General features: G+C 66.6%; 50 protein-coding genes, 3 tRNA genes and 3 rRNA genes. 25 read left to right on the forward strand and 31 right to left on the reverse strand.

Annotated elements, in window-relative coordinates; all coding sequences use genetic code 11:
• Positions 1-89 precede the first annotated feature (89 nt).
• From rrf to FOZ76_RS23660, 14 genes are all read right to left on the reverse strand, one after another.
• Positions 90-202, reverse strand: a 5S ribosomal RNA gene (gene rrf / locus FOZ76_RS23595).
• Positions 203-350: 148 nt separating this feature from the next.
• Positions 351-3,231, reverse strand: a 23S ribosomal RNA gene (locus tag FOZ76_RS23600).
• Positions 3,232-3,542: 311 nt separating this feature from the next.
• A tRNA-Ala gene (locus FOZ76_RS23605) sits at positions 3,543-3,618 on the reverse strand.
• Between the two features lie 40 nt (positions 3,619-3,658).
• Positions 3,659-3,735 (reverse strand) — tRNA-Ile (locus tag FOZ76_RS23610).
• Positions 3,736-3,870: 135 nt separating this feature from the next.
• Positions 3,871-5,401 (reverse strand): 16S ribosomal RNA (locus FOZ76_RS23615).
• Together the 16S, 23S and 5S rRNA genes with 2 tRNA genes alongside form the textbook arrangement of a ribosomal RNA operon.
• 999 nt (positions 5,402-6,400) lie before the next feature.
• The gene (locus FOZ76_RS23620; protein ID WP_143950757.1) at positions 6,401-7,003 is read right to left on the reverse strand and encodes a hypothetical protein; all 603 of its coding nucleotides are present in this window, start codon (positions 7,001-7,003) and stop codon (positions 6,401-6,403) included.
• Between the two features lie 105 nt (positions 7,004-7,108).
• Positions 7,109-7,888, reverse strand: coding sequence for a DUF3304 domain-containing protein (locus tag FOZ76_RS23625; protein ID WP_143950758.1), 780 nt, complete (start codon positions 7,886-7,888; stop codon positions 7,109-7,111).
• Between the two features lie 14 nt (positions 7,889-7,902).
• Positions 7,903-8,739 (reverse strand): SDR family NAD(P)-dependent oxidoreductase, encoded by an 837-nt coding sequence (locus FOZ76_RS23630; RefSeq protein WP_211366457.1) that lies wholly within the window; start codon positions 8,737-8,739, stop codon positions 7,903-7,905.
• Between the two features lie 64 nt (positions 8,740-8,803).
• Complete coding sequence (locus tag FOZ76_RS23635; protein WP_143950759.1) at positions 8,804-9,841, reverse strand: acetamidase/formamidase family protein; 1,038 nt, start codon at positions 9,839-9,841, stop codon at positions 8,804-8,806.
• Positions 9,842-9,870: 29 nt separating this feature from the next.
• A complete protein-coding gene (locus FOZ76_RS23640) occupies positions 9,871-11,001 on the reverse strand; it encodes an amino acid ABC transporter substrate-binding protein (protein ID WP_143950760.1) in 1,131 nt (376 codons plus the stop codon).
• Between the two features lie 220 nt (positions 11,002-11,221).
• Positions 11,222-11,725, reverse strand: a complete 504-nt coding sequence (locus FOZ76_RS23645; RefSeq protein ID WP_143950761.1) for an O-acetyl-ADP-ribose deacetylase — start codon at positions 11,723-11,725, stop codon at positions 11,222-11,224.
• Between the two features lie 70 nt (positions 11,726-11,795).
• Positions 11,796-14,015 carry a xanthine dehydrogenase family protein molybdopterin-binding subunit gene (locus FOZ76_RS23650; RefSeq protein WP_342781890.1) on the reverse strand — a complete coding sequence of 740 codons (2,220 nt, stop codon included), beginning with the start codon at positions 14,013-14,015 and terminating at the stop codon, positions 11,796-11,798.
• Positions 14,012-15,016 (reverse strand): FAD binding domain-containing protein, encoded by a 1,005-nt coding sequence (locus tag FOZ76_RS23655; RefSeq protein WP_143950762.1) that lies wholly within the window; start codon positions 15,014-15,016, stop codon positions 14,012-14,014. Before FOZ76_RS23655 ends, FOZ76_RS23650 begins: the two co-directional genes overlap by 4 nt.
• A gap of 2 nt (positions 15,017-15,018) precedes the next feature.
• Complete coding sequence (locus FOZ76_RS23660; RefSeq protein ID WP_143950763.1) at positions 15,019-15,537, reverse strand: (2Fe-2S)-binding protein; 519 nt, start codon at positions 15,535-15,537, stop codon at positions 15,019-15,021.
• A 305-nt stretch (positions 15,538-15,842) separates the two neighbouring features.
• Here FOZ76_RS23660 and FOZ76_RS23665 point away from each other — a divergent pair, with 305 nt between their 5' ends.
• The gene (locus FOZ76_RS23665) at positions 15,843-16,100 is read left to right on the forward strand and encodes a hypothetical protein (RefSeq protein ID WP_143950764.1); all 258 of its coding nucleotides are present in this window, start codon (positions 15,843-15,845) and stop codon (positions 16,098-16,100) included.
• Positions 16,101-16,272: 172 nt separating this feature from the next.
• Positions 16,273-17,052, forward strand: coding sequence for an alpha/beta fold hydrolase (locus FOZ76_RS23670; protein ID WP_143950765.1), 780 nt, complete (start codon positions 16,273-16,275; stop codon positions 17,050-17,052).
• Between the two features lie 105 nt (positions 17,053-17,157).
• On the opposite strand, the gene FOZ76_RS23675 is transcribed toward FOZ76_RS23670, so the two are convergent.
• A complete protein-coding gene (locus FOZ76_RS23675; RefSeq protein ID WP_143950766.1) occupies positions 17,158-17,865 on the reverse strand; it encodes a TetR/AcrR family transcriptional regulator in 708 nt (235 codons plus the stop codon).
• Positions 17,866-18,226: 361 nt separating this feature from the next.
• Here FOZ76_RS23675 and FOZ76_RS23680 point away from each other — a divergent pair, with 361 nt between their 5' ends.
• The 4 genes from FOZ76_RS23680 (at position 18,227) to FOZ76_RS23695 (ending at position 21,806) form a co-directional block, all read left to right on the forward strand.
• Complete coding sequence (locus FOZ76_RS23680; RefSeq protein WP_143950767.1) at positions 18,227-18,607, forward strand: VOC family protein; 381 nt, start codon at positions 18,227-18,229, stop codon at positions 18,605-18,607.
• A 106-nt stretch (positions 18,608-18,713) separates the two neighbouring features.
• Positions 18,714-19,904, forward strand: a complete 1,191-nt coding sequence (locus FOZ76_RS23685; RefSeq protein ID WP_170235607.1) for an FAD binding domain-containing protein — start codon at positions 18,714-18,716, stop codon at positions 19,902-19,904.
• Between the two features lie 60 nt (positions 19,905-19,964).
• Positions 19,965-20,939, forward strand: a complete 975-nt coding sequence (locus FOZ76_RS23690) for a tripartite tricarboxylate transporter substrate binding protein (RefSeq protein WP_143950769.1) — start codon at positions 19,965-19,967, stop codon at positions 20,937-20,939.
• 96 nt (positions 20,940-21,035) lie between these two features.
• Positions 21,036-21,806 carry an HpcH/HpaI aldolase family protein gene (locus tag FOZ76_RS23695; RefSeq protein WP_143950770.1) on the forward strand — a complete coding sequence of 257 codons (771 nt, stop codon included), beginning with the start codon at positions 21,036-21,038 and terminating at the stop codon, positions 21,804-21,806.
• 107 nt (positions 21,807-21,913) lie between these two features.
• Here the strand turns inward: FOZ76_RS23695 and FOZ76_RS23700 are convergent.
• From FOZ76_RS23700 to FOZ76_RS23715, 4 genes are all read right to left on the reverse strand, one after another.
• Positions 21,914-21,989 (reverse strand) — tRNA-Thr (locus FOZ76_RS23700).
• Between the two features lie 22 nt (positions 21,990-22,011).
• Positions 22,012-22,659 (reverse strand): maleylacetoacetate isomerase, encoded by a 648-nt coding sequence (gene maiA, locus FOZ76_RS23705; RefSeq protein WP_143950771.1) that lies wholly within the window; start codon positions 22,657-22,659, stop codon positions 22,012-22,014.
• The gene (gene ispH, locus FOZ76_RS23710) at positions 22,656-23,657 is read right to left on the reverse strand and encodes a 4-hydroxy-3-methylbut-2-enyl diphosphate reductase (RefSeq protein ID WP_143950772.1); all 1,002 of its coding nucleotides are present in this window, start codon (positions 23,655-23,657) and stop codon (positions 22,656-22,658) included. Before ispH ends, maiA begins: the two co-directional genes overlap by 4 nt.
• Positions 23,654-24,097 carry an FKBP-type peptidyl-prolyl cis-trans isomerase gene (locus tag FOZ76_RS23715; protein ID WP_143950870.1) on the reverse strand — a complete coding sequence of 148 codons (444 nt, stop codon included), beginning with the start codon at positions 24,095-24,097 and terminating at the stop codon, positions 23,654-23,656. The genes ispH and FOZ76_RS23715 overlap by 4 nt, the downstream gene beginning before the upstream one ends.
• Before the next feature lie 106 nt (positions 24,098-24,203).
• Here FOZ76_RS23715 and radC point away from each other — a divergent pair, with 106 nt between their 5' ends.
• The 7 genes from radC (at position 24,204) to FOZ76_RS23750 (ending at position 30,682) form a co-directional block, all read left to right on the forward strand.
• Positions 24,204-24,929, forward strand: a complete 726-nt coding sequence (radC, locus tag FOZ76_RS23720) for a RadC family protein (protein WP_143950773.1) — start codon at positions 24,204-24,206, stop codon at positions 24,927-24,929.
• A 328-nt stretch (positions 24,930-25,257) separates the two neighbouring features.
• Positions 25,258-25,494: a 50S ribosomal protein L28 gene (gene rpmB, locus FOZ76_RS23725; protein WP_143950774.1), complete on the forward strand. Its 237-nt coding sequence runs from the start codon at positions 25,258-25,260 to the stop codon at positions 25,492-25,494.
• A 37-nt stretch (positions 25,495-25,531) separates the two neighbouring features.
• Positions 25,532-25,699: a 50S ribosomal protein L33 gene (rpmG, locus tag FOZ76_RS23730; protein WP_014750397.1), complete on the forward strand. Its 168-nt coding sequence runs from the start codon at positions 25,532-25,534 to the stop codon at positions 25,697-25,699.
• Positions 25,700-26,012: 313 nt separating this feature from the next.
• Positions 26,013-27,239 carry an ABC transporter substrate-binding protein gene (locus tag FOZ76_RS23735; protein ID WP_143950775.1) on the forward strand — a complete coding sequence of 409 codons (1,227 nt, stop codon included), beginning with the start codon at positions 26,013-26,015 and terminating at the stop codon, positions 27,237-27,239.
• A 73-nt stretch (positions 27,240-27,312) separates the two neighbouring features.
• Positions 27,313-29,178, forward strand: coding sequence for an ABC transporter permease (locus tag FOZ76_RS23740; protein ID WP_143950776.1), 1,866 nt, complete (start codon positions 27,313-27,315; stop codon positions 29,176-29,178).
• Entirely contained in the window at positions 29,175-29,984 is an 810-nt protein-coding gene (locus FOZ76_RS23745) for an ABC transporter ATP-binding protein (RefSeq protein ID WP_143950777.1), read from the forward strand. The genes FOZ76_RS23740 and FOZ76_RS23745 overlap by 4 nt, the downstream gene beginning before the upstream one ends.
• Positions 29,981-30,682 carry an ABC transporter ATP-binding protein gene (locus FOZ76_RS23750; RefSeq protein ID WP_143950778.1) on the forward strand — a complete coding sequence of 234 codons (702 nt, stop codon included), beginning with the start codon at positions 29,981-29,983 and terminating at the stop codon, positions 30,680-30,682. The genes FOZ76_RS23745 and FOZ76_RS23750 overlap by 4 nt, the downstream gene beginning before the upstream one ends.
• A 23-nt stretch (positions 30,683-30,705) precedes the next feature.
• Here the strand turns inward: FOZ76_RS23750 and FOZ76_RS23755 are convergent, their stop codons facing one another.
• Positions 30,706-31,026, reverse strand: coding sequence for a hypothetical protein (locus FOZ76_RS23755; protein WP_143950779.1), 321 nt, complete (start codon positions 31,024-31,026; stop codon positions 30,706-30,708).
• 93 nt (positions 31,027-31,119) lie between these two features.
• Between FOZ76_RS23755 and minC the strand changes: the two genes are divergently transcribed.
• The 4 genes from minC to FOZ76_RS23775 all read left to right on the forward strand — a co-directional run bounded on the left by minC (position 31,120) and on the right by FOZ76_RS23775 (position 35,094).
• Entirely contained in the window at positions 31,120-31,941 is an 822-nt protein-coding gene (minC, locus tag FOZ76_RS23760; protein WP_143950780.1) for a septum site-determining protein MinC, read from the forward strand.
• Between the two features lie 59 nt (positions 31,942-32,000).
• Positions 32,001-32,816 (forward strand): septum site-determining protein MinD, encoded by an 816-nt coding sequence (minD, locus tag FOZ76_RS23765; RefSeq protein WP_143950781.1) that lies wholly within the window; start codon positions 32,001-32,003, stop codon positions 32,814-32,816.
• A 3-nt stretch (positions 32,817-32,819) separates the two neighbouring features.
• Positions 32,820-33,104 (forward strand): cell division topological specificity factor MinE, encoded by a 285-nt coding sequence (minE, locus tag FOZ76_RS23770; protein WP_143950782.1) that lies wholly within the window; start codon positions 32,820-32,822, stop codon positions 33,102-33,104.
• Positions 33,105-33,267: 163 nt separating this feature from the next.
• On the forward strand, positions 33,268-35,094 hold the full coding sequence (locus FOZ76_RS23775; protein ID WP_143950783.1) for an ABC transporter ATP-binding protein: 1,827 nt from the start codon (positions 33,268-33,270) through the stop codon (positions 35,092-35,094).
• A gap of 16 nt (positions 35,095-35,110) precedes the next feature.
• Here FOZ76_RS23775 and FOZ76_RS23780 read toward each other — a convergent pair whose 3' ends face one another.
• Together FOZ76_RS23780 and lptF are read right to left on the reverse strand one after the other, a co-directional pair.
• The gene (locus FOZ76_RS23780) at positions 35,111-36,061 is read right to left on the reverse strand and encodes a CysB family HTH-type transcriptional regulator (RefSeq protein ID WP_143950784.1); all 951 of its coding nucleotides are present in this window, start codon (positions 36,059-36,061) and stop codon (positions 35,111-35,113) included.
• Between the two features lie 121 nt (positions 36,062-36,182).
• Positions 36,183-37,295 carry an LPS export ABC transporter permease LptF gene (lptF, locus tag FOZ76_RS23785; protein ID WP_143950785.1) on the reverse strand — a complete coding sequence of 371 codons (1,113 nt, stop codon included), beginning with the start codon at positions 37,293-37,295 and terminating at the stop codon, positions 36,183-36,185.
• An 89-nt stretch (positions 37,296-37,384) separates the two neighbouring features.
• Between lptF and FOZ76_RS23790 the strand changes: the two genes are divergently transcribed.
• Entirely contained in the window at positions 37,385-38,917 is a 1,533-nt protein-coding gene (locus FOZ76_RS23790; RefSeq protein WP_143950786.1) for a leucyl aminopeptidase, read from the forward strand.
• 111 nt (positions 38,918-39,028) lie between these two features.
• Here FOZ76_RS23790 and metE read toward each other — a convergent pair whose 3' ends face one another.
• Positions 39,029-41,260 carry a 5-methyltetrahydropteroyltriglutamate--homocysteine S-methyltransferase gene (gene metE / locus FOZ76_RS23795; RefSeq protein WP_143950787.1) on the reverse strand — a complete coding sequence of 744 codons (2,232 nt, stop codon included), beginning with the start codon at positions 41,258-41,260 and terminating at the stop codon, positions 39,029-39,031.
• A 110-nt stretch (positions 41,261-41,370) separates the two neighbouring features.
• Here metE and FOZ76_RS23800 point away from each other — a divergent pair, with 110 nt between their 5' ends.
• On the forward strand, positions 41,371-42,303 hold the full coding sequence (locus FOZ76_RS23800; RefSeq protein ID WP_143950788.1) for a LysR family transcriptional regulator: 933 nt from the start codon (positions 41,371-41,373) through the stop codon (positions 42,301-42,303).
• A gap of 45 nt (positions 42,304-42,348) precedes the next feature.
• On the opposite strand, the gene FOZ76_RS23805 is transcribed toward FOZ76_RS23800, so the two are convergent.
• From FOZ76_RS23805 to FOZ76_RS23815, 3 genes are read right to left on the reverse strand one after another with little or no spacing between them, the layout of a single operon-like run.
• Positions 42,349-42,816 (reverse strand): ExbD/TolR family protein, encoded by a 468-nt coding sequence (locus FOZ76_RS23805; RefSeq protein ID WP_143950789.1) that lies wholly within the window; start codon positions 42,814-42,816, stop codon positions 42,349-42,351.
• Positions 42,817-42,855: 39 nt separating this feature from the next.
• Entirely contained in the window at positions 42,856-43,788 is a 933-nt protein-coding gene (locus tag FOZ76_RS23810; protein ID WP_143950790.1) for a MotA/TolQ/ExbB proton channel family protein, read from the reverse strand.
• A 4-nt stretch (positions 43,789-43,792) separates the two neighbouring features.
• On the reverse strand, positions 43,793-44,632 hold the full coding sequence (locus tag FOZ76_RS23815; protein WP_143950791.1) for an energy transducer TonB: 840 nt from the start codon (positions 44,630-44,632) through the stop codon (positions 43,793-43,795).
• 306 nt (positions 44,633-44,938) lie between these two features.
• On the opposite strand from FOZ76_RS23815, the gene FOZ76_RS23820 reads away from it, so the two are divergent.
• From FOZ76_RS23820 to FOZ76_RS23835, 4 genes are read left to right on the forward strand one after another with little or no spacing between them, the layout of a single operon-like run.
• A complete protein-coding gene (locus tag FOZ76_RS23820; RefSeq protein ID WP_143950792.1) occupies positions 44,939-45,526 on the forward strand; it encodes an NUDIX hydrolase in 588 nt (195 codons plus the stop codon).
• Between the two features lie 4 nt (positions 45,527-45,530).
• Positions 45,531-46,277 carry a leucyl/phenylalanyl-tRNA--protein transferase gene (aat, locus tag FOZ76_RS23825; RefSeq protein ID WP_143950793.1) on the forward strand — a complete coding sequence of 249 codons (747 nt, stop codon included), beginning with the start codon at positions 45,531-45,533 and terminating at the stop codon, positions 46,275-46,277.
• A complete protein-coding gene (locus FOZ76_RS23830; RefSeq protein WP_143950794.1) occupies positions 46,274-47,008 on the forward strand; it encodes an arginyltransferase in 735 nt (244 codons plus the stop codon). The genes aat and FOZ76_RS23830 overlap by 4 nt, the downstream gene beginning before the upstream one ends.
• Before the next feature lie 22 nt (positions 47,009-47,030).
• Positions 47,031-48,062 carry a quinone-dependent dihydroorotate dehydrogenase gene (locus tag FOZ76_RS23835; RefSeq protein WP_143950795.1) on the forward strand — a complete coding sequence of 344 codons (1,032 nt, stop codon included), beginning with the start codon at positions 47,031-47,033 and terminating at the stop codon, positions 48,060-48,062.
• A 138-nt stretch (positions 48,063-48,200) separates the two neighbouring features.
• On the opposite strand, the gene phaP is transcribed toward FOZ76_RS23835, so the two are convergent.
• A complete protein-coding gene (gene phaP / locus FOZ76_RS23840) occupies positions 48,201-48,770 on the reverse strand; it encodes a TIGR01841 family phasin (protein WP_143950796.1) in 570 nt (189 codons plus the stop codon).
• Positions 48,771-49,244: 474 nt separating this feature from the next.
• Between phaP and FOZ76_RS23845 the strand changes: the two genes are divergently transcribed.
• Positions 49,245-50,219 carry a tripartite tricarboxylate transporter substrate binding protein BugD gene (locus FOZ76_RS23845; RefSeq protein ID WP_143950797.1) on the forward strand — a complete coding sequence of 325 codons (975 nt, stop codon included), beginning with the start codon at positions 49,245-49,247 and terminating at the stop codon, positions 50,217-50,219.
• Between the two features lie 96 nt (positions 50,220-50,315).
• Here the strand turns inward: FOZ76_RS23845 and FOZ76_RS23850 are convergent, their stop codons facing one another.
• From FOZ76_RS23850 to FOZ76_RS23860, 3 genes are all read right to left on the reverse strand, one after another.
• Positions 50,316-51,122 carry an IclR family transcriptional regulator gene (locus tag FOZ76_RS23850; RefSeq protein ID WP_246129739.1) on the reverse strand — a complete coding sequence of 269 codons (807 nt, stop codon included), beginning with the start codon at positions 51,120-51,122 and terminating at the stop codon, positions 50,316-50,318.
• Between the two features lie 91 nt (positions 51,123-51,213).
• Positions 51,214-52,011, reverse strand: coding sequence for a competence/damage-inducible protein A (locus tag FOZ76_RS23855; protein ID WP_143950799.1), 798 nt, complete (start codon positions 52,009-52,011; stop codon positions 51,214-51,216).
• 4 nt (positions 52,012-52,015) lie between these two features.
• Positions 52,016-52,861, reverse strand: coding sequence for an EI24 domain-containing protein (locus FOZ76_RS23860; RefSeq protein ID WP_143950800.1), 846 nt, complete (start codon positions 52,859-52,861; stop codon positions 52,016-52,018).
• Between the two features lie 138 nt (positions 52,862-52,999).
• On the opposite strand from FOZ76_RS23860, the gene FOZ76_RS23865 reads away from it, so the two are divergent.
• Complete coding sequence (locus FOZ76_RS23865; RefSeq protein WP_143950871.1) at positions 53,000-53,368, forward strand: thioredoxin family protein; 369 nt, start codon at positions 53,000-53,002, stop codon at positions 53,366-53,368.
• A gap of 416 nt (positions 53,369-53,784) precedes the next feature.
• On the opposite strand, the gene pnp is transcribed toward FOZ76_RS23865, so the two are convergent.
• The gene (pnp, locus tag FOZ76_RS23870; RefSeq protein WP_143950801.1) at positions 53,785-55,929 is read right to left on the reverse strand and encodes a polyribonucleotide nucleotidyltransferase; all 2,145 of its coding nucleotides are present in this window, start codon (positions 55,927-55,929) and stop codon (positions 53,785-53,787) included.
• Positions 55,930-55,971: the final 42 nt, after the last annotated feature.

The following is a 55,971-nucleotide window of genomic DNA, read 5'->3' on the forward strand; positions in this document are numbered from 1 at the left end:
GCCTGCTCGGCGCTGAGCGCTGGAGTTTTAGGGGGCGGTAAAAGACAAAGCCCCGTATCCTTTTGGATACGGGGCTTTGTGGTGTAAGAGCCTGACGATGACCTACTTTCACAGACGTACGTCCACTATCATCGGCGCAAAGGCGTTTCACGGTCCTGTTCGGGATGGGAAGGAGTGGGGCCACCTTGCTATGGTCGTCAAGCGTAACGGGTTGCGCTGCGGTCGGTTGGACAGCAGCGCCAATTCGGAAGAAGCGTTGGCCGTCGCGTTGGCGACGACACCAGTATTCGTGTGTTCTGCGTTGCGGGTGTTGTGGATTGCACGGCACGCGCTACAACCATCAGGGTTATAGGATCAAGCCGCACGGGCAATTAGTACTGGTTAGCTCAACGCATTACTGCGCTTACACACCCAGCCTATCAACGTCCTGGTCTCGAACGACCCTTCAGGGGGCTCAAGGCCCCGGGATACCTTATCTTTAGACGAGTTTCCCGCTTAGATGCCTTCAGCGGTTATCTCTTCCGTACATAGCTACCCGGCAATGCCATTGGCATGACAACCGGTACACCAGAGGTACGTCCACTCCGGTCCTCTCGTACTAGGAGCAGGCTCCATCAAGTATCCAACGCCCACGGCAGATAGGGACCAAACTGTCTCACGACGTTTTAAACCCAGCTCACGTACCACTTTAAATGGCGAACAGCCATACCCTTGGGACCGGCTACAGCCCCAGGATGTGATGAGCCGACATCGAGGTGCCAAACACCGCCGTCGATATGAACTCTTGGGCGGTATCAGCCTGTTATCCCCAGAGTACCTTTTATCCGTTGAGCGATGGCCCTTCCATTCAGAACCACCGGATCACTATGTCCTGCTTTCGCACCTGTTCGACTTGTCAGTCTCACAGTTAAGCACGCTTATGCCATTGCACTATCAGCACGATTTCCGACCGTACCTAGCGTACCTTCGAACTCCTCCGTTACACTTTGGGAGGAGACCGCCCCAGTCAAACTGCCCACCATACACTGTCCCCGATCCGGATAACGGACCTAGGTTAGAACCGCAAACAAGCCAGGGTGGTATTTCAAGGTTGGCTCCACGCGATCTGGCGACCACGCTTCAACGCCTCCCACCTATCCTACACAAGCCGATTCACAATCCAATGTAAAGCTACAGTAAAGGTTCATGGGGTCTTTCCGTCTAGCCGCGGGTAGATTGCATCATCACAAACATTTCAACTTCGCTGAGTCTCGGGAGGAGACAGTGTGGCCATCGTTACGCCATTCGTGCAGGTCGGAACTTACCCGACAAGGAATTTCGCTACCTTAGGACCGTTATAGTTACGGCCGCCGTTTACCGGGGCTTCGATCAAGAGCTTGCACCCCATCACTTAACCTTCCGGCACCGGGCAGGCGTCACACCCTATACGTCCACTTTCGTGTTTGCAGAGTGCTGTGTTTTTATTAAACAGTCGCAGCCACCGATTCTCTGAGACCCCTTCACGCTAAGCACGCAGGTGCTTCACGCTACAAGGGCATACCTTATCCCGAAGTTACGGTATCAATTTGCCGAGTTCCTTCTCCCGAGTTCTCTCAAGCGCCTTAGAATACTCATCCCGTCCACCTGTGTCGGTTTGCGGTACGGTCTCGTACAGCTGAAGCTTAGAGGCTTTTCTTGGAACCACTTCCAGTCACTTCGCGAGACATGCTCGCTCGATCCATACCCTTGAATTACGCGCCCGGATTTGCCTGAAGCGCCATCTTCGATACAGAAACAGGGACATCCAACACCCTGATGACATTCCGCGATCCGTCCCCCCATCGCACTGTACGACGGTGCTGGAATATTAACCAGCTTCCCATCAGCTACGCATCTCTGCCTCGCCTTAGGGGCCGACTCACCCTGCGCCGATGAACGTTGCGCAGGAAACCTTGGACTTACGGCGAGAGGGCTTTTCACCCTCTTTATCGCTACTCATGTCAGCATTCGCACTTCTGATACCTCCAGCAGCCTTTACAAGCCACCTTCGCAGGCTTACAGAACGCTCCCCTACCGCGTGCACAAAGTGCACACCCGCAGCTTCGGTATATTGCTTAGCCCCGTTACATCTTCCGCGCAGGACGACTCGATCAGTGAGCTATTACGCTTTCTTTAAAAGATGGCTGCTTCTAAGCCAACTTCCTGACTGTCTGTGCCTTCCCACTTCGTTTCCCACTTAGCAATATTTGGGGACCTTAGCTGGCGGTCTGGGTTGTTTCCCTCTTGAGTCCGGACGTTAGCACCCGGTGCTCTGTCTCCCAAGCTGGACTTGCAGGTATTCGGAGTTTGCCATGGTTTGGTAAGTCGCCATGACCCCCTAGCCATAACAGTGCTCTACCCCCTGCAGTCATACTTGAGGCACTACCTAAATAGTTTTCGGGGAGAACCAGCTATTTCCAGGCTTGTTTAGCCTTTCACCCCTATCCACAGCTCATCCCCTAACTTTTCAACGTTAGTGGGTTCGGTCCTCCAGCACGTGTTACCGTGCCTTCAACCTGGCCATGGATAGATCGCCTGGTTTCGGGTCTACACCCAGCGACTGAACGCCCTATTCGGACTCGCTTTCGCTACGCCTTCCCTATCCGGTTAAGCTTGCCACTGAATGTAAGTCGCTGACCCATTATACAAAAGGTACGCAGTCACCCCACAAGGAGGCTCCTACTGTTTGTATGCATACGGTTTCAGGATCTATTTCACTCCCCTTCCGGGGTTCTTTTCGCCTTTCCCTCACGGTACTGGTTCACTATCGGTCGATCACGAGTATTTAGCCTTGGAGGATGGTCCCCCCATCTTCAGACAGGATTTCACGTGTCCCGCCCTACTTGTCGCATGCCTAGTTCCACCTCGATGATTTCGTCTACAGGGCTATCACCTGCTATGGCCGGAGTTTCCAATCCGTTCGACTATCAAAGAAGCTAAATCATGCAGGCTGTTCCGATTTCGCTCGCCACTACTTTCGGAATCTCGGTTGATTTCTTTTCCTCGGGGTACTTAGATGTTTCAGTTCTCCCGGTTCGCCTCCGCTGGCCTATGTATTCAGCCAGGGATACACCCGAAGGTGTGGGTTTCCCCATTCGGACATCTGCGGATCAAAGCTTGTTTGCCAGCTCCCCGCAGCTTTTCGCAGGCTACAACGTCCTTCATCGCCTGTGATCGCCAAGGCATCCACCGTATGCACTTAGTCGCTTGATCCTATAACCATGATGGCTATAGTGACCTGAGTATTCGCGCTTGTGCCGTTCGTCGGTCTGAGTAAACATGCCTTTCGACATGCCTTGAGACTTCTCGAACTATGTATGCAATCACAACCCGTCATATTCAACGCTGCGCAAGATCGAACTTGCCGCGTGAACACACGTTACTTGTTGTTGCTTCTTCCAAATTGTTAAAGAACAGCCGTCGGGCACTAACCCAACCGTCAATGCACCAGGTCTTACCCCATGCACTCACGCTTGGACTCTGCCGTCGCGTTGTCATATTCAGGTTGCAGAATCACCAGTCAATGGTGGAGGTGAACGGGATCGAACCGATGACCCCCTGCTTGCAAAGCAGGTGCTCTCCCAGCTGAGCTACACCCCCAGATCACGCCATCATCGCCATGAACCGCTTGGGTACTTCGTGGTGGGTCTGGTTGGATTCGAACCAACGACCCCCGCCTTATCAAGACGGTGCTCTAACCGACTGAGCTACAGACCCGTCGTACCGCCAGGATCTGCGCCATCCAGGCCACCGGAGTAAGGATAAACTCCATGCACCCGATGCCTCGATCCTACAACCTGATAACTAACAACCGATAAGAGTGGACGCTTGCGCGATTTGGCGCTTGCTCTGAAAGGAGGTGATCCAGCCGCACCTTCCGATACGGCTACCTTGTTACGACTTCACCCCAGTCATGAATCTCACCGTGGTAAGCGCCCTCCTTGCGGTTAGGCTACCTACTTCTGGTGAAACCCACTCCCATGGTGTGACGGGCGGTGTGTACAAGACCCGGGAACGTATTCACCGCGACATGCTGATCCGCGATTACTAGCGATTCCGACTTCATGCAGTCGAGTTGCAGACTGCAATCCGGACTACGATCGGGTTTCTGGGATTGGCTCCCCCTCGCGGGTTGGCGACCCTCTGTCCCGACCATTGTATGACGTGTGAAGCCCTACGCATAAGGGCCATGAGGACTTGACGTCATCCCCACCTTCCTCCGGTTTGTCACCGGCAGTCTCATTAGAGTGCCCTTTCGTAGCAACTAATGACAAGGGTTGCGCTCGTTGCGGGACTTAACCCAACATCTCACGACACGAGCTGACGACAGCCATGCAGCACCTGTGTTCCGGTTCTCTTTCGAGCACTCCCAGATCTCTCTAGGATTCCAGACATGTCAAGCGTAGGTAAGGTTTTTCGCGTTGCATCGAATTAATCCACATCATCCACCGCTTGTGCGGGTCCCCGTCAATTCCTTTGAGTTTTAATCTTGCGACCGTACTCCCCAGGCGGTCAACTTCACGCGTTAGCTGCGCTACTAAGTCCCGAAGAACCCAACAGCTAGTTGACATCGTTTAGGGCGTGGACTACCAGGGTATCTAATCCTGTTTGCTCCCCACGCTTTCGTGCCTGAGCGTCAGTGTTATCCCAGGAGGCTGCCTTCGCCATCGGTGTTCCTCCGCATATCTACGCATTTCACTGCTACACGCGGAATTCCACCTCCCTCTGACACACTCTAGCCCGGTAGTTAAAAATGCAGTTCCAAAGTTGAGCTCTGGGATTTCACATCTTTCTTTCCGAACCGCCTGCGCACGCTTTACGCCCAGTAATTCCGATTAACGCTTGCACCCTACGTATTACCGCGGCTGCTGGCACGTAGTTAGCCGGTGCTTATTCTGCAGGTACCGTCATCCGGTCAGGGTATTAATCCGACCGATTTCTTTCCTGCCAAAAGTGCTTTACAACCCGAAGGCCTTCATCGCACACGCGGAATGGCTGGATCAGGGTTTCCCCCATTGTCCAAAATTCCCCACTGCTGCCTCCCGTAGGAGTCTGGGCCGTGTCTCAGTCCCAGTGTGGCTGGTCGTCCTCTCAAACCAGCTACGGATCGTCGCCTTGGTAGGCCTTTACCCTACCAACTAGCTAATCCGACATCGGCCGCTCCAATAGTGAGAGGTCTTGCGATCCCCCCCTTTCCCCCGTAGGGCGTATGCGGTATTAGCTACGCTTTCGCGTAGTTATCCCCCGCTACTGGGCACGTTCCGATGCATTACTCACCCGTTCGCCACTCGCCACCAGACCGAAGTCCGTGCTGCCGTTCGACTTGCATGTGTAAGGCATTCCGCTAGCGTTCAATCTGAGCCAGGATCAAACTCTTCAGTTCAATCTCTGATAAATTTCCGTACTGTTTAGGTACGTCGCTCGCTCAAAGGAAGACAAGTTGGATTCGAAAATCCGTCCTGACTTCTTTCGGTATGAGCACTTGATTCGTTCGCATCACTTCCCGTCCGAAGACCAGAAGTGAATCGCGCCGCTTCACCAAGCGCCCACACTTATCGGCTGTTATATTGTTAAAGAGCGGTACCGCCAAAATTCTGTACTGCGCACTGCTTTGCTGCTATTCTCTACCCTGATTCGCTGCATCGCTGCGGCGTCGTCATCAGCAGAGAAACGAGATTATGAAGAAGTTTTTTTCGTTTGTCAAGCCAGCGTTTCGTCAGACTCAATCGCTCACTCGACAACTTCTTCACGCCTCGGTTTGCTGAACACTCTCTCGCGAGAACCCTCACCAAACCGCTCGCCGCGCCCTTCCGGGCACTTGCCTCACCCGCCGTTTCGCGTCGCATTCAGCGATCAACGTGTCAGCAGCGAAGCCCTGAACTATAACACAGCTTTTAACGCTGTGTGCAAGAAGTTTTTTACCGGAAGATTCTCATCCCACCGCGCTCGCCCCAACCCGCAGAACCAGCAAACTTCCCGCCCCGCCCCTCACTCCGGCTGTCTACCAGCGCCGCGCCGCTCTTTCGAACAACGCCTGAGAAGCGAAGCCTTGAACTATAACACAACGGTCATCGTCGTGTGCAAGCTGTTTTTCAACACCCCGCCTCAGGACACCCAGCCCGGAAAAACCCCGCCCAGCGCCTAAGCACCCGACCAAGACCCTTCCCAAACCGCCTCGCCGCCTTGAACCCGGCTGTCTACCGGGCCGCCCACCGCATCTACCGGCAAACCCGATCGATGTAACGTTGCGTGAGCAGCGAAGACAGAAACTATAGCACGGAAAAAATCTTCCGTGCAAGCGACGCTCCGCATTTGGCTGCGACGTGCCACTTCTCGTCTCGTTGAGGCGCCGCCCCCCAATAAGGGAGCGCATCGGGATGCTTCATTTGCCCAGCAACATCGCCAACCCGAACAATGCCCCCAAGCCTCCGACCAAGGCCAGCGAGAGTGACGGCTCGCGCAGATTCAGCGCCATGATGGCGGCCCCGACGCCCAAGGCGGTGATCACCGCACCGATGGCGCGAGCACTCATGGAACCGTAGAAGTAGGTCCGGCGCGCGGTTTGCGTACCGGCGGGCTGCCGCTTCTGCCAGGCCTGGAACGCGGCCTGGAATTCGCGCAGCAAGCGCTCGCGGTTCGACAGGTCCACGGGGCTCACGAGCAGCGTGGGACGGCCCGGGCGGACCAGTTTGAGGAAATCGTCGGTGCCCCAGCTCGTCAGGTCGGCAAAGGCGACCGGCGCACGGCGCGAGAACGCCAGGCCGTCAGGCGTCACCTTGACCCGGTCGCGGGTGGGAAAGCCCTTGAAGGCCACGACGGGCGGCACCAGCAGCCCGATCAAGGCCACCACGACGGCCAGGCCCAGCGGACCGCGGTTGAACACCACGAGCATGAAGCTCCCGGCAGCCAGCGCGAAGGCCAACGGCACCGCGAGCTGATGCCAGCGGGTATAGACCGACGCCGGGATGCCTTCATTGCTGTTCATGCCTGGACCTTCGTCAACGATGTTGCGCTCGAACGGGCTGCGTCGTTCCGCGCCACCCTCTTCCATACGGATGCGGGCATACGGTCATGCCCGGGCGCCTGGACATCAGACATTCTTGTCTCCCGGCGGCGCACCCGTCTTCCTGATCTGGTCGAGCTTCGCCTGCGGCAAGCCGGCAACTTCCCGGGCAAAGTCGCCCGGCGCGCGCCCCGACCGCTCCAACATCGCCTTTACCTGCGCATCCGAATCGAAGTCGGACGCCACCGTGAAATACAACAGCATGTACTGGCGCAGGTCCTGCCCGTCTTCGATGCGGTACTTCGTCCAGGCGGACTTCAGCACCTTGGCCGTGACGCGCAACAGTTCGGCGTTGCTGCGGTAGTCGCCCAACGACGCGCGATGATCTCGCCACAGCCAATCCACGGTATCCACGATGGGGATCCGCGTCTGGCCCAGCAGCTTGCGACTCAGCGCCATTTCCATGTGCTCATCGGGATAGATGTGCAGCTCCAGGTACAACGGGCCGTCTCCCGGCGGGATCTGCGTCGCCGGGAAACTGACGGCGCCATGCCGGTCGAAGAACAGGGAATCGGCTTTGCCGTCATGCAGATGCTTGCGCAGCAACTCTCCATCGACGCCGCGCCATTCGACGGCGAACTCCGTGCCCTTGAGCGTAAAGCAGCACGTGACCGAACCTTCGCCGCCGCCCGGGCTGACCTGCATGGTCGAAGCGGCAGCGCCTTGCTCGTCCTTGACGTTGATGGACTGGATATTCCACGGCGTGTAGTTGTACGCAATGAAGCCGACGCCCCGGTAGGCGGGTTCGCTGTTGCAGCCCGCCAGCATGCCCAACCACATCAGTGCGGCGATCAGCCCGTTACGCATGCTTGATTCTCGAGTCATCCCGATTCATACAGCCTCTCCCGGCGGCGGCATAGTGGATTTCGTACAGTGGTGCGAGCCATCGCGTTAACAACACCTAGATGTGCATGCCGCCATCGGCGAGAAGCACGTTGCCGGTGGTGAAGCTGCTGGCGTCGCTGGCCAGAAAGACCACGGCGCTGGCGACCTCTTGCGGGGTGCCATGCCGTCCGAGGGGGGATCTTACTGTCCAATAGTGCTGTGGCGTCCTCGCCGACGATTCCGCTGAGCCGGCGTTCGATGTCCGCCTGGAACGCGTTGGCGATCGGGCCCGGGGCCAGGACGTTCACGCGGATGCCCCTGGGCCCGCCTTCCTTGGCGGCCACCCGCATCAGGCCGATGATGGCGTGTTTGGATGTCGCGTAGGCGCAGATGCCCGGGTCGGCCGTGACGCCGACGACGCTCGCGTTGAGGATGATGCTGCCGCCTGTGCTCATCGCGGCCATGGCGTGCTTGCAGGCCAGGTAGCAGCCCCGCACGTTGACGGCCATCACCTGGTCGAACACCGCGTCCGGGTATTCGGTGATCGGGGCGATCTGTCCGTTGATGCCCGCGTTGGCGAACATCACGTCCAGCCGGCCCCAGCGCGCCAGGGTGTCGGCCACGTAGCCTGCCGCCGTGTCGGCCGCAGCCACGTCGCCGGCGTAGGTGGCCAGGCGTTCGGAGCCGGCGTCCAGTTCGGCGCATGCGCGCGCGAGCGCGGCCGCCTCGCGATCGACGAGCATCACCCGCGCGCCCGCGGCGAGCAAGGCGCGCACGCTGGCCAGCCCCAGGCTGCCGGCCGCGCCGGTGACGATCGCGACCTTGTCCTGCAATGCATTCACATCCGTCTCCTTTGCGCGTCTACGCTCTTCGATCGTCCAACGGTCGTTGGGGCCGTCATGCCATGGTCTCGCCCTGGGGCCAGCGCGGCCCCCACCAGGGTTCGCCGCGGGGCAGGACGCGCTTCTTGGGTATCAGCCCGTGCACGCCCTTCACACCGTCGACGATCTGCGTCAGGGAAAAGTCGACCGCCAGGCTGCAATAGGCATAGGCATGCGCGGTGGGCAGGCCCGCAAACGCCTGCAGCGCGCCGACGGCCTGGGCCACGGCCATGCGCGCGGCTTCGTCCAGGTCTTCATGCAGGCCGAGCACGAGATAGTCGTCGCGCGTCTCGGCCAGGGGCCAGGCCTGCGGGCACTGCTTGTGCAGAATGAACTGGAACCGCCCCTGCATCGAAGTCTCCAGCGCGGTGAGGTCGACTTCGCCGTCGCCCTGGGCCGCATGGCCATCGCCCACGAAGAACAAGGCGCCCGCCACCTGCACCGGCAGGTACAGGCGGGCGCCGGCGGTGAGCCAGCGCAGATCCAGGTTGCCGCCGAAGGCGCCGGGCGGAATCGAGGACACCCGCGTGCGCGGGGCCACGCCCATGATGCCCATGAAGGGCGCCAGCGGAATCTCGATGTCGCCCAGTTCGGGCGCGAAGTGCGCCACGCCGCGCACCATGTCGAAGTGCATGACGTGGGTCCAGGGCGCGTCGAGCAGGTCCGGCAACGAGCCTGCGCCCGGGCGCGTGAAGTTGACGCCATAGTGCGGGGCGCGCGGCGCCACGCCGAGCACGCGGACTTCGAGCACGTCGCCCGGCTCGGCGCCGTCCACGTGGATCGGGCCGGTCAGCACGTGCGGGCCCGGGCCTTTCTCCAGGACGGGCAGGATGTCGACGATTTCCCGCGCCGCGCCGACGATGGGCAGCGCATGCGTCTGGAAGAAGGCCTGTGGGTCTCGGGGGTCCACGCCCATGGGGCTGATGGTGTCGATCTCGACGGTGTCGCCGCTGGCGATGCGCAACGCCGGCGCGACGTCCGGGCTCAGGTAGCCCCAGACGGTCGTGTGCGCCGTGCATGGCAGATGATGATGTCGATGTTGCAGAACCGTCATGAGCACTCCTGTGGACAGACGCTGCCCGCTCACGCGGACTGCGCGGGGGCAGCCACGCCGAGGTAGGCGCGCTGTACGGCGGGGTCGAGCGCGAGGTCCGCCGCGGCGCCCTGCCCGACGATGGCGCCATTTTCGACGGCCTTGCGATCCACGCCGCCGGTACGCTCGATCGCCTGCTGCAGGATCTGCAGGGTGGCGTAGGTGACGACGCTGCCGTTGTAGTCGGCTTGCCGGTCGAACATCTTCTCGTGGCGCTCGCGGTAGTCCGCGATGCTCGGCACGTCGGGGCTCATGCCGCCCAGCCCGAGCACGCCTTCGGTGTTCTGGCCGAAGCGGTCCTTGAAGACCGGGAAGACCGTGCCGATGGCGGTGTAGAAGACCTTGGGGTTGAAGCCGATTGCCTGCGCCTGGTCGTTCAGCGCCAGGGTGTCGGGCGGATAGCTGAAGGCCAGAAAGGCGTCGGGCTCGCGCCGCCGCACTTCGTTCAGGATGTTCTGTAGGTCCTGCGAGCCAAGCGGATAGCTCTGGTCGTAGACCACGTCGAACTTCTCCTCGGCGAGCGCGGTACGTGCCGCCTTGGCCAGCTCCACGCCGAACTGGTCGGCCACGTTGACCATCGCGACCTTGCTCGCGATCCTGCCCTCGTCGCGCAGGCGCTTGAGCACGTTCACCACGCCGTGCGCGTAGTCCGAGGACGTGAGCGTGAACGCGAACAGATTGGGCCAGCGCTCCTGCAGTTGCGGGATGCGGTCCGAGATCATGGTCGTGGTGAGATGTGGGTAGCCATGGCGATCGAGCACCGGACCGACCGCGAGGTTCATGGCCGTGCCCCAGGGCGGCAGGATGAAATCGACCTTGTCCTGATTGATGAGGCGCTCGACGGCGCGCACCGCCTCCTCCGAGCTGCTGCGATCGTCGTATTCGAAGAACTTGACCGGCACCCGCTTGCCGTCGATCTCGATGCCGCCCACTTCTTCCAGCTCGGCGGCCCACATCTGATAGTTGGGCAGGACCGTCGTGCTGGCGCCGCCCGCGTACGGGCCGGTCTTGGAAATGGCGTAGCCGATGCGGATCTCGCCCGGCGCGGCCGCGAGCGCGGCGCTGGCCACCATCATTGCGCCCAGCGCGGCGGCAAATGGTTTGATTTCAAACAATCTCATGGAAGTCTCCTCCTGGCAGCATTGGCACTGTCGTTGTGGCTCGGCTTTCTTTTTTCGTCGGACGGGCTGGTGCGCCGCAGCGCTACCTCAGCCCGAAGCGCCTCGCCATGGGTGCCCCCATGCCGCATCGAGCGCGTGTCTCCATTCAACTGCTGATTGTTCGGGCCAGTATATCAACGCGTACGCGTTGTCGACACAGAGATTGCACGCATCGCGAGACTCAGGCCGCGTCCAGCAGACGCCGGTACACGGCCAGATCGTGCATGCTGAAGCAGCAGAAGGTGCAGGCCACCGGATAGCGGCCCACGGCATCCCGAACGGTGGCGACGGCGATGCGCGCGGCATCCTCGAGAGGATAGCCATAGACGCCGGTGCTGATCGACGGGAACGCGATGCTGCGCACGTCGTGCTCGGCAGCGAGCACGAGCGCATGCGCGTAGCAGCCGGCCAGCAGGTCTGCCTCGCCGTGTCCGCCGCCGCGCCAGACCGGGCCGACCGCGTGGATGACGTAGCGCGCGGGCAGCTCGAAGCCGGGCGTGATGCGCGCCTGCCCGGTGGGGCAGCCGCCCAGGCGGCGGCACGCCTGCAGAAGCTGCGGGCCGGCGGCACGGTGGATCGCGCCGTCCACACCGCCGCCGCCGCGCAACGCCGTATTGGCCGCGTTGACGATGGCGTCGCAGGCCAGCGTCGTGATATCGGCCTGGACGGCGCGCAGCGTGCTCATGGACCGGCCCTCCAGGGCCTGCCGTCCCCGCAGGCAACCGTGCGGGTTTCGGGCGCCTGGGCGGGGGCACTCACGCGCCGGCCTCCAGCAGATCTTCGATATGCACGGGCAGCTCGCGCACGCGCACGCCCGTGGCGTGGTGCACGGCATCGGTGATGGCGGCGGCCACACCCGCCAATCCGATCTCGCCGATACCGCGCGCGCCGAGCGAATTGAGCGCCGTATCCGGATGGTCGAGGAAAACGACATCCAGTTCCGGCATGTCGGCGTGCACCGCCATGACATAGTCCGCAAGGTTGCTGTTGATCGGCGCGCCGCTGCGCTCGTCGTAGTGGGTGTGCTCGAACAATGCCATGCCCATTCCCATGACGACCGCGCCTTCGATCTGGTTGCGCCCGGTACGCGGGTTGACGATGCGGCCGGCGTCGATCACCGTCACCACGCGGCGCACCCGCAGGCGGGCCAGTTCGGGGCGCCAGCCGACCTCGACGAAATGCGCGCCGAACGACTGGATGGAGCGCTGGTCCGCGCCGGGATCCTTGCGGCTCGATCCCGACTTGCCGTTGGCCGAGAGCTGGGCCAGCCCGCAGGCGACGAGCACCTCCTCGAACGGCACGCCTTCGGCGGCGGGCGCTGCCTTGGCCTGGACCCGGCCTGCGCTCAACACGAGCCCATCCGGCCCCGCGTCGCCCAGCGCGGGCAGCCCGGCCTGCGCGGCGGTCTCGAACAAGCGGCGTCGCAAACCGCGCATGGCGTCATCGACCGCGGGCACCAGCGAGCCCGTGAGCATCGAGCCGCCGGACACGGGCCCGGCGGGATAGCGCGTATCGCCCAGTTGTATGTCGATGCGCTCGACCGGTATGCTGAGCGCATCGGCAACCATCTGCGCGAGCACGGTGTAGGTGCCCGTTCCGATGTCCTGCGCGGCGCAGGACACGCGCACGCGGCCATCCCGGCACAGCATCAGGCCGATCTGGGCCGGTAGCCGCTGCGCCATCCATGAGGCGCTGGCCATGCCCCAGCCCAGGATCTCGCCGTCGTCCGCGCGCATCGAACCGGGCCGGGCGTCCCTTCGCGACCAGCCAAAGCGCTGCGCGCCGGTGCGCAGGCACTCCACCAGGTGGCGGCTGGAGAACGGCACGCCCTTGGCTTCGTTCACGCCGGGCTCGTTGCGCAGACGCAGTTCGAGCGGGTCCATCCCGAGGCGTTCGGCAAGCTCGTTCATGGCCGACTCGACCGCGTACAGCCCCGGGACCGCGCCCGGCCCGCGCATCGAGGTGGCCGCGCCCACGTCGCGCGCCGCGTGGCTCCACGTGATGCGCAGGTTCGGCGTGCTGTAGAGATACGAGGTCGCCTCGCCGCAGTTCTCGTGATAGGCGTCGCGCCGGGAGGTGCGCACGACGTAGTCCTGGCGCAGCGATACCAGTCGGCCGCCGGTATCGGCCGCCAGCCGGATGCGCTGCCGAGTGGGCGGACGATGCCCGACCGTGTGGAACATCATCTTGCGGCTCACCTCCAGCCGCACGGGCAGGTGCAGGTCGCGCGCCGCCATCGCGGCGAGTGCGCAATGCGTCCAGGGCCACAGCTTGCCGCCGAAACCCGAACCCAGGTAGTGCGTGAGCACGCGCACGCGTTCGCTCTCCACGCCCAGCATCTGCGCCATCACGGCGCGATGGTTCATGACCGCCTGCGACGTCTCGTACAGCGTATAGGTTTCGCCGTCGTAGACCGCGACGGTGGCGTGCAGCTCGATGGGATTGTGGGTCTCGGTCGGTGTTGTATAGACATGATCGAGCGTCACCGGCGCGTTCTCGTAGGCGGCATGCGCGTCGCCGCGCTCGCTCTGCACGGTGACCGGCCCCTCGCCTTCGTCGATGTCCCCGACATCGTGCGGCTGCGTTGCGTACTCGGCCACGACCGCATTGGCCGCGGCCATCGCGCGCTCCAGGGTATCGGCCACGACCAGGGCGATGTACTGCCCGTAGTAGCGCACTTCGTCGTCCCAGAGCGGGGGGCGGTTCTCGTCGATGGAGGCGCCGCTGGCCTTGGCCACCCGGAACAGCTTTCCCCGGACGTTCTCGTGGGTGTACACGTTCAGCACGCCGGGCATGCTGCGCGCCCGCGCCGTGTGCAGGCGCTGCACGCGCCCCCGGCTCACGGTGGCCGGCACCGGCACGGCGTACACCATGCCGGGAAACTGATGATCGACGGTATAGCGCGCGCGTCCGGAGACTTTGAGCGGCGCATCCACACGGGCCATATCCCGGCCCACAGCCATTTCGGTACTCACGGCGTCGCCCTCCCCCGCCCGCTCATCGCGACAGCGCGCTCCAAAGCATGCACGATGCAGCGGCGCGCGAGTTCCCCCTTGAAGCGCGTGCCGTCGCGCAGTTGCGCCGCGGCCAGCTCCGTGCGCGCGGCGGCATCGAACAGCGCCGGCCCGGGCGCATGGCCGAGCAACTCGCGCTCGGCATGATGCGCACGCCAGGGCACGGTTCCCACGCCGCCGAGTGCGAGACGCACGTGACGGATACGCCCATCGGCCACGGCGACAACCGCCGCGGCCGAAGCGAGCGCGAACTCGAAGGAAGCGCGGTCCCGCAGCTTGACGTACAGCATGCCCGCATCGGCAGGCGGCGCGGGCAGGCACACATGGGTGATGAGCTCGCCCGCCTTGAGTCGCGTCTCGCGCTCGGGCGTATTGCCCGGCAGGCAGTGAAAGCCCGCCAGCGGCAGCGTGCGCTCGCCCGCGCTGGAGGACAGTTGCAGGCCGGCATCCAGCGCCAGCATCGCCACGCTCATGTCCGACGGATTCGAGGCCAGACAATGCGCACTGGTGCCGAGGATGGCCAGATTGCGGTTGTAGCCGTCCTGCGCCGGACAGCCCGAACCGGGGTCACGCTTGTTGCACGGCATGGCGGCGTCGCGAAAGTACACGCAGCGCGTGCGCTGCAGCAGGTTGCCGGCGGTCGTGGCCAGATTGCGCACCTGTGCCGAGGCACCGGAGAGTACGGCCTGGCTCAGGACGGGATAGGCCTGGCGGATGTAGGCATCGTGGGCGAGATCGGCGTTGCGCACCCCGGCACCGATGCGCACGCCGCCATCGGCCAGCCGCTCGATGCCATCCGGTTCACCGCCGGCGAGGTCGACCAGCTCGTCAGGGGCCTCCACGTCGAGCCGCATCAGATCCACCAGGTTGGTACCGCCGCCCAGAAAGCGCGCGCCTTCGCGCGCGCCGAGCCGGATCGCCTCCTGGGACGAAGCCACGCGGGTGTAGGCGAAGGGTTGCATATTCAAGCTCCGCGGCGCACGTGCTGAACGGCGGCCAGAATGTTGGCGTAGGCGCCGCAACGGCAGATGTTGCCGCTCATGGCCTCGCGCACGTCGGCGTCGCTGCCGCCGCAGGGCTCGTCGAGCAGCGCCACCGCCGACATGATCTGGCCCGAGGTGCAGTAGCCGCATTGCAGCGCATCGTGCTCGACGAAAGCCTGCTGCATGGGGTGCAGCGCGTCGGGCGTACCCAGGCCCTCGATGGTCTGCACCTGCGCGCCCTCGCAGGTGACCGCCAGCACGAGACAGGCGTTCACCCGGCGGCCTTCCAGATGCACGGTACAGGCGCCGCATTGGCCGTGGTCGCAGCCGCGCTTCGTGCCGGTGAGGCCGAGATGTTCGCGCAGAAAGTCGAGCAGGGAAACGCGGGTGTCCAGGCGCGCCTGGACGTCGTTGCCGTTGACGCGCAGGCGTACCTCGGCAAGGCCGCTGGAGCTGGGTTGATCCGCCAGCGGCGGCGGGGCAACGAGGGAATCGGTCATGATGGCAAGTCCTGGGTTGTCGGACCGGCCGTCGCTGGACGGAACGCGTGCCGGCATGGCTTTCATCGATGGCGCAGGGCGACGACGACGCTGCGCTTTCCGTGTGCATGCGCGCTGCCTGGCCCGAAGACCGGGGGTCGCGCGGACATGGGCGTACGGGAAGATGAGAGACAGCATCGCCGGCGCTGATGAAGACCCCCGCCCGGGCCTTCGACTGGCAGACCTCGCAGCAACGGCCATGCCCGGCCGGCCCTGGGCACGCTGCTTGCAAAGAACTGAGCCTACCTCACTGCCCGGAGAGCGCCATGGCAACGAACCGCAAGGGTGCATCGCCCGCCGCCGTTGACGCGGCCAAAGACAGCGGCCCCGCTGCAAACGAAGGCCGCGTGCTGCCGTCGGGCGGCCCGGTGGAGGTGCCGCGCGTGCCCATGCCCGAGAACGCCAAGGACGACGTGGCCGGCAAGCAGAGCCACCCCCGGGCGGACGAGAGCGGCGGCACGAGCTGGGCCGACAACGCGCTGCCTGCGCCGAACAAGAAGACGGTGAGATCCAATCCGTATTGAGCCGCGGTGCGCACGCGCCGGCTGGACACGGTTGCACTCCACACGATTGGATACGCTTTTCGTGTCGGGCTCAAGGGAAACCCAGGTGGCAACGGAGATTCCCCGCGGGTACGCTGAGAGTCCGGACAACAAGAAGCAAGACGGACGCTCGCCTGGTCGAGGTGCCGTAGTCATGAAACGTCTATTCGATCACCACGCCGGCGAGCACCTCGATGTGGACGGCGCCTGCCTCTACTGCGAGGAAGCGGGCGACCCCCAGGGGCAAGCGCTGGTCCTCCTGCACGGGGGCTTCGGCACCATGGAGGACTTCAACGGCCTGCTCGCGGCAGTCGCCGGGGATTTCCACGTCCACGCCATCGATTTTCGCGGCCACGGCCGCTCGACGCTGGGCTACGACCGGCTGTGCTACGCACGGCTGGCCCAGGACGTCGCCCAGTTCATCGCCTACCGCGGGTTGCGCAATCCCGCCATGGTCGGGATCAACGATGGCGGCGTGATCGCATACCGGCTGGCCGCCGAGGCCGACCTGGGCATCGCGCGAGCAGTGGCCATCGGTGCCAGCTGGGACATCAGCCACCGCGCGGCATCGCGCCAGGAACTGGCGACCATCACCGGGGCAAGCTGGCGCACGCGCCATCCCGATGCCTATCACGCCTACCAGCGGCTGAACCCGCATCCCGATTTCGACGGCCTGGCCGAGGTGGTGGTGGGCATGTGGCTGGACGATACGCCGGCAGGCTACCCGGGCCCGGCGGTCGAGCGCATCGCGTGCCCGTTGCTGGTCGTGCGCGGCGACAGCGATCGCTACATGCCGCGCCACGCCGCGGTGGACCTGGTGGACCGGGTGTCCGGCGCGCAGTTGCTGAACATCCCGTCGGCCGGGGCGGCCGTGCTGGAGGATGCCGCCGAGATCGCCGTCAGCTGCATCAAGCGATTTCTGGTGGCGGCCTGAGGCGGGTGCCAGCGGCCTCGGGCGCTGCCCGCTCCCACTGTCCGACTCGCAGAAAGGCACGGCCCCGTCGTTGCCACGGCGCAATTCCACATCTCACCGGCAGGGTCAAGGCTCGCGTTCTGGTGCCGGCTCGTCGTCTTCCGCCTGCAGGCCGGCCACGAGAAAGGGAATGACGTGCTTGAAGGCCGCGTCGAAATCCTTTCCGGAGCACCTGCCTGCTGAGACGAACTCCAGTCGCCCGGTGTCACCCAGCGCATATTGATACGCGCCGAGTATGAGAATGAAGCGCCAAGCGAGCTTCTCGACCGTCAACGCAGGCAGGCTGCGTTGTAGCGCGGCAAAATACCTGCGGGTGGACTCATCGTAGAGTTTTGCGCGTATCTGCGTGATCGGAAGCGCCGCGTCCAGATGGAGCCTGGACAGTATCTTCACGAAGGCATATCCACCCGGGCCGCTGCGTGCGACATCGAACGCGGGACGCAGGAACAGCTCCAGGATTCTTCGCACTGCAAGCGGCTCGCCATTTGCCGCCTTTTCTTCGAAATCAAGAAGGCGCAGGCGCTCCGCGGCGATGCCCACCCCGCGGCGCAGATAGACGTCCTTGAACAGGACGTCTTTCTTCTTGAAGAAGTAGTGAATCATGCCTTGATTCACGGCCGCTTTTTCGGCCACGTCCTTCAACGAGCAGCCGTCGTAGCCTCGTTCCGCGAACAACTGCTCGGCGGCATCCAGAATGCGTTCGCGCCCTTTTCCTTCTTTCGGAGCGGACGACGGGGCGTTCATGTTTTCGATCACAACGGTGCGGTTTGGCATGAGCGGGACCCAGGGGGTCGGCAGACGTGCCGGCGCGACTGGCTAGGCCGTTGAGTTTACCTTGAACGATTCCGCTGCCGGCCGGCGCAGTCCGCATCGACCGGCGGCGCCGACCGATGCGCTGGCCACGTCACCGCCATGAGCGTCACAACGCCGCAACCCTCTCAAGCGACCTTGACATGGCTCCTCTCGTTCGCCAAAATGAAGTTAGTTGTTTGACTAACTAACTCACGGCGAATGACTGCGTATCACCTCACGCGTCCGCTCAGGCGGCGTAGGACGCCCCTGCCCTAGGGGCTCAACCGCGACGGGATGAAGCCCGGGCTATGACTCGCAGCACACTTTCTAGCAGGAGCGTTGGATGGCTATCGTTTGCGTGCACCACGTCAATATCAGTACGGACAGGTTCACCGAAACCTGCGACTTCTATTGCAACGTGCTGAACCTTTCCCGCGGCTGGCGCCCACCCTTTCGAAGCCGGGGGGCATGGCTGTATGCGGGAGACATCCCGATCGTGCATGTCAACGAAGTCAGTACGCCGAAGCGTGCGTCGGCGGAATGCGCGTTGGACCATTACGCTTTTCTGATAGACGACCACGCCGCCGCGAAGCAGCGCCTGGACAGCGCCAATATCGTCTATCGCGAAGCGGCCGTGCCGGAAACCTCCATCCGTCAAATCCTCCTGCACGATCCGAACGGCGTGGCCATCGAGCTGCAGTGCCCGGTCGCCGAACCGCAATGATCGTCCGGCCGATGCACGATTGGCCTGGTTCAACGGGAACTGCCGGTTTCCGGACGGCCGGAAAATCCGACAGACGTGTCAGGGAATGCGAATGAAATCTCGACCTTTGAGTGCGGTGGTGGTTGGCGGCTCCGTGGGCGGGTTGATCGCCGGGATCGTTTTGCGCCGACAAGGCCTGGATGTCCGGATATACGAGCGCAATCCGACGTCGATCGAATCGCGCGGCGCCGGCATGCGGGTCCAGCCGGAGATGCGCCAGCTTTTTCTCTCCGAACTGGACATCGATCTCGGCGAGGTGATCACCTGCGCTTCGGGATTCCGATACATAGGCCGGGACGATCACTCGATCGCCTTCTCTGAGGAGCCTATCGAATTCACTTCCTGGACTGCGCTCTACGGGATGCTGCTCGATCGCTTCGGCCGGGAACGCTACCACCTGGGGCACGAACTGGTGGACTATCGCCAGGACGCCGACACGATCACGGCGCTGTTCTCCAATGGCAAGGCACAGGTCGCGGACATACTGGTTTTCGCCGACGGGATCAATTCCACCGGACGCACGCTGATGGACCCCGACGCCAGGCCGCGCTACGCGGGCTACATATGCTGGCGAGGCTTCGTCGAAGCCGATGCCCTGTCCAGGCAAAGCCGGGAGACGCTGGGCGATACCTTGACCGCGACGCTGCTGAACCCGGGACACATGCACGTCTACCCGATCCCGCCGGGCGACGCAGGGCAATCCAGGCGATACAACTTCGTGCTTTATCGAAGACTCGCTCGCGGCACCGACTTCTCGCATGTGATGACGGATCGAAGCGGGGTCGAACGCCCGCTGTCCGTCCCGCCGGGAGCGGTACGCGACGACGTCATACAGGAACTCAGGCAGTTCGCCGGCAGGCATCTGCCGCCCTCGCTGAGCGAGCTCGTTCAGCGCACGCCCGACCCCTTCATTCAGTCGATCATCGATATCCATGCGGCCGTGATCGCCGATGGTCGCGCCTGCCTGCTTGGCGACGCCGCATCGGGCGGCCGGCCTCATCTCGGCGCTGCCACCACGAAGGCGACGGTCAACGCTGTGGCCCTGGGGCGCGCCTTGTTCGGCAGCCAGGATGTGCGCGCGGCGATCCGGGCATGGGCGCCCAGCCAGCTTCGCTTCGGCGAGCGGATGCTATCCAGGAACGCGATGCTGGGCGACAGGCTGCTGGGAGACGCCATATCGAAGCCCGGCGATCCGGAATTGCGCCCCGGCGTGCGGGACTTGATCGAAGAAGCGCTTGCGCCGGTCGGCGCCGGCTGACTGCGATCGTCGCGACCCGCGCAGGCAAGCACGAATTCTCATATTGGAAGGAGACAAAACATGAAGTCGAATCTGAATCGGCTCTTCCTCGCTGCGCTCGGAGCGCTGGCCGCCCACGCCCCTTTGGCCCACGCAGAAGACGCGGGCGCATATCCCGCCCGAGCGATCACGATGATCATTTCCTACAGCCCCGGCGCGGCCATGGACATGACGGGAAGAATGATCGCCAATGAAATGGAAGGCTTGCTAGGCAAGCCCATAGCCGTCGTGAATCGGCCCGGCGCGTCCGGCGTGATCGGCACACGGATGCTCGTACGCGCCCAGCGCGATGGCTACACACTCTCCTTCGCCCCCACGACGCCGTTGACTAGCGAGCCTCTGCGCGTCGAGAACATTGGCTATGGCCTCGAGGACGTGACCGCGATCTGCAAGACCTCGGAGACCTACTATCTCGTCGTCGTTCCGGCCGCCTCACCGTACAAGACACTTGGCGATCTCATCGCGAAAGCGCGAACCGCCGATGAGGTCGTATCGGCCGGATCGGCCGGGCACGCTTCGGTCAATCACCTGGCGGCAGCCGACCTGGGCGGAGCGGCACAGGTGACGTTCAATCATGTGGCGTATGGGGGCGATGCCGCCATGCTGGCGGATCTGCTCGGGGGGCGGCTCGACTTCGGCGTAGCTGCAGTCAGTTCCGTCAACGCCCACGTCGACAGCGGCGGCGTCCGGATACTCGCATCACTGACCGAGCAACGCGTGCTGCCCGCATATCCGACGGCAAAGGAACTCGGGTTCGATACCGCATCCGCGAGCTTCCAGGGCATCATCGCTCCCAAAGGCATCCCCAAGGGTGTGAAGGACAAGCTGGAACTCGCCTGCCGGGAGGCGCTTGCTTCGCCGCGCGTTCAGGATTGGGCGAAATCCGTCAATCAGGTGTTGGTCTACGGCGATGGCGATGAATTCCGCAACCAACTCGAAGCCGACATGCGCGACAAGGAACGCATTCTTCAACGCATCGGGCTGCTCGCCCGATAGCATGGCCCACGGCGAATTCGGGCGGGTCGGCACGTATCGCCGCCAAGCGCTTGCGGCCCATGGCTGCATTCCGGGCTTTCCTGCCGAGAGGTCGACATGAGCATCTCCCCCACTTGCGACTCGCATTTTCGTGCGCGGTTGCAGCAAAGAAAGCACTTGATCGGGACGTTCGTGAAGACTCCCACCAGTCATGCAATCGAGATCATGGGGCTGGTGGGCTTCGATTTCGTCATCGTGGATCAGGAGCACGCGCCCTTTGACAGGGCCGCTATGGACGTCGCATGCCTGGCGGCCAGGGCATCGGGCATCGCGGCCATCGTCAGGGTTGCCGAAGCGACGCCCAGCGCGATCCTCTGCGCTCTGGACCTGGGCGCAGACGGCATCATGGCTCCCCACATCGACTCCCCGGAAAAAGCCCGCGCGCTTGCCCGCGCATGTCGATACAGGTCTGGCACCCGAGGCTACTCGTCGACGACTCGGGCCGGACGCTACGGCGACGCGAAGATGGCGGAACACATGGCCGATCAGGACGCACGCGTCGTATGCATCGCCATGATCGAGGACGAAGCGGCCTTGACGCAGCTCGACGCCATTGCGCAGGTCCCGGGCATTGATGGCCTTTTCATCGGACGCGGCGACTTGAGCGCCGCCCTGGGTGCGGCGCGTGCGGCCGAGGCGACCCGTCGAATCGCCATGGCCGCACGCACCGCGGATCTCGCGGTGATGGCGCTCGTATCGACGAAAGAAGACGCGGCGGCAATGCGCAATATGGGCGTGAGCGCTTTCGCCATTTCGAACGACCAGAGCTTCATGAAGGCGGCCGCGGCCCAGGCGGTCAAGGACTATCGCGACCCTGCGGGACTGTGAGCCTGACGTGTCGCGGCAACGGCACGATAGAATCGTGCGGCCGGCGCGAAGAGGGGGCCGGAAATGAAATGCCCCCGTTCCTTACGGATACGGGGGCATTGAAATCCTGGTGCCGGTGAGAGGAGTCGAACCCCCGACCTTCGCATTACGAATGCGCTGCTCTACCAACTGAGCTACACCGGCCAAGAAAGAAAAAGATTATATCTTATTCCGCATCGGCCTGCATAGAGGGCTGCGCTTTCTCGAAGGCCGGCAGCGCGAGGCAGGCGTCGCCGATGCGGCGCACGTTTTCGTACGGCGCCAGATCGACCTGGAAGCGCTGCGCGTTGTAGATCTGGGGCACCAGGCACAGGTCCGCGAGCGTGGGCGTGTCGCCGTGCGAAAACCGGCCGGTGGCGTCCGAGCCGGCCAGCATGGCTTCGTAGGCGGCAAAGCCCAGATGCATCCAGTGATGCAGCCAGGCCTGGCGCGCGTCGTCGCTCACCTTCAGGGTTTCGGTGAGGTAGCGCAGCACACGCTGGTTGTTGACCGGATGCACGTCGCAAGCGATCGTCTGGGCGAGCGCACGCACGCGCGCCCGGCCCAGGGCGTCCGCGGGCAGCAGCGGCGGCTGGGGATGCGTTTCGTCCAGGTACTCGACGATGGCCATGGATTGCACCAGGTGATGGCCGGCATCGTCGACGAGCGTCGGAACGAGCCGCGCCGGATTCACCGACGCGTAGGCCGCGGCATGCTGCTCGCCGCCGTTGCGCACCAGGTGCACGGGAATGTGCTCGGCGCTCAGCCCCTTCAGTTCGAGCGCGATGCGCACGCGATAGGCTGCGGAACTGCGAAAGTAGCCATACAGCTTCATGTGTCTGTCTTCTCCGTGGCGGGCGTCAGGCCCTTGGGCAGGGGAAAGGCGACGTGTTCCTCGGCGCCGGGCAAGGTGCGCACCGACACGGCGCCCAGTGTCTTGAGCCGCTCGATCACGCCGCGCACCAGCACGTCGGGTGCGGAGGCGCCCGCCGTCACGCCGACCCGGCGCGCGCCCTGGAGCCATGCCGGATCGATCGCGTCGGCATCGTCGATCAGGTGCGCGCGGGCGCCGCGGCGCTCGGCGACCTCGCGCAGCCGGTTGGAGTTCGAACTATTGGCGCTGCCCACCACGAGTACCAGATCGCAGTCGGGCGCCATGATCTTGACAGCGTCCTGGCGATTCTGGGTGGCATAGCAGATGTCGGCCTTCTTGGGTTCGGCGACATTCGGAAAGCGGCGGCGCAGGGCCGCGACGATCTGGGCGGTGTCATCCACCGACAGCGTAGTCTGCGTCACGTAGCCGAGGTTGTCCGGGTCGTCCACGACGAGCGTCTCGACATCCTCGGGGCTCTCGACGAGCAGCATGCCGCCTTCGGCCTGGCCGAGCGTGCCCTCGACTTCGGGATGGCCGCGATGGCCGATCATGATGACCTCGCGGCCGGCCGCGCGCATCTTGGCCACTTCGACGTGGACCTTGGTGACCAGCGGACACGTTGCATCGAACACGCGCAGGCCGCGCGCGTCGGCGTGCTGGCGCACCGCCTTGGCCACGCCGTGGGCGGAAAACACCACGATGGCCCCTTCCGGTGCGTCGTCGACCTCGTCGATGAAGATCGCGCCCTTGCCGCGCAGATCGGCGACGACGTGCCGGTTGTGCACGATCTCGTGGCGTACGTAGATGGGTGCGCCATACAGTGCCAGCGCGCGCTCGACGATGTCGATGGCGCGGTCCACGCCGGCACAGAAGCCGCGCGGCTGCGCCAGCACCACATCGGCGCCGGCGGCGGGCAAGGTATCGAGCGCGACCTGCTCGATCACGGCCTGTCGGTTCATAGGACCCCCAAGATGGCGACGTCGACCTTCAGGCGGGCGCCGGCCATGGGATGGTTGAAATCGAAAACGGCGTGATCCTCGTGCATTTCCTTGAGGATGCCTGCGTAGCGGCCACCGTTGGGCGCCGTGAACTCGACCATGTCGCCAGGGTTGAAATCCTGGTCGGTGCCGGCATGCTCGCGCAGCATGGCGCGCGATACCCGTTGCAGCAGTTCGGGGTTGCGCTCGCCATAGGCATCGGCCGGCGCGAGCTCGAAGCTGGCGCTCTCGCCTTCCGAGCGGCCGAGCAGCGCGGCCTCCATGCCCGGCGCCCACTGCCCGACGCCCAACTGCAGCGTGGCGGGCCGACCCGTGAAAGTATCGGCGAAGACCTGCCCCGCGCCCGCGCCCGAAGCCAGGGTGATGCGGTAGTGCAGCGTGACGTAGGACGTTTCCTGGATGCGCGGCGCGCAGTGTCCGGAATTCGACGCAGTGGACGTGGGAGCAGTCAAGATGGATGCCAAGATGTCGAGATCGAATCTCCGATTTTAAGACACCTCTCGCGCCATGCCCCACCCCAGTGCCTGTGCCGACCTTTGCACATCAAGCCGCCCCGCCAACACACGCTCGCCGCCGGAGCGCCCTCGCGAACGTCTCTGGCGCCACGGCCCCGAGGTCCTGACCGACGTCGAGCTGCTGGCGGTCGTGCTGGGCACCGGCCTGCCCGGCCAGGGCGTGATGGCGCTGGCGCGCCAACTGTTGGCGGACAGCGGGCTGCGCGGCCTGCTCGGACGCTCGCCCCAGGCGCTCGCCGGGCTGCCCGGACTCGGCCCGGCTAAAGCCTGCCAACTGGGCGCGATCCTGGAACTCGCGCGCCGCTCGCTGGCCGAGGAACTGCGCCGCGGCGAGCCCATGAACCAGGCCGAGCTTTCCCGGCGCTACTGCGCCTCGCTGCTCGCGCACCGCGACGTCGAGATCTGCCTCGCGCTGTATCTCGACAATCAACTGCGCCTCATACAATACGAGGAACTGAGCCGCGGCACCCTGTCCCAGGCCGCGCTGTATCCGCGCGAGGTGGTCCGGGCCGCCCTGCGCCATCATGCGGCGGCGGTCATCCTGGCGCATAATCACCCGTCGGGACGTGCCGAGCCCAGCGCGGCCGATCGCCGGATCACGCGCCACGTGCGCGAGGCGCTCGCGCTGATCGACATACGCCTGCTGGATCACATCATCGTGGCAGGCAACCAGACGGTATCGCTGGCGGCCGAGGGGCTGATCGATGCCGGCGCTTGATCAATATTGCCAAGACCGGCCGACGCATGCTACATTGGCGAGCTTTACAGGCTTTTGCGGCTCCGCATTCAGGGGGCGCTCACTCGATGGCGTAAATCGCGAACGACACACGAACGGCAGTGTCGTCGCGGCAGCCTCGTTCGCAAAAGCCCTGGCCTGGCCTTTGGCCGGCAAGACGCAGGCCGCGTGGATACGCTGCGGCCGGCACCAAGGAATTTCCTCGTTGCGCGACCGCCCAGGCGGTGCTCGCACTGCGGCGATCGCGGTATTGTGCGGATTGTCCGCCGCGATTTTCATACAACTTACGGATAGACAAAGAGGTTTGGTCATGGCGCGCGTATGCCAGGTAACCGGCAAGAAGCCGATGGTGGGTAACAACGTCTCCCACGCCAACAACAAGACGAAGCGCCGCTTCCTGCCCAACCTGCAGTCGCGCCGCTTCTGGGTGGAAAGCGAGAACCGCTGGGTGCGCCTGCGCGTGAGCACCTCCGCCCTGCGTTCGATCGACAAGAACGGCATCGACGCCGTCCTGGCCGACCTGCGTGCCCGCGGCGAAGCGGCCTGAGCCGCGCCTCGTCAACCACTGACCCCAGGAGTACACCATGGCCAAGGGAATCCGCGAAAAGATCAAGCTCGAGTCGACCGCCGGCACGGGCCACTTCTACACGACGACCAAGAACAAGCGCAACACGCCGGAAAAGATGCTGATCAAGAAATTTGATCCGGTCGCGCGCAAGCACGTCGACTACAAGGAAACCAAGCTGAAGTGATTCAGCCGCGGCCCGCGGGCCGCTGTTCCGTGTATGACCCGAGCCCTCGCCTCCACTCCGGAGGCGAGGGCTTCGTTTTTTGCGCCTGGCGGCAGCGACAGGCGTAGCGAGGAGGATTGACAGACATTATGCTCAGAGCTAGCATAATTACGAGTACGCCCTGCTGGGCGATTTTTTGCCGCCGGGCCGCCCCCAAGGCGAAAAAGCGCCTCCTCAGAGGCGGCAAGTCGAAGGCGCAGCGCAAGGGCCTTTTTTTTGCCCGCACTAATACTCTTTTTGAGCATAAATCTGTCATACCGAGAGGGATCGAGACATGAACAAGCCCATGGCGCGCTTGCGGCGCTGGACCGCCACGGCGGCACTGCTGGCCCTGAGCACCGGCGCGGGCCTGCCCGCCGGCGCGGCCGAGGCGCCCATACGCATCGGCGAGATCAACAGCTACAAGGCGCAGCCGGCCTTTCTCGAGCCCTACCGCAGGGGCTGGGAGCTGGCGCTCGAGCAAGTCAATGCCGCGGGCGGCGTGAACGGCCGCAAGCTGGAAGTGATCTCGCGCGACGATAACGGCAACCCCGGCGATTCGGTGCGCGCGGCCGAGGAGCTGCGTACGCGCGAAAAGGTGGACCTGCTCTTCGGCGGCTTTCTGTCGCACACCGGGCTCGCGCTGACCGACTATGCCAAGCAGCGCAAGATCTTCTTCCTGGCGGCCGAGCCCCTGACCGACAAGATCACGTGGGAGCAGGGCAATCGCTACACCTTCCGCCTGCGGCCCTCCACCTACATGCAGGTCGCCGCGCTGATTCCTCCGGCGGCGGCCCTGGACAAGAAGCGCTGGGCCATCGTCTACCCCAACTACGAATACGGCCAGTCGGCGCTGCAAAGCTTCAAGGCACTGCTCAAACAAGCGCAACCCGACGTCGAGTTCGTAGCCGAGATCGCCGCGCCGCTGGGCAAGGTGGACGCCGGCGCCGTGGTACAGGCCCTGGCCGATGCCAAGCCCGACGCCATCTTCAACATCCTGTTCGCCACCGACCTGACCCGCTTCGTGCGCGAGGGCAACACCCGCGGGCTGTTCGAGGGACGCGAAGTGGTCTCGCTGCTGACCGGCGAGCCGGAGTACATGGACGCCCTCGGCGGCGAGGCGCCCACCGGCTGGACGATCACGGGCTACCCCTGGTATGCCATCGACACGCCCTACAATCGGCAATTCGTCGCCGACTACCAGGCGCGCTTCAACGACTACCCCCGCCTCGGTTCGGTGGTCGGCTACGCGTCGCTGATGTCGATCGCGGCGGGGCTGCGCAAGGCGGGCGAGGTCGACACCGAGAAACTGGTGGACGCCTTTCGCGGGCTGGAGGTGGATTCGCCGTTCGGCCCGATCCTTTATCGCGCCCTCGATCACCAATCGACCATGGGCGTGTACGTCGGCAAGAGCGCCGTCCAGGACGGCAAGGGTGTGATGGTGGACTTCGACTACATCGACGGAGCGGACTTGATGCCGCCCGACGATACCGTGCGCGAGCTGCGTCCGGCAACCGAGTGATGCGCACGACGACCACGCTGACCCCGGCGGCGTGGCGTGCGGCGCGCACGCCCGCCCGCGCCGGGGCGCCGGCATGACCTGGTCGGGACTGGCGGCGCAGTTGCTCAATGGGCTGGCGAGCGCCAGCGCCCTGTTTCTCGTCGCCGCCGGGCTCTCGCTGATTTTCGGCGTCACCCGGATCGTCAATTTCGCGCACGGCTCCTTTTACATGCTGGGCGTCTACCTGGCCTATAGCGCCACCCAGGCCTGGGGCCAGAGCGTTGCCGGCTACTGGCTGGCGGTGCTTGCCGTGGCCTGCGCCGTCGGCGCCCTGGGCGCTGCCGTGGAAATCGTCGTCCTGCGGTGCACCTACCGTTCTCCCATGCTGTTCCAGTTGCTCGCCACCTTCGCGCTGGTGCTGATCGTGCGCGACGCTGCGCTCTGGGTGTGGGGGCCGCAGGATCTGCTCGGGCGACGCGCGCCCGGGCTGGAGGGCGCGGTCACGCTGTTCGGTCGCCGTTTTCCCACCTACGACCTGCTGCTCATCGCGATCGGCCCGCTGGTGCTGGCCGCGTTGTGGTGGCTGCTCAACCGCACGCGCTGGGGCACGCTGATCCGCGCCGCCACCCAGGATCGCGAGATGCTCTCGGCGCTGGGCGTGAACCAGGCGTGGCTCTTCACCTCGGCCTTCGCGCTCGGCTGTCTGCTCGCCGGGCTGGGCGGCGCGCTTCAAGGCCCGCGCGTGCCGGCCAATCTGGCGCTGGATCTGGAGGTGCTCGCCAGCGTGTTCGTGGTGGTCGTGGTGGGCGGCCTGGGCTCCATTCCCGGCGCTTTTCTCGCCGCCCTGCTGATCGGGCTGGTGCAGGCGCTGCTGACCGCGATCGGGCACGTGGACATCCTGGGCGCGAGCGTGTCGCTCTCGCGCATGACCCTGGCTGCGGAATTCCTGGTGATGGCCGTGGTGCTCATCTGGCGCCCCTGGGGCCTGCTGGGGCGTCCGCCCGCGCTGGCCCGCACCAGCACGGCGGCCGCGCACGACGAACGCTGGCGGCCCCGCACGCGCTGGCTGCTCGCACTGGTGGCCGTGCTCGCGCTCGTACCGTGGGCAAGCGCGGCCTGGCCCTACACCACCGTACTCATGACCGAGATCCTGATCGCGGTGCTGTTCGCCGCCAGCCTGCATTTCCTGATGGGCCCGGCCGGCATGGACAGTTTCGGCCACGCCGCGTATTTCGGCCTGGGCGCCTACGGTGCGGCGCTGTTCATGCAGGGGCTCGCCCTGCCGATGGAAGCCGCGCTGCTCCTGGCCCCCCTGGTCCCGGCGGCCGCCGCGCTCGTCTTCGGCTGGTTCTGCGTGCGCCTGTCCGGCGTGTATCTCGCCATGCTTACCCTGGCCTTCGCGCAGTTGGTCTGGGCCATCGTGTTCCAGTGGGACGCGGTCACCGGCGGCAGCAACGGCCTGATCGGCCTGTGGCCGGCCGACTGGCTGGCCTCGCCCCAGGCGTTCTACTGGCTTGCCCTGGCCGCATGCGTGCTCGCCACTGCCCTGCTCTGGCGCGTGATCGATGCCCCCTTCGGCTACGCGCTGCGCGCCGCGCGCGATTCGGCCCTGCGCGCCGAAGCCATCGGCATCGACGTGAAGCGCACGCAGTGGCTGGGGTTCGTGCTGGCCGGCGCGATCTGCGGGTTGGCCGGCAGTCTGTTCGCCTTTTCCAAAGGCAGCATCTCGCCCGATGCGCTCAGCATCGAGCGTTCGGTGGACGGCCTGGTCATGGTGCTGCTGGGCGGGCTGCACGCCCTGCTCGGCCCGCTCGCCGGGGCCTCCGTCTTCACCTGGCTGCACGACACCGTGGCGCGCTCGGTCGAATACTGGCACGCGGCGCTCGGCCTCGTCATTCTGGTCCTCGTGCTGCTCGCTCCGCGCGGGCTCGCGGGCCTGCTCCAACGGCGCGCGGCATGACGGCCGGCCCCGCCCTGCTCCGGGTCGAGGATCTCGCCAAGTCGTTCGGCGGGGTCAAGGCCGTCGACGGCGTGTCCTTCGCGGTGGATGGCGGCCGCATGCTGGCCCTCATCGGGCCCAACGGCGCCGGCAAGTCGACCTGCTTCAACCTCATCAATGGCCAGTTGCGCCCCGAGCGCGGCCGCGTCAGCCTGGCCGGGCAGGAAGTCACCGGCCAGACGCCGCGCGCCATCTGGCGCGCCGGCGTGGGCCGCACCTTCCAGATCCCGGCCACCTTCGGTTCCATGACCGTGCGCGAGAACCTGCAGGTGGCGCTGGCCTCGCATGCCCGCCAGCTCGGCCGGTTCTGGCCGCGCCTGCGCAGCCTGTTCCGCGACGAAAGCCAGGCGCTGCTCGAGCAGGTGGGCATGGCGGCGCAGGCCGAGCGCGCCTGCCGTGTGCTCGCCTACGGCGACGTCAAGCGCGTGGAACTCGCCATCGCCCTGGCCAGCCAGCCGCGCGTGCTGCTCATGGACGAGCCGACGGCCGGCATGGCGGCGGACGAACGCCATGCGCTGATGGCGCTCACCCGGCGCCTGGTGGACGAGCGCGGCATCGCGGTGCTGTTCACTGAACACAGCCTGGACGTGGTGTTCGCCCACGCCGACACGATCGCCGTGATGGCGCGCGGCCGCCTGATCGCGCACGGCGCGCCCGCCGACATCCGCAACGACGCCCAGGTGCGCGCGGCCTATCTGGGCACGGACGACATTCCCGCGGGGTCCGCTGCCGGCGGCCCGCTTGCCGCCCCCGGAGGGAACCGATGACGAACCGACAGCCATCCGCGCCGCCGGCCCGCGCCGGCGACGCCGGCCGGCCCTTGCTGCAGGTACGCGCGCTGAACGCGTGGTACGGCGACGCGCACATCCTGTTCGACCTCGGCTTCGAGGTGGCGCGCGGCGAAGTGCTGGCGCTGACCGGGCGCAACGGCGCGGGCAAGTCGACCACGCTGAAGTCGCTCATCGGCCTGGTGGCGCGCATGCGCGGCGACGTCGCCTTCGACGGGGTGCCGATCGCCGGCCTGCCGGCGCACCGCATCGCGCGCCTGGGCCTGGGCTACGTGCCGGAAGACCGCAGGGTGTTCAGCGAACTGACCGTGCTCGAGAACCTGGAGACCGGGCGCCAGCCGGCGCGCGCCGGGCTGCCCGCCTGGACCGTGGAGCGGCTGTTCGACATGTTCCCCAACCTCGCGGCCATGCCGCGCCGGCGCGGCGAGCACATGAGCGGCGGCGAACAGCAGATGCTGAGCCTGGCCCGCACCCTGATGGGCAATCCGCGCCTGGTGCTGCTCGACGAGCCCTCCGAGGGCGTGGCCCCGCTGATCGTCGAACAGATGGCGCAGGCGGTTAGCGACATGAAGCGCCAAGGGCTGAGCGTGCTGCTCTCGGAGCAGAACGAACGCTTCGTGGCGCGGGTGGCCGATCGCGCGCTGCGCCTGGAACAGGGCCGGATCGTGGCCGCCTGAACGGCGGCGCGCACCGCTCAGTATCAGTAACCCACGGTGAGACCGGGCACGTCGACCACGACGCGCGGCTGGCCTACGGCCTGCGCGGCGTGCCGCACGAAGGCGGCGGCAAACTCGGGGTCGGCACGCAGGCCGTCGTAGCCCTTGGCGATCGCGATCGCCAGGATGCGGTCGAGCAGCAGCACCTTGCCGCTGGGCCGCACGGGTTCGCAGCCCAGGGCCTCGTAGGCGTCGGACAGCCAGTGATGCGCAGTCGTGGGAGCCTGGGGGTTGCCCTTGTCGTAGGGTGCTGCCAGCTCAAGCACGCGACCATTGCCAAAATTGACGGTGAACTCGGCTTTCATGTGTCTTCCCCCTTGTGGTCGCACGCTGCCGATCGTGGTCGGCTGATCGCATTGTTGCACTAAAATGGGCTATTTCACGCAGTGCTTTTGCGCATGTCACCTGCCACCCAGCCCGTTCTCGACTTCAAGAGTGCCACCCTGTATGCCGTCCGTCTGGTGCTGCGCAGCGCCGACACTGCGACGCTCCTGCGCGCACTGAACGAGCGGCTCGATGCGGCGCCCGGCTTCTTCGAAGGCGAGCCGGTGGTGATCGACGCCACCCGGCTCGAGCAGGCGCCCGCCTGGCGCGAGCTTGCCGATACCTTGCAGCGGCGCGGCCTGCCCGTGGTCGGGGTGGCCGCCGCCGACGCCTGGCAACCCGAGATCCAGGCGGCCGGGCTGGCCGCCGTGCATCTGCCGGCCGGCCGTGACGCAGCCCCGCTCGCCAGCGGCAGCGTGCATCGCGACCCGCCCGCGGCCGTTCCGGAGCAAGGCGAGCTCGACATCCCGGCGCCCGCGGAAGTCGTGGCGCAGGCGGGCGTGGCCCACGCCACGGCCGACGCGGTGTCCGCCGCGCCCCAGCCGCCGGCCGAGACCGGCCGTCCCACGCTCATGATCGATCGCTCGCTGCGTTCGGGCCAGCGGGTCTACGCGCGCGGCGCAGACCTGGTGGTCATCGGCATGGTCAGCCCGGGCGCCGAGGTGATCGCCGACGGCAGCATCCACGTCTACGGCCCGCTGCGCGGCAAGGCCATGGCCGGCGCGCGCGGCGACGAGAGCGCACGCATCTTCACCACCCGGCTGGATGCCGAACTGGTCGCCGTGGCAGGCATCTACCGCGTGGTGGACACGCGCCTGCCCGAAAACGTGCAGGAACGGCCGGCTACGGTACGATTGCAGGCTGGCGCCCTCAGCATCGAGCCGCTCGCGATCTGACCGCGGGCCGCGGGCCCCCTCCACACCCACAGCTTTCCCACAAGAAGGATTCCCACGCCATGACACGTATTGTTGTCGTCACTTCCGGCAAAGGCGGCGTCGGCAAGACGACCACCAGCGCGAGCTTCAGTGCAGGTCTGGCCATGCGCGGCCACAAGACGGCGGTCATCGATTTCGACGTCGGCCTGCGCAACCTGGATCTCATCATGGGATGCGAGCGCCGCGTGGTCTATGACTTCATCAACGTCATCTCAGGCGAAGCGACACTGAACCAGGCGCTGATCCGCGACAAGCAGCTTGAGAACCTGTACATCCTGCCGGCCTCGCAGACACGCGACAAGGACGCCCTGACCCGCGAAGGCGTCGAAAAGGTATTGAACGAACTCAAGGAAATGGGGTTCGAATACATCGTGTGCGATTCGCCGGCGGGCATCGAGTCGGGCGCTCTGCAGGCAGCCTATTTCGCGGACGACGCCCTGGTGGTGACCAACCCCGAAGTCTCGTCGGTGCGCGACTCCGACCGCATCCTCGGCATCCTGTCGGCCAAGTCCAAGCGCGCGGTGGAAGGTGCCGAGCCGGTCAAGGAGTTCCTGCTGCTCACCCGCTACAACCCCAAGCGCGTGGCCAACGGCGAGATGCTGTCGCTGCAGGACGTCGAAGAGATCCTGCGCATCAAGCTGATCGGCGTGGTTCCGGAATCGGAGAACGTGCTGCACGCGTCCAACCAGGGCATCCCCGCCGTCCACCTCAAGGGAACGGATGTCGCCGAAGCCTATCAGGATGTCGTGGCCCGCTACCTCGGCGAAGACCGCAAACTGCGTTTCGTGGACTATGAAAAGCCCGGGTTCATCAAGCGACTCTTCGGAGGCAAGTGATCCATGTCCCTGCTCTCATTCTTCCTGGGCCAGAAGAAGCAGACCGCGACCATTGCGCGCGAGCGTCTGCAGATCATCCTGGCTCACGAACGCTCGGGCCGCGGGCCGTCGGCCGACTATCTGCCCCAATTGCAGAAAGAACTGATCGCGGTCATCAGCAAATACGTCAACATCAACGCCGACGACATCAAGGTCAATCTCGAGCGCCAGGATTCGTTCGAGGTGCTGGAGGTCAAGATCGAGATGCCCTCGGGGCCGGGGCAGCCGGCCACACCGCCTTCGGCCTGACCGACGGCGGGGCACGCGACGGCCTTCCCCGGCCCGCGACCGCCCCACGCGCTCGCGCGCCCTGCACCGCCCGCTGAAGCGGGCACACCACCGGCGGCGTCTGCTCACGAGGCAGCACGCCTGCCGCCGGGACCGCACCGTGTCCCGCCATACCAGCACCGCCATGCCACGCAAGCGACTCGACTTCCGCGGACACGCGTTTCGCGACGTCCTCGGCTATACCTTCGGCCATTGGGGCAGACAGCCCTGGCGCGTGGGCGCGATCGTGCTCTTCGCCCTGCTTTCCACGGCGGCCGATCTGTTCACGCCGCTGTTCGCCGGGCGGCTGGTGCAAGCCATCGCCGCGGGCTCGCCGGGCGAGCACGCCGCCTACAGCCAGGCCCTGGCGGCCCTGGGCGCGCTGATCGCGCTCGGGCTGGCCAGCACCGGGCTGCGCCAGCTCATGTACCAGACCATCATCGGCATGACCCTGCGGGTGATGAGCGCGGTTGCGGCGAGCGCCTTTCACCGCGTACAGCGGCTCTCCTCGGACTGGCACGCCAACGCCTTCGCCGGTTCGACGGTACGGCGCATCACACGCGGCATGTGGGCGCTGGACCTGCTCAACGACACCTTGCTGCTGGCCCTGCTGCCTTCGGCCAGCGTGCTGATCGGCGCCACGCTACTGCTGGGCGCGCACTGGCCGCTGATGGGGCTGGTGGTCGGCCTGGGCTCGCTGCTCTACATCGGCGTCACGGTGGCCCTGTCGCTCGGCTTCGTGGCGCCCTCGGCGCGGCTGGCCAACGCCTGGGACACCCGCATGGGCGGCGCCCTGGCCGACTCGGTGACCTGCAACGCCGTGGTCAAGGCGTTCGGCGCCGAGGAGCGCGAGGAGAGCCGCCTCGCGCGCGTCGTGCACAAATGGCGCCGCCGCACCCGGCGCACCTGGGTGCGCGGCACCATCAACGGCGGTGTGCAGGGCATCATGCTGATCCTCATGCAGGCCGCGATTCTCGGCTCGGTGCTCTGGCTGTGGCAGACCGGCCAGGCCGACGCGGGCGACATCACCTTCGCGCTCACCATGTTCTTCGTGCTGCAGGGCTATCTGCGCGAGGTCGGCATGCACATCCGCAACCTGCAGCGCGCGGTCAACGACATGGAGGAACTGGTGGCGCTGGAGCACGAGCCGCTGGCCGTGGCCGACCGGCCGGGCGCGCCGCCGCTGCAGGTGAGCGCCGGCGAGATCCGCTACGAGCACGTGCGGTTCGGCTACGACGGCGCTGGCGCTCCCCTGTTCGACGATCTCTGCGTGCGCATTGCGCCGGGCGAACGGGTCGGCCTGGTCGGCCCTTCGGGCTCGGGCAAGACGACCTTCGTCAAGCTGATCCAGCGGCTGTACGACGTGGATGCCGGCGTCATCCGCATCGATGGCGTCGACATCGCCGGCGTGCGCCAGACCTCGTTGCGCCAACAGGTCGCGATCGTGCAGCAGGAGCCGATCCTCTTTCATCGCTCGCTCGCCGAGAACATCGCCTACGGCCGCCCGGACGCCAGCCGCGCCCAGATCGAACGGGCGGCGCGATTGGCCAACGCGCACGACTTCATCGATCGGCTGCCCAAGGGCTACGACACGCTGGTGGGCGAGCGGGGCGTGAAACTCTCGGGCGGAGAACGCCAGCGCGTTGCCATCGCCCGGGCTTTCCTGGCGGACGCGCCCATCCTGATCCTGGACGAAGCCACCTCCAGCCTGGACAGCGACAGCGAGGCCATGATCCAGGAAGCCATGGAGCGGCTCATGCTCGGCCGCACCACGCTGGTCATCGCGCATCGGCTGTCCACCGTGCGCACCCTGGACCGGCTGCTGGTGTTCGAGCGCGGCCGCATCGTCGAGGAAGGCACGCACGAGACCCTGGCGCGCCGCGCAGGCGGCGTCTATAGCCATCTGCTGCAACTGCAGAACTACGTGCCGGAACCCGCGCCCACGTTGCCGGAGCCTGCGCCGGCGCATTGATGGCGAGGTGGCGGGTTCAGCTCGCGCTCATGCCGGCGTCGATGGTTTCGCGGATGGCCTCGCGCGAAAGCGTGGGCGCGATGAGTTCGAGAAAGGTGAGGATGTAGTCGCGCAGGAAGACGCCCGATTTCACCGCCACGCGCGTGGTGTGGGTGCCGAACAGCCTGCCCATGGGGATGCCGACCAGCCCGCGGTCGCGGCGCGGATCGTAGGCCACGCCGGCGATGATGCCCACGCCCATGCCCATTTCGACGTAGGTCTTGATGACATCGGCGTCGATGGCCTCGAGCACGATGTCCGGGTGGATGTTGTTCTCGCTGAACACCTGGTCGATGGCGGTACGGCCGCTGAAGGCGCGCTCGTAGGTGACCAGCGGATACTGCGCGAGTTCGGCCAGCGTGAGCTTCTTGGCGGCGCCGGAGGTGAGCTGGGCGATGGGATGATCGGGCGTGACGATCAGCACGTGTTCCCAGCTATAGCACGGCAGGCTGATGAGGCCGGGCGTGAGGGCCAGCGATTCGGTGGCCACGGCGAGATCGGCCTGCTCGTGCAGCACCATCTCCGCGAGCTGCGCCGGGCTGCCCTGCACCAGCGACAGGTGCACCTTGGGAAAGCGCTGGCGAAACTCGGGGATGACCTTGGGCAGCGCGTAGCGGGCCTGCGTGTGCGTGCAAGCGATGGTGAGGCCGCCCTCGTCGCGGCGCGCGAACTCGTCGCTCACCTTCTTGAGGTTGTCGACCTCGCCCATGATGCGGTCCACCACCTGGGCCACCATCTGGCCCGGGCGCGTCAGGCCCTTCAGCCGCTTGCCATGGCGCTCGAAGATGCGCACGCCCAGCTCGTCCTCGAGCTCGATGATGGCTTTGGACACGCCCGGCTGCGAGGTGTGCAGCACGCGCGCGGCCTCGGTGAGATTGAAGTCCCGGCGCACGGTTTCGCGCACGAACTTGAATTGTTGCAGATTCATGCTGCCAATTCTAAGCTATAAGGATTCGCCTCCTATATAACTTTAGAAAATAAGCATAGCGTCGGCCGACGCAGTGGGACAGCAGCCGGCGCCCGGCCCCGGCCGGGACGCGAAAGGCGCATCAAGCCCGCGGCTTGCGCGGCATCCTGACCACGAGCTTGCGGCGCAGCAGCCACAGGCCGAACAGCGCGACGACGACGTGCAGCGGTATGAAACCCAGCACGAAGGGAATGTTGCCCGCCGCCACCCAGGACCGCAGCAGGTTGAGCACGTTGAGATAGAGCATGGCGATCAGGCCCGCCATCAGCAGGTCGCCCGAGCGGCCCAGCCGGGGGTTCACCGCGCCCAGCGGCAGCGCGATGAGCGCCAGATTGAGCACGACCAGCGGCAGCGACAGGCGCCAGAGCATTTCGCCCGCGGCACGCGCGTCGCCGTCCTTGAGCAGCAGCGACGTGGGGCGGGCCTTGACGATGCTCTCGGCCTCGGCGCGCGCGGCAGCCGCCGCGTCGGTGTCGTCGTTGCGCTCCAGGCGTACGCCGTAGCGCTCGAAGTGCACCAGTTGGGTCTCCAGCGAGCCCGGCTGCACGTCGTAGCGCTGCCCCTGATCGAGCACGAGGAAACGGTCGCCGTTGTCCATGACCTGCACGCGTGCGCCGTTGGAGGTCACCACGCTGATGCGCCCGCGCTCTTCGTTGAGTTCGCGCACGAACACGCCGCCCAGTTCGTCGTTGGGATCTTCGGGCGCCTCGGCGACGAACACCCGCGAGCCGCCGCTGGTCTCGCCGAACTGGCCGACGATCACCCGCGACAGATCCGAGCGCTGCTCGAAGCGCACGCGGTACTCGCCGATCTGGCGATAGGCCCACGGCGCGACCAGCAGCGTGAGCAAGGCCACGCAAACCACTGCCGGCACGGCAAAGCGCAGCACCGGGCGCACCCAGCTCGCCAGGCTCAGGCCGCTGGCGAACCAGACGACCATCTCGGACTCGCGGTAGCTGCGCCCGACCGCCGTGAGAATGGCGATGAACACCGCCACCGTGATGACGGTGGGCAAGGCAGTGATGGTGGAGAAGGCGGCCAGCCCGAGCACCACGTCGGCGCCGATACTGCCGGCGGCCGCGTCGCCCAGCAGGCGCACGAGGAGCACGCTGAGCCAGACGACGACCAGGGTCGAGAAGACCACGCCGGCGTGGCTCGAGAGCTCGCCAACGACGGAGCGTTGAAACAGTGACATAATCGGGAACGATGGCCGGTACGGCCGCGCTGGCCGCGGCTGACGGCGGTTAGACGCTCATCCACCCATTGGCTAGCTCAGGGATTTTCATGGAATTTAGCACACAGAATCTGGCTCCCGAAAAAATCAAGACCGCCGTCCTGGCGGTGGGTGTCTATACAGGTGGCCAGCTCACCCCCGCGGCCCAGGCCATCGACGCCGCGAGCCAAGGTGCTGTGCGCGCCGTTCTCGACGGCGAGTTCAAGGCAGGCCGCGGCAGCGTCCTGGTGCTGCGCCAGCTCGCCGGGGTGGCCGCCGCGCGCGTGCTGCTGGTCGGCCTGGGCAAGGCCGACGAACTCACGCCGCGCCACTACGCCGCCTTGCTTGCGGCGAGCAGCGCCAGGCTGGCGAGCTTCGGCAACAAGGATGCCGCCACTGCCCTGGCCGAAGTCGAGGTGCCCAACCTCTCGCTGCAGCAGCGCGCCGCGCAGGTGGCCATCGCCGCGGTGTGCGCCGCCTATCGCTACGAGACCACCTTCGGCAAGCGCGACCAGGACGGCGTTGCCCTCGCCAAGGTCGCGGTGCTTGCCAGCCGCGCCACCGCCACGCAGATCCAGGCCGGGCTGGCCGAGGGGCGCGCCATCGGCAACGGCATGAACGCCGCCCGCGAACTGGGCAACCTGCCCGGCAACGTATGCACGCCCACCTACCTGGGCGAAGCCGCCCGCAAGGCCGGCGCCGACAACGGCTTCAAGGTCGAAGTGCTGGAGCGCAAGCAGATCGAAGCGCTCAAGATGGGCGCGTTCCTGTCGGTGGCCAAGGGTTCGGACGAACCGCCGCGCTTCATCGTGATGCGCTACGAAGGCGCCAAGCCGGCCGGCAAGCGCGCCAAGGGCGCCGCGGCCGAAGCCGCCGCGCCGTACGTCCTGGTCGGCAAGGGCGTCACCTTCGATTCGGGCGGTATCTCGATCAAGCCGGCCGCCACCATGGACGAAATGAAGTTCGACATGTGCGGCGCCGCCAGCGTGGTCGGTGCGCTCACCGCGGTGGCGCAGCTCAAGCTGCCGATCAACGTGGTGGGCCTGATCCCGGCCACCGAGAACCTGCCGAGCGGACGCGCGAACAAGCCCGGTGACGTGGTCACCAGCATGTCGGGCCAGACCATCGAAGTGCTCAACACCGACGCCGAAGGCCGCCTGCTGCTGTGCGACGCCCTCACCTATGCGGAGCGTTTCGCACCGGCCTCGGTGATCGACATCGCCACGCTCACGGGCGCTTGCGTGGTCGCGCTGGGCCACGTCAACACGGGCCTTTTCAGCACCGACGACGGCCTGGCCGACGAACTGCTGGCGGCCTCGCGCGCGGCGGTGGACCCGACCTGGCGCATGCCGATCGAGGACGAGTACCAGCCGCAGTTGAAGTCCCCGTTCGCCGACATCGCCAACATCGGCGGGCCGCCCGCGGGCGCGGTCACGGCGGCCTGCTTCCTGTCGCGCTTCACCAGGAAGTACAAGTGGGCGCACCTGGACATCGCCGGCACCGCGTGGAAGGGCGGCAAGGAGAAGGGTGCGACGGGCCGTCCCGTGCCCCTGCTGGTCAACTATCTCCTCGCACAGACGGGCAAGGCCGGCAAGAAGGCGTAGGCGCGACACGCCGGAGGCCACCATTGCCATGACGAAGGGGCCGCCAAGGCCCTTTCGTCGTTGTGCGGGCGAAGCTGCCGGCGGCCACCGGCTGCCGCCGGCATGCCGTCTTCAGGCCACGGCCTGCGACGCCGGCACCCCGCCCTCGCGCCGGGCCGCTGCAGCCCGGACGGCATCCTGCAGAGCCGCCGGCACGTCGGTCCAGGCCAGGGTCTTGAGACCGCCCGGCGGCGCCTCCCAGCGCCGTTCGGCGACGAGCCGCGCGGCGGCTGCGCGCACCGCCTGCGCGCCGGCGTCGGGGCGATCCTCGCATGGTGTCGTGCCAGCCGGCTCGTCGACGGTGAGAACGTCCGGGTCCATGGCCACCAGCGTGGCGGCCAGCGCTTGCGCGTGCGCCGCGCCCAGATGCAGATGGATGCGCGTGGCGCTGTCCGCCCCGCAAGCGACGATGCGAAACGCATCGACGGCCGATGCCAGGTATGCCGCCCGCGCTTCGCGCTGCCACGGCAGGCCCTGGTACAGGCCGGGCTCTTCGAGCTGGATCACGGCAATGCCCGCCTGCGCCAGATCCCGCACCTCGTCGCGCAACGCCAGCGCCAGTTGCCGGCAAAGCTGTGCACGCGGCAGGTCGTCACGCACGAAGGCGCGCTGCAACAGCGTGAGCGGCCCGGTCAGGGCGCCCTTGACCGGGCGCGCGGTGAGAGACTGCGCGTAGCGCGTCCAGCCCACGGTCATGGGTGCGGCGCGCACCACGTCGCCGAAGAGAATGGGCGGTTTCACGCAGTGCGAGCCGCGGCTCTGCACCCAGCCGTTCCGGGTGAAGGCAAAGCCGGCGAGCAGCTCGCCGAAATACTCCACCATGTCGTTGCGCTCGGCCTCGCCGTGCGCCAGCACGTCCAGCCCGGCGTCTTCCTGGCCGCGCACGGCGCGCTCGATCTCGGCGCGCACGATCCTGCCGTAGGCGGTGTCGGTCAGCTCGCCGGCCTTCCAGTCGCGCCGCGCACGGCGCAGCGCGCCGCTCTGCGGAAAAGCGCCGACCGCGGTGGCCGGCGCGGGCGGCAACGGCAGGCGTGCCTGCTGCGCGTGCAGCCGCTGGGCGCGGGGTGGACGCGGGTGTGCCGGCTCGGCATGCGTCCCGCCCGGCAGCGACGCACGGTGCACACGGGCCGAAGTGCGCCGGCTTTCCACCGCGGCGCGGGCCGCCGCCAGCGCTGCGTGCACGTCCTGCCCGGCGAGGCCCCGGCCGAGCACGGCCAGCTCTTCGAGACGCTGGCGCGCGAAGGCGAGCCAACGCTTCAGTTCGGCGTCGAGCGCGTCCTCCTGCGCCAAGTCCATCGGCAGGTGCAGCAGCGAGCACGAAGGTGCCAGCCAGAGGCGCTCGCCACGCGCCCGGGCGAGCGGGCGCAGACGCTCGAGCACGGGCGCCAGGTCGGTGCGCCAGACGTTGGCGCCGTCGACGCAACCGGCCGACAACACCCGGTCTGGCGGCCAGGCGGCATGCGCCGCTTCCAGTTGCCCGGGCGCCTGGACGGCATCGATGTGCAGGCCGGCGACCGGCAAGGCGCAGGCGAGCGCGAGGTTGTCTCCCAGGCTGCCGGGCCCGGCGGCGAGCAGCAGCTTGACCGGCGCGTCGAGCAACTGACCGTAGACGCCGCGAAAGGCGTCGCGCCAGACGGATGGCAGCGCCAGCGCCAGGATCGGTTCATCGAGCTGGACCCAGTCCACGCCCAAAGCGGCCAGCCGAGCCAGCACCGTTGCGTACACCGGCAGCAGCGTGGGCAGCAGCGCGAGCTTGGCGGAATCGTCGGCAGCGCCGTACGCTTCGCCTGCGCCCAGCCACAGCCAGCTCAGCGGGCCCGGGATGACCGGCTTGACCGCATGGCCGAGCGCCAGCGCCTCGGCCACCTGATCGAACAGGCCCTCATAGGCCAGGCGAAAGCGCAGGCCCGGCTGCAACTCGGGGACGACGTAGTGATAGTTGGTGGCGAACCAGGCCCGGCTGGCGCAGGCCGCGGCGGGGGCGCCGGTGGGCGCACGGCCGCGGGCCATGCGGAACAGCGTGTCCAGCGTCACCGGGGCGGCGGCGTCCGCACCGAAGCGGGCCGGCACCGCGCCCACCGTCGCGGACCACTCCAGTACCTGGTCGTACCAGGCGAAATCGCCGACCGGCACGCGATCCAGCCCGGCCTCGCGCTGCAACTGCCAGTGGCGCGCGCGCAGCGCGCGGCCGGTGGCCTGCAGCGCCTGCACCGTGGTTTCGCCAGCCCAGTAGGCTTCGAGGGCGGTCTTGAGTTCACGGCGTGCGCCCAGGCGCGGAAAGCCGAGGTTGTGCAATAGGGTCATGCGCGGTTCCGAACGGATAGGCGCCGGCGGCGGCGCAGAACCGGGGCATTATGGGTTCGGCACGCCATGAGGCAAAATCAATCTTTGCATCATCAATATGAGCGTTGCTCATGATAGAAATCCGCCACCTGGAGACGCTGCAGGCCGTGCGCGAAGCCGGCACGCTCAGCGATGCCGCCGACCGCCTGCACGTGACGCAATCCGCGCTGTCGCACCAGTTGCGCGAACTGGAGGAACGCCTCGGCACCAAGCTGCTCAACCGGCGCACGCGCCCGTTGCGCTTCACCACCGCCGGGCTGCGCGTGCTGGCCCTCGCCGACGAGGTGCTGCCCCGCGTGCAAACCACCGAACGCGAACTTCGCCGCCTGGCCGCCGGCCGCGTCGGCCGCCTGCACATGGCGATCGAGTGCCACTCGTGCTTCGAATGGCTCATGCCCGCGCTCGACGCGTTTCGCCAGGCGTGGCCGGAAGTGGCACTGGACCTGTCGGCCGCATTCTCCTTCGCGCCCTTGCCCGCGCTCGTGCGCGCAGACCTGGACCTGGTCATCACTTCCGACCCGATACCGCTCGAAGCCGTGCGCTACGTCCCCTTGTTCCGCTACGAACTCGTGCTGGCCGTGGCCACGCGCAGCGCGCTGGCGCGACGCAAGACGATCGATCCGGCCCAGCTCGCCGGGCAGACGCTCATCACCTACCCCGTGGAGCGTACACGCCTCGATGTGTTCACCGCCTTCCTGGACCCGGCCGACGTCGAGCCAGCCGCCGTGCGCACGGCCGAACTCACGCCCATGATCGTGCAGTTGGTAGCCAGCGGACGCGGTGTGGCTGCGCTGCCGAACTGGGCGCTCACGGAATACGTGGAACGGGGGATGGTGGAATCGTGCCGGCTCGGACGTACCGGCGTGTGGCGCACCCTGTATGCGGCGATCCGCGTGGAGGATGGCGAGGCGCCCTATGTGCAGGACTTTCTGCGCGTCGCGCGCGACGTCTCGTTTCGCACCCTGCGCGGTATCCGCGCGCGGGCCGAGGCCGAGACGGCCTGAGGCGCCGGGCGGATGCGGCGGCTGGCCGCATCCGTCTACCCGGGTTCAGCTTGCCGGCTGCTCGGCGCCGGGCAGGGCATCCGCCGCGGGCTTGGTCGCACCCGGCGTGGTCACGAAGCCCAGGCCCTTGACGCCGGCACGGGTGGCATCACCCATGATCTCGGCCAGCAACTCGTAGCGCGTATTGCGGTCGGCGCGCAGGCGCAGGTCGGGCTGCGGCTGACGCGTGGCGATCTCGCGCAGGCGGGCCGGCAGCTCGTCCTTCGCGACCGGCTGCTCGTTCCAGAAGATCTGCCCGCTCTCGTCGACCGCCAGGTCGATGATTTCGGGATCTTCCTTGACCTGCTGGCTCGTCACCTGCGGCAGGTCGATCACGATCGAGTGCGACAGCAGGGGCGCGGTGATCATGAAGATCACCAACAGCACCAGCATCACGTCGATCAGCGGCACCATGTTGATTTCGGCCTGAGGCTGGCCGCTGCCACCCCCGCTGTTCAGTCCGCCGAATGCCATGTGGATGTTCCTCGCGTGATATGGGGACGCTGCGCTGCGTCAGTTGCGGAGCGAGCGCACGCGCCCTTCGTTGGCCACCTGGCGACCGGTCGTCAGCACAGCGAAGAGGTCGTAGGCGAAAGCATCGAGCTGCGACAGCATGACGCGGTTTCGTCGCACGAAGGCATTGAAGCCGAGCACCGCCGGGATCGCCACGGCCAGGCCCAGGCCGGTCATGATGAGGGCCTCGCCCACCGGGCCGGCGATGCGGTCGATGGTGGCGCCACCGCCCATGCCGATCCCGACCAGGGCGTGATACACGCCCCACACCGTGCCGAACAGGCCCACGAAAGGCGCGGTCGAGCCCACCGAGGCGAGCACGGTGAGGCCGTTCTCGACCTTGGCGGTCTCCTCGTCGATGACCTTGCGCATGGTACGCATCACGAAGTCGCTCTCGCTGCCGGCTTCCTCGAGCTTGGCCGCGCCGAACTTGGCGTGGTGGTCGCGGGCGTGGATGGCGTGGATGGCCAGGTGCGAGAACGGGTCGCGCGCGCCGTGGGCCACGATCTCGTTCTCGACGGCCGCCAGCGAGGACGACTGCCAGAACTTGTCGAGGAAGGTACGCGAACGGCGCTTCACGGCCATGTTCGAGAAGCCTTTGACCACGATCAGGTACCAGCTCGCGATCGACATCACGATCAGGATCACGAACAGCGACTTGCCAACGATGTCGCTCTGCTCGATGAAGTGCATGAAGCCCATGCCATCGGTGGGCTGGGGCGCCTGGGTCATGGGCACGGCCGACTGGTTGAGTGCCTGCGCCTCGGCGGCCGGATCGGGCAGCCCGTCCTGCCCGCCGCTGCTCGGCAGGGAGATGCCGGCGTCCGGCGCGGCCGAGGGGGACGGCGCCTCCTGGGCGGGAGAGATGCCGGCGTCCGGCGCGGCTGAGGGAGACGGCGCCTCTTGGACGGCGTTGCTGATCGGTTCGGACATGTCTTTATCTCAACTTGAAGTCGTAAGGAATATCGGCCATGGCAGCGTACGCAACGCCGTTTTCGGTATAGGGGCGAAAGCGCGTCTGCTGAGCGGCGGCCAGCGCAGCCTGGTCCAGGCGATCGAAACCCGACGAACGCTGCACCACCGCGCGGTCGACCGTGCCTCTGACGTTGATCGTCACGCGCACGACCACGCGGCCCTCTTCCCGCATGCGGCGGGCGGCCCGCGGGTAATCCGGCGTCGGACGCTCGCCGAGGTAGTCCACCGTGCCCACCAAGCGCGGCGTATCGGCCCGCGGCGCTTGCGGCAGATCGGGCGCGGCCGAACGCTGCTGCGCTGCATCCGGGGTACCGGCGGGCGGCATCGGGCTGGGCGGCGCGGGCTGTGGCGCGGGCGGCTGCGGCCTCGGCGGTTGTGGCCGGGGTGGCTGCGGCTTCGGTTGCGGCTTGGGCTCGGGCGGCTTGGGCTTGGGCTTGGGCGGCGGCTCCGGTGGCGGCGGAGGCGGCGGCTCAGGTATGGGCTCAGGCGGTGGCGGCTCGGGCTCGGGCGGCGGCTCGGGGGGCGGCGGCTCCGGCGGCGTTTCCGGCGGTGGCGGTTCCACCACGGGCTCGGGCGCCGGCGGGGCGGGCTCGGGCGCGGGTGGCGCCTGCACCTGCTGGATCTCGGGGGCGATCTCGACGAAGCGGATCTGCACGACTTGCGGCTCGTCGATGAGCATCGGCTCGGGCCTGGCCATCATCAACGCAGCAATCACACCACCGTGCACAGCAAGCACGGCCGCGGCGGCGGCCGCCCGCGTGCCGGCGGACGTATGGGAACCCCAGGTTTTGGATACGGTCATGAATACAGCCAGACCGACGGACGACGCCGCGGCGCGGGAGATGGAACGATGGATCGCATGGCGCGACCGATGGCACGGGCCTGCGGCGTGGCGCCCGCGCATCGGCGACCGATGCGAAAAACGATCCGCGGAGAATAACATGAATAGGAATTATTCGCAGTGAGCCGCGCTATGCGAAAAGCCTGACATCCGTCCCCCGCCGACCCGCCGGCGGTCGGCAAACGCATGCGCCTCGACCCGCGGTCATGGCGCACATGCGCGCCGCCCCGCACAGCACCCCGCTTCCCGTTTAGAATGCGACGCATCATGCATCAGCCCGCCAGCCCCCCCGCCTACTTCCCCGCGCCGCGCACGCAGCGCTACTGCTCGCAGTGCGGGTCGCTGCTGACGCGCCGCATTCCGCCCGACGACACGCGCGTGCGCGATGTCTGCGACAACTGCGGCGCGATCCACTACCAGAATCCGCGGCTGGTGGTCGGCACGGTGCCCGTCTGGGAAGACCGCGTGCTGCTGTGCAAGCGCGCCATCGAACCGCGGCTGGGCTATTGGACCCTGCCCGCCGGCTTCATGGAGCTGGGCGAAACCACCTCGTTGGGTGCGCAGCGCGAAACGCTCGAGGAAGCGGGCCTGCAGACCGAACCCGGCGCGCTCTTCAGCATGATCGACGTGCCGCAGGCCGACCAGGTGCACTGCTTCTTCCTGACGCAGGTAGTGGACGGCGCCTTCGCGCCCGGCCCCGAGACGCTGGAAGCGCGCTGGGCGCTCGAAGAGGAAGTCCCCTGGGACGACATCGCTTTTCGCACCGTGTCGATCACCCTGGAGCGCTTCTTCGCCGACCGGCGCGCCGGCAGTTTCGGCGTGCACTATCTCTCGCTGCCTCCCCGTCGCGCCTGACGCCGTGGCGCTGACGCTGCTCGGCCCCGACACCCCCTTCCCGCCGCCCGAACTCGCCCTCGACGACCCGGCGGGCCTGCTGGCGGTGGGCGGCGACCTGAGCCTGGCGCGCCTGGAGCAAGCGTATCGGCACGGGATCTTTCCCTGGTTCTCGCCCGGCCAGCCGATTCTCTGGTGGAGCCCCGATCCGCGCATGGTGCTGCGCACCGACGCCATGGCGCTGTCGCATTCGCTGCGCAAGAAGCTCTCGCGCATAGCGCGCGGCCGGCTGCCGATCCAGGTGCGCATGGACACCGACTGCCGCGCGGTGATGCGCGCCTGCGCGGCGCCGCGCCAGGGGCAGCCCGGCACCTGGATCGTCCCTGCCATGCAGCACGCCTATCTCCAGTGGCACCGGGCCGGTTTCGTTCACTCCATCGAAACCTACCTGGACGGCGAGCTCGTGGGCGGCCTGTACGGCGTGGGCATCGGCCGCATGTTCTTCGGCGAATCCATGTTCACGCGCGTGAGCGACGCCTCGAAGATCGCGCTCGCCTGCCTCGTGCGCTGGCTGGCGCGCCACGGCGTGGGCCTGATCGATTGCCAGCAGGAGACCGCACACCTGGCGAGCCTGGGTGCGCGCCCGATCGCGCGCAGCGACTTCCTGGCCCATGTGCGCCAGGCGGCGGCGCAGCCGCCACCGCCGTGGGCGCCCGGCACGCTGCGCCCCGACGGCGGCTGGCACCCGCTGGTATCATGGACTTCGCCATGACGCACCTGCAAGCCCTCCCGTTCTCGGTCGTGCAGTTCTATGCGACAGCTCCCTACCCGTGCAGCTACCTGCCCGGCAGGCAGGCGCGCTCGCAGGTCGCCACCCCCAGCCATCTGGTCAACGCGGACGCCTACACGGCGCTGGTCGCCGCGGGCTTTCGACGCAGCGGCACCTTCACCTACCGCCCGTATTGCGATGGCTGCCGCGCCTGCGTGCCGGTGCGCATCCCGGTCGAGCTGTTCGATCCCAGCCGCACGCAGCGCAAGACGTGGCGGCGCCACCAGGACCTGCGTCCGCTGGTCGCGCGCCTGGCCTGGTCGGCCGAACACTATGCGCTATACCAGCGCTACCAGGCGGCGCGGCATCCGGGCGGGGGCATGGACCAGGACAACCGCGAACAGTACGCGCAGTTCCTCCTCGCCACCCACGTGAACACGCGGCTGGTCGAGTTCCGCGACGCCGAGCGGCGCCTGGTGATGGTCTCCATCATCGACGTGCTGAACGATGCCCTGTCGTCGGTCTACACGTTCTACGAGCCGGACATGCCGGGCAGCCTGGGCACCTGGAACATCCTCTGGCAGATCGAGCAGTGCCGCCAGCTCGGCCTACCGTGGCTCTACCTGGGGTACTGGATCGCGCAAAGCCCCAAGATGGCGTATAAGACGGCGTTTCGCCCGATCCAGGCGCTGCAGGACGGCGCCTGGCGCGAACTCGTGCCCGATACGCCCTGATTTCCCCCTGATTCCGAGACCGATGATCTTCAATGCCTATCCGCTGGCCCGAGCGGCGCTGTTCGCGCTGGATGCCGAAACCGCCCACGAACTCACGCTGAAGAACCTGCAGCGCGCCCATCGCCTGGGGCTGACCCGCTGCGCGGGCCCGGTGCCGCTCGCCCCCAGGACCGTGATGGGCTTGCGCCTGCGCAACCCGGTCGGCCTGGCGGCCGGCCTGGACAAGAACGGCGAATTCATCGACGCCCTGGGCACCCTGGGCTTCGGCTTCATGGAAGTGGGCACGGTCACGCCGCGCGCGCAATCCGGCAACCCCAAGCCGCGCATGTTCCGCCTGCCCGAGGCCGGCGCCCTCATCAACCGGCTGGGTTTCAACAACCACGGCCTGGACGCCTTCATCGCCAACGTGCGCAAGAGCGACTTTCGGCGCCAAGGCGGCGTGCTGGGGCTGAACATCGGCAAGAATGCCGATACCCCCATCGAGCAGGCCGCCGACGACTACATCGCATGCATGCGCGGCGTGTACCCGCATGCGGACTACATCACGGTGAACATTTCGTCGCCCAACACCAAGAACCTGCGCGCACTGCAGGCCGGCGACGAGCTGGAGCAGTTGCTCGGCCGGCTGCGCGACACGCGGCTGGCGCTTGCCGACGAGCATGGCCGCCACGTGCCGCTGCTGGTGAAGATCGCGCCCGACCTGGACGACGAGCAGATCGACGTCATCGCCGATACCCTGCCGCGCCTGGGAGTGGAGGGCGTGATCGCGACCAACACGACGCTCTCGCGCGAAGCCGTGACCAACCTGCCGCACGGCCAGGAGGCGGGGGGGCTGTCGGGCCGGCCCGTGCACGAGAAGTCCCTGCGCGTGATTGGCCGGCTGCGCGAGCGCAGCGGCACGGCGCTCGCGATCATCGGGGTGGGCGGCATCTTCTCGGGCGACGACGCCAAGGCCAAGATCGCGGCCGGCGCCGACGCCGTGCAACTCTACACCGGCCTCATCTACCACGGCCCCGCCCTCGTGCGCGAATGCGTGCGCGCGCTGCAGCGCTGAGCGCGCAATGACGGGCAGGCGCGGCCTGCGCTCCGGCCAGAAAACGAGAAAGGCCCCGTCTTCGACGGGGCCTTTCATTGCGCTAGCCGGTGGTGCCGCTTTGGCGTCACCGGCTGGTCAGCGTACCGGGCGCGAGCCTCAGGCAGTGCGGCGCGTGCGGTTGGCTGGCGCCGGCTTGGCGGCCTCGGCCACTTCGAACGTGGCGTTGGCCGCAGCGTTGATATTGGACTCGGTGACTTCGGCAGCCTGCTTGGCCGCCTTGGAGAACGAGTCGTAGGCGGAGGTGGCAGTGGCCAGCGAGGACTTCATGAGCGCAACCGCGCTCTCGGAACCCGCGGGCGCCATCTTGGAGAACTGCTCGACAGCGTCGGCGAAGTGCTTCTGGCCTTCGGCCATCTGGGTTTCGGCCAGCTTGGCGATCTCGGTCTGCACGCCGGACACGATGTCGTAGACGTGCTTGCTGTAGGCCATCAACTTGTCGGCGCTGGGCTGGGCCAGCGAGCTGGCGTAGGCGAAGGCCTGCTGGGTATCTTCCAGCGACATCATCTCTTGCGCTTTCTGCGCGGATTCGTCGAACGACGCCTTGGCCACGCGCAGGTTCAGGTCGACCAATTTCTCGAAACCGCTGAAGGCGGCCGTTTGAATGGCGAGTAGGGTGTCGAGCGACGCTTTTTGGTTGGCCAGGATTTGCGGTGGGACGGCGGACATACGTGGTCTCCTCGTTGAGGGATGCTACGTTGAATGTGGTCGCCCACTACGGCTCGGGCGATGGCTGGCGGCGCATGCGGCGCGACTGCACGGTATTTTTGCTGCACTGCACAAGGCTCATTCTACCAACGCTCGCCACAATGTCAACATGGGAATGAACATTGCCGTGCGAGTGCGCGCAGGCCTCTCGTGATTGCGACGCAGCATGACGGCGCGGGTTTCCGGCTCGACCGTTGTCCCGATCCCATGGTTCCGGGTCGACGCACCCAGGGAGTTGTTGCATTCAGATGCAAAGTAGGCAGGCTTCGTGACGTTTCCCTGCCCGGTACAGGGTATTCCCGCTATTCAGCCGCGCAGCGACTCCTGATACTTCCATCACTGACAGCTTGCTTTCAGCATCGCACCCGATGGAAGGACGTCGGCGCACCACCCGGCGCCGCCGTCGCGATGAAAACCGCCTACAAGGAGTTGGCAATGCGTTTGAAGTCCTACCTGGCAGCCGGCATCTTCGGTCTCGCCGGTCTGAGCACCTTCGCCGCGCACGCGGCAGAGTATCCCGCCCGGCCGATCAACATGGTCGTCCCCTTCGCTGCGGGCGGCCCGACCGACAGCGTGGCGCGAGCCCTGGCCGAGGCGATGCGCCCCGCCCTGGACCAGACCGTGATCATCGAGAACAAGGGCGGCGCCGGCGGCACGCTCGGCACGTCCTACGTCGCGCGCGCCAATCCCGACGGCTATACCGTGCTGCTGATGCACATCGGCTTCTCCACCGCGCCATCGCTCTACAAGAACCCCGGGTACAAGGTCGAGGATCTCGAGCCGATCGGCCTGGTCGTCGACGTGCCGATGACCATCATCGCGCGTTCGGACTTCCCGCCCAACAACATCCAGGAGTATGTCGAGTACGTGCGCGCCAACAAGGACAAGGTCTCGCTGGCCAACGCCGGCGTGGGCGCGGCCTCGCATCTGTGCGGCACCATGCTGATGAGCGCGCTCGGGCTCGATCTGCTCACCGTGCCGTACGGCGGCACGGCGCCCGCCATGAAGGATCTGCTCGGCAAGCAGGTCGATACGCTGTGCGACCAGACCACCAACACCACCGCGCAGATCACCGGCAAGACGGTCAAGGCCTACGCCGTGACCAGCCTGGAGCGCGTGCCCACCCTGCCCGATCTGCCTACCATGGACGAATCGGGCTACAAGGGCTTCCAGGTCGGTATCTGGCATGGTTTCTGGGCGCCCAAGGGCACGCCCCAGCCGGTCCTGGACAAGCTGCAATCCGCGCTGCAGACGGCCATGAAATCCGAGAGCTTCCAGAAGCGGATGACCGAGCTCGGCGCGCGGGTGATGGTCGATGACGCCAATCCGCAGGCCCTGACCACCCTGGTGCAGCAGCAAGTGCCGCAATGGGAGAAGCTATTCAAGGACGCAGGGGTCGAACCGCAGTAAGCCGCGGCTGAACACCGGATCCTTGCCCGCATGACACCGAGGCCGCCCCGTGGGGCGGCCTCGGTGCTTTGCCGGCCGCGGGGCCGACGCTGCGGCCTACTCGCCGTGATAACCGAGCGCGTGCGAGATGTCGCTCGCGGTCTCGATGAGATCGTCGAGCCAGGCGTCCTCGAGCCGGCTCGCGGGGGCCGACAGCGACAGCCCTGCCACCAGCCTCCCGGATTCGTCGCGTATGCCCGCGGCGATGCAGCGCACGCCCAATTCCAGTTCTTCGTTGTCGCGCGCATAGCCGTGCCGCCGCACCAGGCCCAGGTCGCGCTCGAGCAGGACCAGGTCGGTCAGGCTGTTGCGGGTATTGCCGGCCAGCCCGGTGCGCACCGCATAGGCGCGAACCTGGCGGTCGTCGGCGGCGGCGAGAAAAAGCTTGCCGGTGGACGTCAGGTGCAGGGGCGCGCGGCCCCCGATGGCGCGCACCACCTGCATGCCCGAACGCTCGCTGTAGGCGCGGTCGATGTAGACGATCTCGTCGCCCTGGCGCACCGACAGGTTCACCGTCTGCCCCGTGCGTTCGTGCAACTGGCGCATGTGCTCGAGCGCCACCTCGCGCACATCGAGCCGCGTCTTGACCAGATGGCCCAGCTCGAGCAGGCGCATGCCCAGGCTGTAGCTGCCGTTGTCGGTACGCTCGATGAGCCTGCCGGTGGCCAGATCGTTGAGGATACGGTGCGCGGTGGACGGATGCAGATCCGTCGCGAGTGCGAGTTCTTTCAGGGTGACGGGGCCGGAGCGATCGGCCAACGCATCCAGGAGACGCATGGCCCGATCCAGTACCTGGATCGCGACCCGGGGCTGTGGGGCGCTGACTTCGGGCAATCCGGTGGCTAGAGCACGGTGGCTGGACATGGTTCTCATACCTGCGAATGGCGCACAGTGTAGCGCCAGGCCACGGTCGAAGCGACTTTCTTGCCACGACTCCTGCGCCGCGCTGCAGGCATCACACGGAGAACTCGGCGCCCAGGCGGGCAGCCTGTTCGCGCAGGTACTGCAGCGCCTCGGCGGCCTGGACCGGATCGCCCTTCACGCCGAGCTCGATGTGCGCACGGCCGCCCGAGCCCATGCTCGGCAGGCTGAAGCTGCGCACCCCCCAGCGCTGCTCGACCTCGCGCAGTGCCGGCGTGATGCGCGACTCGGGCAGACCGTAGACCACGAAGCTGTGCTCCACCCGCGGCGTCTTGTGATGCAGGGCCACATAGCGGGTGTCCAGCGTGGCCTCGATCATCGGCCAGGCCATCACCGGAAAACCGGGGGCGAACGTATGGTCGCGAATCCAGAAGCCGGGGATGCGGTTGTAGGTGTTGGCGACGATCTCGCTGCCTTCGGGAAACTCGCCCATCAGCAGGCGCTGGCGGTTCTCCGGCGTGCTCATGTCGGCCGAACCCTGACCCTGGGCGGCCATGTCGGCGCAGCGCGCCGCGATCAGCGCCTCGGCCTCCGGATGCAGCACGAGCGGCAAGCCGAGCGCGGCCGCGACCGCCTGGCGCGTCTTGTCGTCCGGGGTGGCGCCGATTCCGCCGCAGGAGAACACGATGTCGCCGGAGGCGAAGCTGCGCTCGTAGGTCTGCACCAGCAGGTCCTCGTCGTCGCCGACGATCTGCGCCCAGGCGAGTTGCAGGCCACGGGCGCCGAGCAGTTGGATCACCTTGGCCACGTGCTGGTCCTGGCGCCGTCCGGAAAGGATCTCGTCGCCGACGACGATGACCCCGATACGCCTGTCTTTCGCATTGCTCTGCATGATGTCACATCCTGGGCAATTGCCGGCCGGCGGGCCCGGCCACCGGCGCGATGGGCGCAGCGGTCAGGTCCACGATGGGCGGCGGCTGGTCGCGCTCGCGCAGACGCCGCAGCGCGTCCAGGGCGAAGTGCGCAAAGAACAGCGAGGAGAACACGGGCAGAAAGAACCACGCCGGCGGCAGCAGGCTCAACAGCGCGCAGATCAGGCCCATGATCCAGAATTCGGCATTGTGGCGCGCAAGCAGCTCGCGCCGCTCCTCGCGCGTGGCGAAATCGGCCGTGGCGTCCAGGCGCAGCATGCGGGTGAAAGCGAAGCTCCACCACAGCACGGGCAGGACCACGGCCAGCGGCGGCAGCAACCACAGCGGCATGGTGAAGAGCCAGCCCACGCAGAAGATGCTGACGACCCAGATCGCGTTCCAGGTGCTCGCCACCAGCGCCAGTTCGCCGCGCTTGGCCACGTCGGCATAGGGGCCGAGCTTGAGATGGCGCAGCACCAACGGCATGACGAACACCGCTGCGATGGCCACGCCCAGGATCCCCGAGGCCGGCAGCAGGATCGCCGCAGCGAGCAGGGGCGCGAGCCACAGCTTCAGCGAGATGAGGCCGACGGCGACCAGCCAGGAGTCGACCTGCTGCACCATCGGCCATTCGAAGACCGTCGTGCCCAGCCAGGCCACGACCGCGTCCCAGAACAGCCAGACGAGCGCGATCGAGCCCAACAGCACAACGAGGAAAGGCAGCAGCAGCGCGAACAGCATGCGCGGGTGCATCTGCGAAACCACAGCGCGCGAGAACGCCCGCGTGACGGCGCCGACACGGCTCGCCGGGGTGGGGGAATGATTCGACATGGACGCAGTTTACTCCGGGGCAGACGGCCCGATGATGCTGGCGCGGCGGTGGCGGCGGCGGCGGCGGGGCGCGCGCCGCCGATGCCCGCCGCAGCGGCGACGCTCTACAATGCCGGCTCGGTCCTTTGCGTTCTGTCCATGTACCTGCCCGGCCAACCCGATCTCGCCTCCCGCCTGCGCCAGCCCGACGTGCTGCTCGTCGCCTGCCTGTGCGCGCAATGGTGCGGTACCTGCCGCGAGTACCAGGACAAGTTCGGCGAGCTCGCCACGCGCCTGCCGCGGGCCACCTTCGTCTGGGTGGACATCGAGGACGAGCCCGACCTGCTGGGCGACGAGGACATCGAGAACTTCCCCACCCTGCTCGTGCAGGATGCAAGCGGCGTGCGCTTCTACGGCACCATGCTGCCGCACATCGGCCACCTGGAGAAGCTGCTCGCCAGCGTGGCGGCCGACCCCGGCGCACACGCGAGCGGGCCGGACCTGCTCGCCGCGTTGCGCGAAGACTGAGCGAGCGGCACGCTCGGTACACCGACGGCCCTTGCACCGTACGACCGCCCCCGCCGTGCCGGTGCGACGCACCGCCCCGCAAGTTTTCCCCATCCGCAGTGGACAACCCTTTGGGCAAGTGTGTACAGACTGTGGAAAGCCAGTATCCATGCGGGTTTGCGGCGGGTGCACAAAAATCAGGCAGCCCGGCGCGCCGACAGTGGACCAAGGCGGCGGCGGCCTTGAGCAAGCGGGCGTCCCGGCTGTCGAACACCCGCCCCTGCAACCCCTGCCCGGTTCGGCCGGCCCCCAAAGCAACGGGCCCCTGTCTTGTATAGACAGGGGCCCGTTGATGTCCGGCGGGGCTGCTCGCGGCCCTTCGGCAATGGTGTTGCCCGGATGGACGGCCGAGACGGCCGGCCATCCGGCGCGCCGCCTTACTCGGCCGGCGTGACCGGTGCGCTCGCGCCCGTCTGGGCCTCGAGGCCGCCGATGGCCTTGATCGACAGGCGCAGGCGGCCCTTGTCGTCGGCTTCGATGACCTTGACGCGCACGACCTGGCCGACCTTCAGCACATCGTTGATGTTCGCGATGCGATAGTTCGCGATCTCGGAGATGTGCAAGAGGCCGTCGCGGCCCGGCAGCACCTGGACGATGGCGCCGAAATCCAGCAGACGCAGCACGCTGCCTTCGTACACCTGGCCGACTTCGACGTCGGCGGTGAGATCGGCGATGCGGCGTTCGGCCTCGCGCGCCTTGTCCAGGTCGGCGCTGGAGATGATGATCGTGCCATCGTCCGAGATGTCGATCATGGTGCCGGTTTCCTCGGTCAGCGCACGGATGGTGGCACCGCCCTTGCCGATCACGTCGCGGATCTTCTCGGGGTTGATCTTCATCGTCAGCATGCGCGGCGCGAACGCGGACAGCTCACCGCGCGAGGTGTCGATCGCGGCTTTCATCTTGTCCAGGATGTGCAGACGGCCTTCGCGGGCCTGGGCCAGCGCAACCTGCATGATTTCCTTGGTGATGCCCTGGATCTTGATGTCCATCTGCAGGGCCGTGATGCCGTTGACCGTACCAGCCACCTTGAAATCCATGTCGCCGAGGTGATCCTCGTCGCCCAGGATGTCGGTCAGCACGGCGAAGCGGCCACCGTCCTTGATGAGGCCCATGGCCACACCCGCGACGTGCTCCTTGATGGGCACGCCGGCGTCCATCATGGCCAGGCAGCCGCCGCACACCGAGGCCATCGACGACGAGCCGTTGGATTCGGTGATCTCGGACACCACGCGGATGGTGTACTGGAAATCCGCCGGCGCCGGCAGCAGCGGCACCAGGGCGCGCTTGGCCAGGCGGCCGTGGCCGACCTCGCGGCGCTTGGGCACGCCGATGCGGCCCGTCTCGCCGGTGGCGAACGGAGGCATGTTGTAGTGGAACAGGAAGCGGTCGCGATACTCGCCCATCAGCGCATCGATGATCTGCTCGTCCTGCTTGGTGCCCAGCGTGGCGATGACCAGGGCCTGGGTTTCGCCACGGGTGAACAGGGCCGAACCGTGGGTGCGCGGCAGCACGCCCAGGCGGATCTCGATCGGACGCACGGTGCGCGTATCGCGGCCGTCGATGCGCGGCTCGCCGTTCAGGATCTGGCCGCGCACGACCTCGGCTTCCAGGTCGAACAGGATGTTCTCGACGGCGACCGAATCCGGGGCGGCTTCGCCGCGGGCTTCGGCATCCGCGGCCAGGCGCTGCAGCACCTCGGCGGTGACTTCGCGCAGGCGCAGCGTGCGCTCCTGCTTGACGCGCAGTTGGTAGGCGCCCTTGATGCCTTGCTCGGCAGCGGCGCGCACGGCGGCGATCAGCGTCTCGTTGCGGGCAGCCGGCTGCCAGTTCCACTCGGGCTTGCCGCCCTCGCGCACCAGCTCATGGATGACGTCGATGACCTTCTGCATCTGCTCGTGGCCGTAGACCACGCCGCCGAGCATGATTTCCTCGGAGAGCTGATCGGCCTCGGACTCGACCATCAGCACGGCGGCTTCGGTGCCGGCGACGACCAGGTCCATCTTGGACGACTTGAGCTGGGTGGCGGTCGGGTTGAGCACGTACTGGCCGTCGACGTAGCCCACGCGGGCCGCGCCGATCGGGCCGTTGAACGGCAGCCCGGAGATGGCCAGCGCGGCGGACGCGCCGATCATGGCCGGGATGTCGGGATCGATCTCGGGGTTCACCGACAGCGTGTGGATGACCACATGCACGTCGTTGTAGAAGCCTTCCGGGAAGAGCGGACGCAGCGGACGGTCGATCAGGCGGGAAGTGAGGGTTTCCTTCTCGGAAGGCTTGCCTTCGCGCTTGAAGAAGCCGCCGGGGATGCGGCCGGCGGCGTAGGTCTTCTCGATGTAGTCGACCGTGAGGGGGAAGAAATCCTGGCCGGGCTTGGCTTTCTTGGAGCCCACGACGGTTGCCAGGACGACGGTATCTTCCACTGTCACGAGCACGGCGCCGGAGGCCTGCCGTGCGATCTCGCCGGTTTCCAGCGTGACGGTGTGCTCACCGTACTGGAACGTTTTGGTCACTTTGTTGAACATGGCGATATTCCTTGCATAAAAAAACCGTGGCCGTGGCGATCA

It is taken from the genome of Verticiella sediminum (assembly GCF_007558815.1).
In the GTDB taxonomy this organism is placed as follows: Bacteria; Pseudomonadota; Gammaproteobacteria; order Burkholderiales; family Burkholderiaceae_B; genus Verticiella; species Verticiella sediminum.

Bases quoted from the DNA above. Each gene is read 5' to 3' on its own strand.
- FOZ76_RS23855 (WP_143950799.1), bottom strand. From the start codon at position 52,011: ATGCAGAGCAATGCGAAAGACAGGCGTATCGGGGTCATCGTCGTCGGC.
- metE (WP_143950787.1), bottom strand. From the start codon at position 41,260: ATGACCCTATTGCACAACCTCGGCTTTCCGCGCCTGGGCGCACGCCGT.
- FOZ76_RS23670 (WP_143950765.1), top strand. From the start codon at position 16,273: ATGAAACGTCTATTCGATCACCACGCCGGCGAGCACCTCGATGTGGAC.
- FOZ76_RS23625 (WP_143950758.1), bottom strand. From the start codon at position 7,888: ATGCGTAACGGGCTGATCGCCGCACTGATGTGGTTGGGCATGCTGGCG.
- minE (WP_143950782.1), top strand. From the start codon at position 32,820: ATGTCCCTGCTCTCATTCTTCCTGGGCCAGAAGAAGCAGACCGCGACC.
- FOZ76_RS23780 (WP_143950784.1), bottom strand. From the start codon at position 36,061: ATGAATCTGCAACAATTCAAGTTCGTGCGCGAAACCGTGCGCCGGGAC.
- minC (WP_143950780.1), top strand. From the start codon at position 31,120: ATGTCACCTGCCACCCAGCCCGTTCTCGACTTCAAGAGTGCCACCCTG.
- FOZ76_RS23645 (WP_143950761.1), bottom strand. From the start codon at position 11,725: ATGAGCACGCTGCGCGCCGTCCAGGCCGATATCACGACGCTGGCCTGC.
- FOZ76_RS23815 (WP_143950791.1), bottom strand. From the start codon at position 44,632: ATGACCGTATCCAAAACCTGGGGTTCCCATACGTCCGCCGGCACGCGG.
- FOZ76_RS23745 (WP_143950777.1), top strand. From the start codon at position 29,175: ATGACGGCCGGCCCCGCCCTGCTCCGGGTCGAGGATCTCGCCAAGTCG.
- maiA (WP_143950771.1), bottom strand. From the start codon at position 22,659: ATGAAGCTGTATGGCTACTTTCGCAGTTCCGCAGCCTATCGCGTGCGC.
- FOZ76_RS23690 (WP_143950769.1), top strand. From the start codon at position 19,965: ATGAAGTCGAATCTGAATCGGCTCTTCCTCGCTGCGCTCGGAGCGCTG.
- FOZ76_RS23790 (WP_143950786.1), top strand. From the start codon at position 37,385: ATGGAATTTAGCACACAGAATCTGGCTCCCGAAAAAATCAAGACCGCC.
- FOZ76_RS23810 (WP_143950790.1), bottom strand. From the start codon at position 43,788: ATGTCCGAACCGATCAGCAACGCCGTCCAAGAGGCGCCGTCTCCCTCA.
- FOZ76_RS23805 (WP_143950789.1), bottom strand. From the start codon at position 42,816: ATGGCATTCGGCGGACTGAACAGCGGGGGTGGCAGCGGCCAGCCTCAG.
- FOZ76_RS23680 (WP_143950767.1), top strand. From the start codon at position 18,227: ATGGCTATCGTTTGCGTGCACCACGTCAATATCAGTACGGACAGGTTC.
- rpmG (WP_014750397.1), top strand. From the start codon at position 25,532: ATGGCCAAGGGAATCCGCGAAAAGATCAAGCTCGAGTCGACCGCCGGC.
- minD (WP_143950781.1), top strand. From the start codon at position 32,001: ATGACACGTATTGTTGTCGTCACTTCCGGCAAAGGCGGCGTCGGCAAG.
- FOZ76_RS23695 (WP_143950770.1), top strand. From the start codon at position 21,036: ATGAGCATCTCCCCCACTTGCGACTCGCATTTTCGTGCGCGGTTGCAG.
- FOZ76_RS23820 (WP_143950792.1), top strand. From the start codon at position 44,939: ATGCATCAGCCCGCCAGCCCCCCCGCCTACTTCCCCGCGCCGCGCACG.
- FOZ76_RS23640 (WP_143950760.1), bottom strand. From the start codon at position 11,001: ATGAGATTGTTTGAAATCAAACCATTTGCCGCCGCGCTGGGCGCAATG.
- FOZ76_RS23775 (WP_143950783.1), top strand. From the start codon at position 33,268: ATGCCACGCAAGCGACTCGACTTCCGCGGACACGCGTTTCGCGACGTC.
- FOZ76_RS23830 (WP_143950794.1), top strand. From the start codon at position 46,274: ATGACGCACCTGCAAGCCCTCCCGTTCTCGGTCGTGCAGTTCTATGCG.
- ispH (WP_143950772.1), bottom strand. From the start codon at position 23,657: ATGAACCGACAGGCCGTGATCGAGCAGGTCGCGCTCGATACCTTGCCC.
- rpmB (WP_143950774.1), top strand. From the start codon at position 25,258: ATGGCGCGCGTATGCCAGGTAACCGGCAAGAAGCCGATGGTGGGTAAC.
- FOZ76_RS23835 (WP_143950795.1), top strand. From the start codon at position 47,031: ATGATCTTCAATGCCTATCCGCTGGCCCGAGCGGCGCTGTTCGCGCTG.
- pnp (WP_143950801.1), bottom strand. From the start codon at position 55,929: ATGTTCAACAAAGTGACCAAAACGTTCCAGTACGGTGAGCACACCGTC.
- FOZ76_RS23665 (WP_143950764.1), top strand. From the start codon at position 15,843: ATGGCAACGAACCGCAAGGGTGCATCGCCCGCCGCCGTTGACGCGGCC.
- phaP (WP_143950796.1), bottom strand. From the start codon at position 48,770: ATGTCCGCCGTCCCACCGCAAATCCTGGCCAACCAAAAAGCGTCGCTC.
- FOZ76_RS23740 (WP_143950776.1), top strand. From the start codon at position 27,313: ATGACCTGGTCGGGACTGGCGGCGCAGTTGCTCAATGGGCTGGCGAGC.
- FOZ76_RS23655 (WP_143950762.1), bottom strand. From the start codon at position 15,016: ATGCAACCCTTCGCCTACACCCGCGTGGCTTCGTCCCAGGAGGCGATC.
- FOZ76_RS23735 (WP_143950775.1), top strand. From the start codon at position 26,013: ATGAACAAGCCCATGGCGCGCTTGCGGCGCTGGACCGCCACGGCGGCA.
- radC (WP_143950773.1), top strand. From the start codon at position 24,204: ATGCCCCACCCCAGTGCCTGTGCCGACCTTTGCACATCAAGCCGCCCC.
- FOZ76_RS23660 (WP_143950763.1), bottom strand. From the start codon at position 15,537: ATGACCGATTCCCTCGTTGCCCCGCCGCCGCTGGCGGATCAACCCAGC.
- FOZ76_RS23845 (WP_143950797.1), top strand. From the start codon at position 49,245: ATGCGTTTGAAGTCCTACCTGGCAGCCGGCATCTTCGGTCTCGCCGGT.
- lptF (WP_143950785.1), bottom strand. From the start codon at position 37,295: ATGTCACTGTTTCAACGCTCCGTCGTTGGCGAGCTCTCGAGCCACGCC.
- FOZ76_RS23750 (WP_143950778.1), top strand. From the start codon at position 29,981: ATGACGAACCGACAGCCATCCGCGCCGCCGGCCCGCGCCGGCGACGCC.
- FOZ76_RS23755 (WP_143950779.1), bottom strand. From the start codon at position 31,026: ATGAAAGCCGAGTTCACCGTCAATTTTGGCAATGGTCGCGTGCTTGAG.
- FOZ76_RS23800 (WP_143950788.1), top strand. From the start codon at position 41,371: ATGATAGAAATCCGCCACCTGGAGACGCTGCAGGCCGTGCGCGAAGCC.
- FOZ76_RS23850 (WP_246129739.1), bottom strand. From the start codon at position 51,122: ATGTCCAGCCACCGTGCTCTAGCCACCGGATTGCCCGAAGTCAGCGCC.
- FOZ76_RS23620 (WP_143950757.1), bottom strand. From the start codon at position 7,003: ATGAACAGCAATGAAGGCATCCCGGCGTCGGTCTATACCCGCTGGCAT.
- FOZ76_RS23675 (WP_143950766.1), bottom strand. From the start codon at position 17,865: ATGCCAAACCGCACCGTTGTGATCGAAAACATGAACGCCCCGTCGTCC.
- FOZ76_RS23635 (WP_143950759.1), bottom strand. From the start codon at position 9,841: ATGACGGTTCTGCAACATCGACATCATCATCTGCCATGCACGGCGCAC.
- FOZ76_RS23860 (WP_143950800.1), bottom strand. From the start codon at position 52,861: ATGTCGAATCATTCCCCCACCCCGGCGAGCCGTGTCGGCGCCGTCACG.
- FOZ76_RS23865 (WP_143950871.1), top strand. From the start codon at position 53,000: ATGTACCTGCCCGGCCAACCCGATCTCGCCTCCCGCCTGCGCCAGCCC.